The sequence below is a fragment of the Streptomyces sp. SID12488 genome (genome assembly GCF_010548275.1).
Lineage (GTDB): Bacteria > Actinomycetota > Actinomycetes > Streptomycetales > Streptomycetaceae > Streptomyces.
In genome coordinates this window covers 54,893-104,065 of the sequence record NZ_JAAGLT010000034.1, presented here as the reverse complement: position 1 = coordinate 104,065, position 49,173 = coordinate 54,893, and the positions used below count along the sequence as shown (strand labels likewise).

The following is a 49,173-nucleotide window of genomic DNA, read 5'->3' as shown; positions in this document are numbered from 1 at the left end:
CGTGGCCGCCGAACTCAACAGCCGCCCACGCAAAACGCTCGACTGGGAAACCCCAGCCGAGCGCCTCGCTAAGCTACTGGACCTAGCCAGCTGACCAGCAGTGTTGCAACGACCCCTGGAATTCGCCAGGAGCCGGGGGGCCTCACTCATGAACGCGTCGGTGTACCTCAGACGGTGGTGACGACGTCGTCGTACGCCAGACGCGGGGAGCGCGGGTACCAGGCGTCGGCGCCCGGGTTGCCGATGTTGACGACGGCCAGCGGGGTGTGGTCGTCGTCCAGGAACTCCTTCTGGATGCCCGCGAAGTCGGCACCGGTCATCGGGCCGGCGGCGAGGCCGGCGGCGCGCACGCCGATGATGAAGTACGCGGCCTGCAGAGCGGCGTTCAGTCCGGCGGCACCCTCACGGGCGGAACGCTCGCTGAAGAAGAGGTCCTTGGCCTGGGGGAAGGCCGGGAACAGGGTCGGCAGCTCCTCGTGGAACTCGTTGTCCGCGGAGAGGATCGCGACCAGCGGCGCCGTGGAGGTCTTGGCCTGGTTGCCCTCGGCCATGTGCTGCACGAGGCGCTCGCGGGCCTCGGCGGAGCGGACCAGGGTGATGCGCAGCGGGCTCTGGTTGAAGGCGGTGGGGCCGAACTTGACCAGGTCGTAGATCGCCTGGATCTGCTCGTCCGACACCGGCTCGTCGGTGAAGGTGTTCGCGGTACGGGCCTCGCGGAACAGCAGGTCCTGGGCGGCGGGGTCAAGAACGAGGGACATGGGCAAACCTTCTGTAGACGTGCGTCGGATCCGGCGGGATCGGCTGACGACATCGACAGTACAAAGTGAAAGTTCAAAGTTCAACAAAGGGCGGCGGATGGTGATCCGCTTCACAGGGAGCGAAGCGCACCGAACCGCGGGCAGGTCACTCGGCGCCGCCCTCGTCGCTCCCCGCCGCGGACGGTTCCTCGGGCCGTTCCTTGGTCAGGGCCGCGTCGAGCCGCTTGCGCGCCCCCTCCAGCCACTGCCGGCACACCTTGGCCAGCTCCTCGCCGCGTTCCCAGAGAGCGAGGGACTCCTCCAGCGTCGTACCGCCCACCTCCAGTCGCCGTACGACGTCGATCAGCTCGTCCCGCGCCTGCTCATAGCCGAGCGACTCGCTCGCGTTGCTGCTGGTCATGCGCCCACCCTAAACATCGACAACATCGACTCGGACAGTGAACTCACCCTCGGCGACCCGCGCCCGCAACGTCTCGTCGGCCGCCACCTCACCCGGATCCCGGACCACGTGCCCGTCGGCCCGCTGCAGCACCGCGTACCCGCGCCGCAGGGTCGCGGCGGGGGAGAGGCCCACCACGCGCGCGTGGGTGTGGGACAGCTCGGAGTCGGCACGGTCGAGGAGATGGCCGAGGGTGCGTCGGGCCCGTTCGACAAGGGCGACGACCTGGTCGGCCCGTTCGTCGATCATCCGGTGCGGATCCTCCATGGCGGGCCGGGCGAGGGCGTGCGCGAGCCCGCGCTCCTCCCGCTCGACGAAGGCGTGGACGGACCGCCTGGCCCGGTCGAGCAGCAACCGCACCCGCTCGTACTCCTCGCCCACGTCCGGTACAACCTTCTTGGCGGCGTCGGTGGGAGTGGAGGCCCGCAGATCCGCCACGTAGTCGAGCAGCGGATGGTCGGGCTCGTGCCCGATGGCGGAGACGACCGGCGTACGACAGGCGGCGACCGCCCGGACGAGCTGCTCGTCGGAGAAGGGCAGCAGATCCTCCACGCTCCCGCCGCCCCGGGCCACGACGATCACATCGACCCCGTCGAGGTCGTCCAGCTCCTTCACCGCCTGGACGACCTGCGGTACCGCGTGCACGCCCTGTACGGCGACGTTGCGCACCTCGAAGCGGACGGCCGGCCAGCGCCGGCGGGCGTTCTCCAGGACGTCCCGCTCGGCGGCGGATGCCCGCCCGCAGACGAGCCCGACGAGGTGTGGCAGAAAGGGCAGCGCCTTCTTCCGCTCGGCGGCGAACAGCCCCTCGTTGCCCAAGGCCTTCTTCAACTGCTCCAGCCGGGCGAGCAGTTCCCCGACCCCCACGGGCCGTATCTCGGTGGCCCGCAGCGACAACTGCCCCCGGGGCGCGTACCACTCGGGCTTGGCGAGTACGACGACCCGGGCGCCCTCGCTCACCACGTCGGCGACGGTGTCGAACACCTGGCGATAGCAGGTGACGGCGACCGAGATGTCGTGCGAGGGATCACGCAACGTCAGAAACACCACGCCGGCACCGGGCCGCCGAGACAACTGGGTGATCTGCCCCTCGACCCAGATGGCGCCGAGCCGGTCGATCCACCCCCCGATGAGCCGCGACACCTCACCGACGGGCAGCGGAGCGTCAGCGGACGTGTTGAGACCCATACGCCGAGACTATCGGCGACCACTGACATCGCCGGGCATCTTGCAGCCCGTCCGGCGATTGAGGACGAGCGCGTCCAGCGCGAAAGGGGGTCTGGGGGCGCAGCTCCCAGGTACACGATCGTTGCTGCGCGGAGCGCGGCCTTACGATGGTTCCCATGACCGCTTCGCCTGGCCGCCGTGTCCTGCTCGCCGCCCCTCGGGGCTACTGCGCGGGCGTGGACCGCGCCGTGATCGCCGTCGAGAAGGCCCTCGAACAGTACGGGGCCCCCATCTACGTCCGGCACGAGATCGTGCACAACAAATACGTCGTACGGACCCTCGAGAAGAAGGGCGCGATCTTCGTCGAGCGCACCGCGGAGGTCCCCGAGGGGTCCATCGTCATGTTCTCCGCGCACGGCGTCGCCCCGGTCGTGCACGACGAGGCCGCCGCGGGCAAGCTCGCGACCATCGACGCGACCTGCCCCCTCGTCACCAAGGTGCATAAGGAGGCCGTCCGCTTCGCGAGCGAGGACTACGACATCCTCCTGATCGGTCACGAGGGCCACGAGGAGGTCATCGGCACCTCCGGCGAGGCCCCGGACCACATCACGCTGGTCGACGGCCCGAAGGACGTCACCAAGGTCGAGGTCCGCGATCCGTCGAGGGTCGTGTGGCTGTCCCAGACCACCCTCTCCGTGGACGAGACGATGGAGACCGTCGACGCCCTCAAGGAGAAGTTCCCGCTGCTGATCTCGCCGCCCAGCGACGACATCTGCTACGCCACCCAGAACCGCCAGCTCGCGGTGAAGCAGATGGGCGAGGAGGCGGAGCTGGTGATCGTCGTCGGCTCCAAGAACTCCTCGAACTCGGTCCGCCTGGTCGAGGTCGCGAAACTTGCCGGCTCCCGCGAGGCGTACCTCGTCGACTTCGCCGACGAGATCGACGAGGCCTGGCTCGACGGCGTGTCGACGGTCGGCGTCACCTCGGGCGCGTCGGTCCCCGAGATCCTGGTCGAGCAGGTCCTGGAGTGGCTGTCGCAGCGAGGCTTCGAGGACGTGGAGCTCGTCAAGGCGGCCGAGGAGTCCATCACGTTCTCGCTGCCGAAGGAACTGCGCCGTGACCTGCGCGCGGAGGCGGCGGAGCTGGTGGCCCAGCGCACGGGTGCCACCGCCCCCGAGGCCGCTACGACCCCCTCGGGCGAGTGACTGTCAGTCCTACGCCGTAACGTAGAGCCATGCACATCTTCGGCGTGGACATCGGCGGGTCAGGGATCAAGGGCGCCCCTGTGGACCTGGACAGGGGCGACCTCGCGGAGGAGCGCTTCAAGGTGCTGACCCCGCAACCGGCCACACCCGACGCGGTGGCGGACGGCGTGAAGGAGGTCGTCGACCACTTCGGCTGGACGGGCCCGGTCGGCATCACCTTCCCGGGCGTGGTCACCGGCGGCTCGACGATCCGTACGGCGGCGAACGTCGACAAGAACTGGATCGACACGGACGCGCGCGCGTTGCTGAGCGACCGGCTGGGCGGCCTCCCGGTGACGGTGCTGAACGACGCGGACGCGGCGGGCGTCGCCGAGATGCAGTTCGGCGCCGGCCGCGACCGCAGAGGCACGGTCGCCCTCCTCACCTTCGGCACGGGCATCGGCAGCGCCCTCTTCGTCGAGGGCGTCCTGGTCCCGAACACGGAACTGGGCCACCTGGAACTGCACGGCCACGACGCGGAGACCCGGGCGTCCACCAAGGCCAAGGACGACAACGAGCTGACGTGGGAGCACTGGGCCCACCGCGTCCAGAAGTACCTCGCCCATGTGGAGATGTTGTTCTCCCCGGAGCTGTTCATCATCGGCGGCGGTGTCAGCCGCAAGTCCCAGAAGTTCCTGCCGCTGATCGAGGGCATCAAGGCGGAGATCGTCCCGGCGGAACTGCAGAACAACGCGGGGATCGTGGGCGCGGCGATGCGGGCGTCCAAGGAGGCGTGACCGGGCGGGGAGACGCGGGACGGGGCGGCCCCACGGGAGCAGGTGGGGCGACCGGCGAACCCGGCGCCTCACACGGGCATACGGGCCCGTCCCGGCCGTCGGTTCATCAGGCGGACCTTCCGCACGGTCGCGATGACGCCCGCGACGAGCGTCCCCCCGTACAGCCACCCGGCCTCGGTGGCGAGCGCGGTGACGATGCCCATCAGGCGGGAGAAGATCCCGCCGTCACCGTCGGCCACGGGCAGCAGGCCCACGGTGAAGGCGATGGGTACGACGACGGGCGCGATCACCAGGTCCGCGCCCCGCACCCAGGCGGCGGTCAGCACACACACGGGCAGGAACAGCACCCCGTACGCCGTCAGGGACGCCCCGAACAGCAACTGGTCGAGACAGCCGAGCGCGAACATCACCGCGGCGCAGAACAGCCCGCCGCCGAGACCGGTGAGCCGGGGGTCGGGCATCCGCCGCAGAGCCTGCACGAACGGTGGGGCGGACCGCCGGGCGGTGGCCGGGGGACGCCGGGATCCGGCCGCTGCCTGCCCTGTGACACGGCCGCCGCGCGGGTCCGGCGAGGCGCCGCGGCCGGGCTGGGCGGGGCCGGAGTGCGGGGGACGGTGTCGGATCCTGTGTTGCTCCACTGGACCAACCTAGGTGGGCCTGTACACGGAACAGCCCCTCAGACACGCCGAACGGACACCGAACCCACGCCCGACAAACGACCGTGACACGCCGACGGTCCCCCCTTGGCCAGGCGTTCGATACGCCGCCGGTCCGGGGTTACGGCAGCCCTTAGACTGAGGGATCGTCTCCACCCTCCTCACCCTCCTCTCGTACGGGAAGTCGCAACGTGTCGCTCACGATCGGAATCGTCGGTCTGCCGAATGTCGGCAAGTCGACCATGTTCAACGCCCTGACCAAGAACGACGTGCTGGCGGCCAACTACCCGTTCGCCACGATCGAGCCGAACGTCGGCGTGGTCGGCGTCCCGGACGCGCGCCTCGCGAAACTGGCCGAGATCTTCTCCTCCCAGAAGATCCTTCCGGCGACCGTCGACTTCGTCGACATCGCGGGCATCGTGAAGGGCGCCTCGGAGGGCGAGGGCCTGGGCAACAAGTTCCTCGCGAACATCCGTGAGTCCGACGCGATCTGCCAGGTCATCCGCGCCTTCCAGGACGAGAACGTCGTGCACGTCGACGGCAAGGTCTCGCCGAAGGACGACATCGAGACGATCAACACCGAGCTGATCCTCGCGGACCTCCAGACGATCGAGAAGGTCCTGCCGCGCCTCCAGCGCGAGTCGCGCATCAAGAAGGACGTCGGGCCGAAGGTCGCCGCGATCGAGGCGGCGAAGGAGATCCTGGACAAGGGCGACACCCTGTTCTCCGCGGGCATCGTCCAGGGCTCCGGCAACGAGGAACTCCTCCACGACCTGCACCTCCTCACCACCAAGCCGTTCATCTACGTCTTCAACGTCGACGAGGACGAACTGGTCGACGAGGACTTCAAGGCCGAGCAGCGTGCCCTGGTCGCCCCCGCCGAGGCGATCTTCCTCAACGCCAAGCTGGAGGCGGACCTCGCCGAGCTCGACGACGAGGAGGCGATGGAGCTCCTGGAGTCGGTGGGCGTCGAGGAGCCCGGCATGGCGACCCTGGCCCGAGTCGGCTTCGACACCCTGGGCCTGCAGACCTATCTGACGGCCGGCCCCAAGGAATCCCGCGCCTGGACCATCAAGAAGGGCGCCACCGCCCCCGAGGCCGCCGGAGTCATCCACACCGACTTCCAGAAGGGCTTCATCAAGGCGGAGGTCATCTCCTTCGAGGACCTGGTCGAAATGGGCTCGGTGGCCGAGGCCCGCGCCAAGGGCAAGGCCCGTATGGAGGGCAAGGAGTATGTGATGCAGGACGGGGACGTGGTGGAGTTCCGGTTCAACGTCTGACCACGTCCGGCGATTCATCAAGAACCGTGCCCGATCCGCTAGTTGGCGGGTCGGGCACAGGTCTGCGGGGCCGCACAGGAATGTCAGGTCCTCGGGGTCGGAAGCGGGGACCGTGACCGGCCGGGGCGACTTGCGGGCGAGGGCGGCAGAGGGGCGGGACGCGTGGGGCGGGGCGAGCGGGAGACGGTTGCGAGGGGAGCGCGGCTGTACGAGGCGGCGCAGGGTGTGATCGGTGACCACAGGCAGGCGGTGGAGGCGGCCCGGGCGGCGCTGAAGCCGATCCACGACGCGGCGGTCAAGCGGGAGCTCGACGCCATCCCTGTCGTCCGGCTGCAGGACGTCACCGAAGGGCGGCTGCGGCTGGGGAGCGTCGAGAAGAGCGGACTGCGCACACTGGGCAGTGTTCTCGAAGCGGGACCGTACCGGTTGCGGCAGATTCCCGGGGTCGGGCAGCGCACCGTCGACCAGATGCTCGCCGCCGCCCGCCGGCTCTCCGAGGCCGTGCACCAGACCGTTGCCGTCCATATCGACGTGGACCGGCCGGAACCGAGCACCACCGCGCTCGTCATGGCCCTGCACGTACTGGTGGAGGCCGGCCCGGACGCTCGCCGTGCGGTCGACAGGGCCGCCGTCCTGTCCGAACGGCTCGGTCCGTTGCTTGCCGACGCCAGGCCCGCCACCGGACGGATCCGGATGTTGCTGGCGGGCCAGGAGAAGAAGGCTCGCGCGTCGGCGGCGGTCACCGGGATCCGGTCACTGGCGGACGAGGCGGAGCGGGCGGGCCTGCCCGCACTGCTCGCCCAGGCATCGGTGGACCTGCTCCGGGGGCCTTCGTCCGACATCGCGGCCTGGGTGGACTTCGAACTCCGCTCGGCCGAGTACTACAGCCTGCTCGCCGAGATCTCCGGGCGGCAGCCGGACACGGGCGCCGCCGAGGGCTTCCTGCCGGACGAGATCGCCGAGCGGGTACGGACCCAACACCTCGACGACACCCACCGGCGGGTCTCCCTGCGCGGTTACCAGGCGTTCGGCGCGCGGTTCGCGCTCGCGCAACGCAAGGTGATCCTCGGCGACGAGATGGGCCTCGGGAAGACCATCCAGGCGATCGCCGTGCTGGCGCACCTGGCCGCCGAGGGACAGACCCACTTCATGGTCGTCTGCCCGGCGAGCGTCCTGGTCAACTGGACACGGGAGGTCGAGGCCCGCAGCGCCCTGCGGGTCATGGTGCTCCACGGCCCCGATCGGCACTACGCGTTCGCCGACTGGAAGGGGCGGGGCGGGGTCGCGGTGACCACGTTCGACGCGCTGCGCGGGTTTCCCGTACCGGGCGGCGGTGAGGTCGGACTGCTCGTCGTCGACGAAGCGCACTTCGTGAAGAACCCGAAGGCCAAGCGGTCCCAGGTGGTCGCCTCGTGGACGGAGCGTTGCGGGCGCGCCCTGTTCATGACCGGAACCCCGATGGAGAACCGGGTCGTGGAGTTCCGCGACCTGGTCCGGATGCTCGACACCGACGTCGCGGAATCCCTGGGCGAACGGGACGCGTTGGCCGGATCGGTCGCCTTCCGCAAGGCCGTGGCCCCGGTGTACCTGCGGCGCAACCAGGAGGACGTACTCACGGAACTCCCGAGTCTGCAGCAGACCGACGAGTGGGAGGAGCTGAGCGCGTCGGACGAGGAGGCCTATCGCGATGCCGTGCGCGCCGGCAACTTCATGGCGATGCGCCGGGCCGCCTACCTGCGCCCCGAGAAGTCGGCGAAGCTGGAGCGGCTCCGGGAGATCGTTCAGGAGGCCGGCGAGAACGGGCAGAAGACGGTGGTCTTCTCCTATTTCAAGGACGTACTGGGAGTGGTGGAGGAGGCACTCGCGGCCGGAATCGCCGACGGCACTCCGGTGTTCGGTCCGCTCACCGGAAGCGTTGCGGCCGGGCGTCGGCAGCAGATCGTCGACGACTTCGCCGGCGTCCCGGGCCCCGCGGTGCTCCTGGCGCAGATCCAGGCGGCGGGCATCGGCCTCAACATGCAGGCCGCCTCCGTGGTCGTCATCTGCGAACCCCAGATCAAGCCGACCATCGAACACCAGGCGGTGGCCCGGGCCCATCGGATGGGGCAGGTCAGGCCGGTCCGTGTGCACCGTCTCCTCGCCACCGGGGGCGTGGACGAACGCATGGTGAAGATGCTGGAGGCCAAGACGCGTCTGTTCGACGCGTACGCCCGTCGCAGCGCCGTCGCCGAGGCCACCCCGGACGCGATCGACGTGTCGGACTCCGAGCTGGCACGCCGGATCGTCGAGGAGGAACAGGAGCGTCTGGGCGTGACCGCGTGAGGCCCGGCCCTTCGGCCTCGCCGGGGTCGGCGTCGGCGTACGCGAGGCGATTCCGGGCCTCTCGGGCGAGTTCGGCACCAACTCGCCCGCTCGCACCAGCAGAGTTGTGCATTATCTTGACGGCCGCAAGAAATGAGCCCTACATTCCTCCACGTCTTCGTTCAGTGCACTGCACTGAACACCTGTCAGGTCCCGCTCCGTAAGCCGCCCCCCACGCAAGGAGCCGTTCCATGCCCGCAGGCACCCGCACCCGCCCCCGCACTCGCCGCACCGGTTCGCGCATCGCCCTGGCCGTGCTGGCCACGCTGACCTCGGTGGCGCTCACCACCCTCCCCTCCTCGGCCGCCCAGCCGGACACGGCCGTCGCCGGCCACCTCACCGGCACCCTCGCCGACGGCGCCACCTGGATCGCCGACGTCCCCGACGACTGGAACGGCACCCTGGTGGTGTTCAGCCACGGCTTCGGCCCCACCATCGCCAGGAACGCCCCCACCGAGGCCGTACGCGTCGAGCTGCTCGCCCAGGGCTATGCGCTCGCCGGGTCGTCGTACGACCCGAACGGCTCGATGTGGGCCCTGAACAGCGCCGAACGGGACCAGTTCGCCACCATCGACGCCGTCGCCGCGAAGATCGGCGAGCCGTCGCGCACGCTGGCCATCGGCAGTTCGATGGGCGGGCTCGTCAACGCCCAACTCGCCCGGGACGGCGGCGGGATCATCGACGGCGCGCTCGGCCAGTGCGGCCTGGTCGCGGGCGCCACCGACCTGGAGAACTACCAGCTGGACGCCGAGTACACCATCGCGCGCCTGCTGCTGCCCGCACAGGACGTGAAACTCGTACGGTTCGGCACCAACGCCGAGGCCGCCGCCACCGCCGACCTGCTCACCAAGGCGGTCACCGCCGCCCAGGCCACCCCCCAGGGCCGCGCCCGGATCGCGCTGGCCGCCGCCTTCCTCAACCTGCCCGCCTGGGCGCCCGGGAAGGACCGGCCCGCCGCGACCGACTGGGCGGGCCAGCAGGAGCAGCAGTACGCGTGGTTCGCGCAGGGCATCCTGTCGTTCGTCGAGGGCGGCCGGTACGCCATCGAGCAGTCCGTCGGCGGCAACAACTCCTGGAACCGGGGCGTCGACTACGGCCGTCTGCTCGCCGGTTCCGTACACACCACCCAGGTCCGCGCCCTCTACCGGGCGGCCGGCCTCGACCTGCGCGCCGACCTGCGCACGCTGACCGAGGGCGCCACGATCACCGCCGATCCGGCCGCCGTACGCACCGCGCAACGAACGTCCTCCGCCGGTCAGGGACTTGAGGTGCCCCTGCTCGACATCCACACCACCGCCGACAACCTCGTTCCGGTGGAGCAGGAGACCCGCTTCGCCGCCCGGGTGCGCGCCTCGGGCGACGGCGCGCTGCTGCGGCAGGCCTACGTCGAGCGGCAGGGCCACTGCGCGTTCACCACCGCCGAGACCGTGGCGGCCCTGCACGCCCTCGAACACCGCGTCGACACCGGCCGCTGGGACGACGTCGCCACCCCGGCCGCGCTCCAGCGCTCCGCCACCGCGCTCGGTCTGGACGGGGCGGCGTACGTCCCGTACCGCCCGGCACCCCTGACGGTCGGCCGCGACGGGGCGGCGCACGCGGCTCAGCGCTGACGGGTCGGCACTGACCGGCGAGGGCCGGGGCGCCGATCGCTCAGGAGCTCGACCCCTGGGCCGCTGTCAGCGCCTCGGCCCGGGGCTGGAAGGTCTCGTCGACCTGGCGCAGGCGCAGCTGTTCCAGGGTGTCCAGTTGCCGGTCGGCACGGCCGAGAAGCCCGTCGAGGCGCACCGGGTCGAGGCGCTCGTCGGTGTCGGCCAGGCGGCGCAGCGTCCGCCAGACGGCGGCCTTCGCCTCCACGCCCAGCCGCAGCATCTCCAGCTCCACCATGGAGGTGAGCGGAGAACGGCGGACGATCCGGCCGTTGCCCTTGAGCCGACCCGCCCGCTCGGCCAGCCGGCCCGCGACGATCTTGTAGCGGCGTACGGGGACGTCGAGCGACCGCATGATCCGCACCAGGTCGGCACGGTCCTCGGCGATCTCGACGGAGATCGGCCCCACGGCGTCGGCGAGCGCCGGGTCCCGCTCGGCCTCGGACTCGGCCAGCGACCGGGACCGGTCCGTGCCGACGGTGGCTCCGGCGAGATGGTCGTTGAGGTAGATGCCGAGCAGATCCGTGTCCGTTCGGTTCGGGCGGTCATACATGGGACCACTTCCCTTGGGATCGAAAGCACGCCGACGTGACGTGCGACGCCCGCCGGGTACCCCGGGACGTGCGGTCACACTGACCGGAACCGGCTCGCCGCCACCGTCCCGACCCGGAGGTCAACCGGCTGCCGCCCGGCCTGGCCCGGCTGGGCGGCGGGCCGTCTCCCGGCCCGTCGGGAGGAGCGGTGCCAGGTCGTCCAGGAGGCGTTGGGTGTCCGCGGTCAGTCCGCCCAGTTCGGGAGTGGTCTCGGAGCGGCCGTCGGCCAGTACGTGGGTCAGCCGGCGGAGAGCTTCCGCCGCCGTCGACGCCGCCTCGGCACGGCGGCGACCGTCGGTGCCGTCGCTCTGCTGGAGGTCGAGCACGTCACCGGCGGCCCGCAGCAGCGTCGCGAGGATGCCGGGCACGCCGTCCGGCAGCACGGTGGCCTCGGTCAGCGTGCGCATGGTCGCCCTGATGTCCTCGGCGATCCGGTCCCAGGTGAGGTCCCAGCCGGCCCGCGGCGGCTCGGACACGGATCGCCGCATCCGGTGCCCGGGATTGAGCCGGTGACCCTCCTCCGACCAGCGCCGCGCGGCCCGCAGATCCGTCACCACGTCGGTGATTTGCACCGCCCGGTCGTACCAGCCCCGGGCCTGCTCGAGGTCGTACGGTCCGTCGAGGCCGTCCGCGGCGGTGTGCAGCAGGTCGGCGCACTCCTCGGGCAGCCGTCCCCGCAGCCGGCGGACGTCGCGGGAGTGGACCGGCGGCAGGACGAAGGCGTTCACGCAGATGCCGATGACCGCGCCCAGCAGGGTCTCCAGGAGCCGGTGCAGGATGTCGAAGCCCGTGTACGAGCCGTAGCCGAGGACGAAGAGGGCGGCCGTGGGCGCGTACAGACCCTCCGCACCGAAGCGCGCGTAGTTGCCGAGCAGCACGGTGAGCGGCAGCGCCAACGCCATCGCCGCCATGGTGTCGTGGGTCAGCACGCCCGCCCCGGCGGCGATGAGTGTGCCCGCCACGACCACGGCGAACTGCTGCAGCCCCGACACCAACGACCGGTAGACGGTGCGCTGGACCAGGAACAGAGCAGTCCAGGGCGCCAGCAGGGCCATCGGCGCGTTCCACCACCAGCCCGCCACCGCCCAGGCCAGCAGCGCGGCACCCGCCGCCTTGAGGGACTGCACCGCGGTGTCGCGCTCCGGCCCGGCCTCGGTGACGCCCCTGCGGGCCGAGCGCCACACGGCGTCGACTTCACGGGTGATCGAGCCGGTGATCGACCGCCAGGCGAAGTGACCCGCCTTCCCCAACTCCCTCCCCTTCCCTTCCACCTTCCACCACTTGCCGCTCACCTTGTCGCTCACGGGAGAGGGAGGCCGCCTGTGGCGCCGGACCCGGCGGTGTCCGGGCGCGTCGCCGCGATCAACGGAGCCCGGACCGGGTACGAGTCCTCGCCGTGGTCGGGAGACGGGTCCATCGGGCCGGTCCGGCCGGGGTGCCGCCGGTCCTGCTGCGGGAAGTCGGGGCGGGGGTGCTTGCCGACGGGGTTCTCAGGCACGGGAGTTGCTCCTCGGTCGTGGATTCGGCGGGTCGCGGTGCGGTCGGCCCGCTTGCGGCGGGGCATGTCGGGCCACTCCTCGGAGTGCCCCCGCTGGAGTGATCCACACGGACGGGCCCGGCCGCCCGAGCGGGACACGGCGAGGTGCGTGGTGACAGCACCTGGTCTGGCGGGGGCCTGTTTGAGCAGTGAGACCTGGGGCACCTGGTTCGCAGGTGCTTGGGATCACAGGTGCACCGCGGGAGCGGCCGCCGAGCGGCTGACCTGGGGTGCGCGCCACCGGGAGTCATCCCGCAGCACCCCCGCCCCGTCACTCGTCAAGGGAGAGCTCTCATGCTGATGGCCCACCCCACCGTCCTCGCCGACCTGCTCGAGCAGTACGAAACCCTTCGTGCCCAGCACGACCAGCAGGAGGACGACACGCAGCTGCTCCACCGGCTGAACGACGTCTCCTACACCCTGTGCGTCGCCACCGGTACCCGCGACATCGCCGCCGCCCTGACAGTCGCACGCCACCAGCTCCAGGGCGCCCGAGCGGAGAGCCGAGCGGTCGGAGCCGGCATGTGATGCGGGGCGCGGTGGGCATGTTTCCCACGGCCCGGGACGGGGACCCGGAGACACAACCGGGCGAACCGGAGTCAGAAGATCGACGTGGACCCCCAACGGGCCGGACGCAGAAGGAAGATGAAGCACCGTGAGTGCCGAAGCCAGGAAGACGAGGACCACCGTCCGCAGGGCCGAGACCGGCTGGGCGAGGGCCCGCCGACTGCGCGGACACGGCGTACGCACCTGCGTGCGGGCGACGTTCGACGGCGATGCCGGGGAGACCTCGCGAGGGGCCGAGGGGAACGTCGTCAGGGGCGAGGACTGAAGCCGGACGGGTCGCGTTTCGGCCCTGTGGAGGCGTGCGCCCTCGGGGGCAGGCACTGTCCGTCTAGGCTGCTGACGGAGCATCTGAGCGGGTTGGCGCAGTAGGCGGACAGTGGTTTAGGGGAGGGGGCTGACCTCATGAGCAGGGTCTGGTTCATCACCGGTGCGAGCAGTGGCTTCGGGCGGGCCGTCGCCGAGGCGGCGGTTGCCGCGGGCGACGTGGTCGTCGGGGCCGCACGACGGACGGGCGCGCTGGACGGCTTTGTGGCCGCCCACCCCAAACAGGTCCAGGCGCTGCGCCTGGACGTCACCGACCAGGCGGCGATCAAGACCGCCGTGGACGATGTCGTCGCGTGGCACGGGCGGATCGACGTGCTCGTCAACAACGCGGGGCGTACGCACGTCGGTGCCGTCGAGGAGACCACCGACGCCGAACTGCGCAGCCTGTTCGACCTGCACGTGTTCGGGCCTGCCGCGCTGGTACGGGCCGTGCTGCCGCACATGCGGCAGCGGGGCTCGGGCGCGATCGTGCAGATGAGCAGTGTGGGCGGGCAGCTCTCCGCACCGGGCTTCGGGGCGTACAGCGCGACGAAGTTCGCGCTGGAGGGCATGTCCGAGGCGCTCGCGGCGGAGGTCCGGCAGTACGGGATCAAGGTGCTGATCGTCGAACCGGGGGCCTTCAGGACCGACTTGTTCGACAGCGGCCGTGCGAGCGTCAGCCGGGATCTCGGCGTCTATGTCCGCACGGTCGGCGCGACCCGCCGGATGGTCGCCGAGGGCGACGGTGCCCAGCCCGGCGACCCGTCGAAGGCGGCGGCCCTGATCCTCGCCGCCCTCGACGCCCAGGACACACCGCTGCGGCTGCCCCTGGGCGACGACGCGGTCACCGGCGTACTCGGCCATCTCGAACAGGTACGGGGTGATGTGGCCGGCTGGGAGAAGCGGGCGCGGGCGACGGGGTTCGACGTCGGCTGAGTCGGTCGAGCGGGATCTCGGGACGGCGCCGGACCGACGTCAGACCGGCGGCGCCAGGCCTGTCTTGAGTCCCGCCCCGCACAACGGCACCACCGCTGTCCGCGTCCCGAGTACCTCCTCCCGTACGGCCGCCCAGCAGGCCACTGCGGTCGACTCCACGTACAGCCCCCGGGACGCCAAGTCCCTTTGCGCGTGCCGGATCTGATCCTCCGTCACCGTCAGGAACGTGCCGCCCGAGTCGCGTACCGCGCGCAGGATCTGGCGGGCCCGGGGCGGGTTGGGGATCGCGATGCCCTCCGCGAGGGTGGGTGACATCGGGGGCGGGGCGATGCCGGTGAGGTCGGGGGCGCCCTCCGTCCAGGCGTGCGCCAGCGGGGCGACCGCCGCGGCCTGTACGGCGTACAGCGCGGGGCGTCGGTCGATGAGGCCCGCCGAGTGCAGTTCGGCGACGGCCAGAGCCGCGCCCAGCAGCAGGGTGCCGTTGCCGACCGGCACGACGATGACGTCGGGAAGGCGGCCTCCCATGTCCTCCCACAGCTCGTGGACGTACGTCTTCGTGCCGTGCAGGAAGTACGGGTTGTAGACGTGGGAGGCGTAGAACGTGCCCGGGGCGTCCGCCGCCTCGCGGGCCGCCGCCGCCGCGGCATCCCGGTCCCCGTCGATCACCCGCACCCTCGCCCCGTGCGCCTCGATCTGCTCCAGCTTCTTCGCGGAGGTGCCCTCGGGGACGTACACCGTGCAGGGCAGCCGGGCGCGGGCACAGTACGCGGCGATCGCCGTACCCGCGTTGCCACTGCTGTCGGCGATGACCTGAGCCGGGTTCAGACGCAGGGCGAGTTCGGCCAGGAGCACCGCGCCCCGGTCCTTGAAGGAGAGCGTCGGCATCAGGAAGTCGAGCTTGGCCGAGACGCCGTCGCGCAGTTCCACAAGGGGGGTGCGGCCCTCGCCGAGGCTCGTGGTCGGGGTGGGGAGAGGGAGCGTCTCCGCGTAGCGCCAGAGGGAGTTGACCCGGCCCGTGAGGGACTTGAGGGGCGCCGGGGTGGGCGCGAAGTCGAGGTCGAGGGGGCCTCGGCAGAGGGGACAGCACCAGGTGAGGGTGCCTCCGGGGACACGGGTGCCGTCCGCGGGGCAGTAGCAGTCCGGCAGTGGGCTCATATACGCAGAGTAGTTGCGTACGGGGTTCAGCACAGGCCGGGCACCCACAGCCCGTCCGGCGACTGAGGACAAGGCCCGTTCAGGGCCGTGAGCGGGGGTCCGGGGCGGCAGCCCCTCAGGACGGGAATGGGTAGGGGCGGCGGGGGCGAAACTCCCTTACCATGCGCGAAGTCGCACGCCAGTTCACATCACCCGACGAGGAGCCCGGCACTCGTGTCCATACCCCCGCCCCCCGGACCCGACCAGCCACCGTCGCCGTACCCCTCGTATCCGGGCCAACCCCACCAATACCCCCAGGGCCCCTACGCCTCCTGGCCCCAGGGCTACTCCCCGTACAACCGCCCGACCCCCGTCAACGGCCTCGCCATCGCCTCCCTCGTCCTCGGCATCCTCTGCTTCCTGCCCGCCCTCGGCCTCGTTCTCGGGATCGTCGCGCTCGTGCAGATCCGGAAAAAGGGCGAGCGCGGCAAGGGCATGGCGATCGCCGGATCCGTGCTGTCGACCGTCGGTCTCGCCCTGTGGGCGCTGCTGCTCGGCACCGGTGGCCTGTCCGAGGCCTGGGACGGCTTCAAGGACGCCGCCAAGGAGAACAACAGCAGCTTCTCCCTCGTCAAGGGTGACTGCTTCGACTCGCCGGACGGTTCCCTGGAGGGCTTCACCTACGACGTCGACAAGGTCCCCTGCGCCGGCACGCACGACGGCGAGGTGTTCGCCGCCTTCAAGCTGCCGGCCGGCGCCTACCCGGGCGACGACCGCGTCACCGAGGTCGCCGACGACAAGTGCTACGCCCTTGAGGACCAGTACGCGATGGACGCCTGGGCCCTGCCCGACGAAGCCGACGTCTACTACCTCACCCCGACCAGTCAGAGCTGGCGCCTCGGCGACCGCGAGGTCACCTGCGTCTTCGGCAGCGTCGACCCGAACGGCACCCTCACCGGCTCGCTGCGCAAGGACGGGACGACGCTCGACGCCGACCAGCTCGCGTACCTGAAGGCGGCCCACGTCCTCAACGCGGCCATGGACACGGCGCCCGACGAGGAGTACGTCGACGACGACCTGCCGGGGCACAAGGCGTGGGCGCGGCGGGTGACGGACGCCCTCGACGAGCAGACGCGCCTGCTCACCGAACACCGGTTCGCCCCTGCCGCCTCGCCCAGCGTCGCCGCCCTGGTGAAGGACCTGCGCAGCGCGCGCGGGGAGTGGGCGAAGGCGGCCGAGGCCACCGACGTCGACACCTTCTACGACCACTACGACGCCGGCAGCGAGCTGCTCGACGTCGACCGTACGGTCACCCCGCGCAAGGCTCTCGGGCTCGCGACGACCCCGCCCTCGTACGACCCGGAGGGCGGCAGCGGCGGAGACGGTGGGGACACGGGGGGTACCGGGGACACCGGGGGAGGGGACACCCGCATCGAGGCGTGAGCGAGGGTGTGACGGCTGGCGGAACGGGGAGAACCTGTCTGCGTCGCACTTGCGCCCAGGCCTGCTGTCCTTCCCGCGCAATGCCCTCCGCCGGCGCATGTCATCACATCGAGTGATTCTCTGGCCTTTGCTTGCATGTCACAACCCATGGTTGCCAGGCTGTCGCTGTCTGTACAACCTGATGGGAGCGGCCCGTGACATTCGGTGAACAGCCGGCCTACCTGCGTGTCGCGGGTGATCTGCGGAACAAGATCGTCGACGGTTCACTGCCACCGCACACCCGCCTCCCCTCCCAGGCCAGGATCAGGGAGGAGTACGGCGTCTCGGACACGGTCGCGCTGGAGGCCCGCAAGGTGCTCATGGCCGAGGGTCTGGTCGAGGGCCGCTCCGGGTCGGGCACGTATGTGCGCGAGCGGCCCGTGCCGCGCCGGATCGCCCGCTCCGGCTTCCGTCCGGAGGGCGGTGCGACCCCGTTCCGCCAGGAACAGTCCGACGCGGAGGCGCGCGGCACCTGGGAGTCCAGCAGCGCGCAGACCGTGGCGAGCGGCGCGGTCGCCGAGCGGCTCTCGCTCCTGCCCGGCGACCGTGTGATGCGCACGAAGTACGTCTTCCGGGACGCCGGCGAGGTGATGATGCTGTCCACCTCCTGGGAGCCCCTCGCCGTCACCGGCCGTACGCCGGTGATGCTGCCCGAGGAGGGTCCGCTCGGCGGGATGGGTGTCGTCGAGCGCATGGCGGCCATCGACGTGATCGTGGACAACGTCATGGAGGAGGTCGGCGCCCGCCCCGGCCTCGCCGAGGAACTGCAGGCCCTCGGCGGTGTCCCCGGGCATGTGGTGATCGTCGTGCAGCGCACGTACTACGCCTCTGGGCGCCCGGTCGAGACGGCCGACGTCGTGATCCCCGCAGACCGCTACCAGGTGGCGTACCACCTGCCGGTGAAGTAGCCCCGCCGCCCCTGGATCCAGTGAAGTAGCCCACATCCGGGGGCGGTTGACCTTGCGAACGCTCCCCCCTTCACCGCTGTCCCGCCAACCGCCGCCGCCCGCCGGGCCGTTGGATTCTGGCCGTTTTCGCAGGTCGCCCTGAGGGGCGCGCTGGGCCACTGACCGGACACACCATGCTCTTTCGACGGCGCGTTCGATGTCGTGCGCCCCTCGGTGCTGGCCGGTTGGCGTACCTCTTTGTAAAAAGCCGTGTTCGCTGCGTGAAGGTAAGGCGTAGGGTCGGGCATATGCGGATTGCGGTTTCCTTAGCGGGCGGGGCGCGGCGCAAGCCGGGGGCGGGAAGTGGAGGGGCTCCATGAGCGACGGGACGATCACTCTTCCCTGGCTCGTCATACGGCAGGACGACAACGGCAATCGCTACCGCGTGGGCCGGTACGCGACCCGCGCGGAGGCCCAGAAGATGGCCGACAGCCTCGACGACCGCGGCCACAAGCAGCTCTACTGGGTCGAACGGGTCGGCCAGACCGGACAGAGCGGCCAGAACGGGCAGAGCGGCCAGAACGGAACCCGGTGATCCGGCTCCCGTAGGCTCCGGCCCATGACGGAACGGACGGAACGGACCGCCCCGGCGGCGGGTTCGGAGCATGCGGCCGAGGGGCGCGTCGTGGTCGTGGGCGCCGCCCTGCTGCGCGAAGGACGTCTCCTCGCCGCCCGCCGCAGCGCACCCCCCGAGCTGGCAGGCCGCTGGGAGTTGCCCGGTGGCAAGGTCGAACCGGGTGAGGCGCCGGAGGAGGCCCTTGTGCGCGAGCTGCGCGAGGAGCTGGGCGTCGAGGCGGAACCCGTGGAGCGCATCCCGGGGGAGTGGCCCCTGCGGGCGCCGTACGTCCTGCGGGTCTGGACCGCGCGGCTCCCGGCCGGCTCGGCCGAGCCGAAGCCCCTCCAGGACCACGACGAACTGCGCTGGCTGACACCGGCCGAGATCTGGGACGTGGACTGGCTGGATCAGGACGTGCCGGCGGTACGGGAAGCGGTCGCCCGGCTGGGGTGACGCTCACGGGGTCGGAGGGCGGCTCGTGGGACCTGTGGGGCGCCCGGTGCGCGCGCCCTGTACGCCGTTCGTGCCACAGTGCGCCCTTGGAGGCGGTAATCGGCGTCGAATACCGGGTATGTGCCCATTAACCCCACGAAACCGGACATGGGTGGGTCGCTTGCCTGGGAAGTGATCGGCGTGATCGACACCGAAGGCGACTGTGCCGAGTGGAGCTTTCCCGCGGAGCCCGGAGCCGTCCGCGGAGCCCGCACGGTCGTGCGTGGCCAACTGCGCGGCTGGGGGCTCGACGCCCTCGGTGACATCGCCGCGCTGCTGGTCAGCGAGCTGGTGACCAACTCCCTGAGGCATGCCACGGGGCCCATCGGTGTACGGCTGGTGCGGCCCGCCGGGAGCGTGGCCACACTCCTGGTCGAGGTCTCCGACCCGCTGCCCGACCCGCCCCGCGAGCGCGCCGCCGGCCCCGAGGAGGAGGGTGGCCGGGGGCTCCAGCTCGTCGCCCACTCGTCCAGCCGCTGGGGCACCCGCCCCGCCGACGCGGGCAAGACGGTGTGGTTCGAACTGCCGGTGCCGGGATGAGACCCGGCCGGACGGGGAACCCGGCGTCCTGACCACCACGAACCGCGCGCCGGGGTGAACTGCGGCTGTTCGCCCGCCCCCGCACCGTCGACCATGTGGTTCAGGCCACTGGCAGTTGTCGCCAATAGGGGTTCGACCGGTGGTCCCCTGGTTAGAAGACTGGGAGTGTTGTCGCGGGCCGGTCCGAAAAGCATCGGGATTGTCCTGTGATCGTGAACACCGTGTTGTGGGGCGCCGTAGTGCTGGATACTGCGGGCAGCCGCCCCCGGTGACCGGTGCCGGACGCGGTGAGCTGGAGGGGACGGTTCGCGTGAGCGAGATACCAGCGAAGGCCACGGAGTCCAAGGACCCGTCGGGCGGCGCGAGTGCGGCGGGTGCGGGTGATGCCGCGGCCGGTGCGTCGCGCCGTGCGTCGGGCGCCGGGGGCCCCGTCGGCGGTGACGCGATACGCGATGCGACACGTGAAACCACGCGTGACACCATGGGCGATCCGGTGCGCGACACGACACGTGACACCGCGCTGGACCACGCGCGTGATGTGACAGGTGACCCCATGTGGCAGAGCAGCCCTCCCGGCTCGATCTACGACTACATCAAGGTGGCGTCCTTCTCCATCGGTCCCGACGGACTCGTCGACCAGTGGAGCCTGCGCGCCGAGAAGATCTTCGGCATCCCCGCCGCGCGGGCCGTGGGCATGGACCCCATCGAGGCCTTCATCGACCCCGATCTGCGCGAGCGCGGCCAGCGGAAGATGGCGGAGATCCTCGACGGCCGGGAGTGGACCGGCGTGGTCCCGTTCCGCGTCCGCGATCCCGAACTGGGTGAGGAGGGCCGCCGGGAGGGGCTCGCCGAGGTCTATGTGATGCCGACGCGGACGGAGGAGGGCGAGAGGGCCGCCGTGTGCATCGTCGTCGATGTGCGGACGCTGAGGCAGATCGAGACCGACCTCGCCGCCTCGCAGGCGATTTTCGGACAATCTCCGTTCGGCTTCCTGCTGATCGACACCGACCTCCGGGTCCGGCGCGCCAACCAGCGCTTCGCCTCGATCTACGGAGGCGACGTCGACGACCACCGCGGTCGCGGTGTGTACGACTACCTGCACTCTCCCGAGGCCGAGCGGGTGTCGGCGACACTCCGCCGGGTCCTGGAGACCGGTGACTCGATAACGGACATGCACATCACCGGCCTCGTGCCCGGCTCCGACGAGCGTCGGCACTGGTCGATCAACCTGTACCGCGTGCACAGCGGCACCGGCCGCCCCATCGGTGTCGCCTGGCTCGGCACCGACATCACCGCCCGCCGCGCCGCCGCCCGCGAGGCCGCCGCCGCACGGCGCAATCTCGCCCTTCTGAACGAGGCCGGCTCCCGCATCGGGAACTCCCTGGACCTTGAGACGACGGCGCGCGAACTCCTCGATGTCGTCGTCCCCGGCTTCTGCGACCTCGCGACAGTCGACCTCTACCAGGGGCTGCTGGCGGGGGACGAGACCCCGCCGGGGCTCGCCGACGGCAGCGCCGAACTCCGCCGCGTCGCCTTCGCCAGCGCCGTCTCCGACGCGCCCTTCGCCGGCGGCCAGGAACCCGTGAGCGTCGGCGCCGTGCACCACTTCCCGTTCAACTCACCCTGCGCGGACGCCCTGCGCACCGCCCGGCCGCAGTTCGTCCCCGCCGAGGACAACGGCGCCATCCAGTCCACGCTGGCCGTCCCGATGGTCGCCCACGACACCGTCGTCGGCCTCGCACAGTTCTCCCGTACGAAGGGCAGCGAGCCGTTCGGGGAGCGGGACCGCGCGCTGGCCTGGGAGTTGGCCGCGCGGGCCGCCGTCTGTATCGACAACGCCCGGCTGTACCGGCGTGAGCACGAGCGGGCGCTGATCCTCCAGCGCTCCCTGCTGCCCCCCGGCGACCCGGAGGCCTCCGGCCTCGACATCGCCTGTCGCTACCTGCCCGGCAACGCGGCCACCGAGGTCGGCGGTGACTGGTTCGACGTCATCGAACTTCCCGGCAACCGCACCGCGTTGGTCGTCGGCGACGTGATGGGACGGGGGCTGCGCGCCGCCGTCGCCATGGGTGAACTCCGTACGGCCGTCCGCACCCTGGCGCTTCTCGACCTCGAACCGGCGGAGGTCCTCTCGGCGTTGGACGAGATCGCGCGCGGCCTCGGCACCCCCGGCGGCGTCCAGCAGGCCACCCGCGCCGCCCGCCAGTCCAAGGACGCCGACCTCGCCGAGGTGTACCTCGCGACGTGTATCTACGCGGTCTACGACTCGGTGACCCGCAGGTGCACCTTCGCCAACGCCGGCCATCTGCCGCCCGTGCTCGTCGAACCGGGCGAGGACGCGCTGATGCTCGACGTGCCGCCGGGCATGCCGCTCGGCGTCGGCGGCGAGCCGTTCGAGGAGGTCGAGGTCGAACTGGCCGAAGGTTCGCTGTTGGCGCTCTACACGGATGGACTGGTCGAATCGCGCGACCATCCCCTCGACGAGGGCCTGCAGGCGTTCGTCGGCGCCCTGAGTGACCCCTCCCAGCCGCTGGAGGACGTCTGTGACCACGTCCTCAGCACGCTCGACACCCACCACGGCGAGGACGACATCGCCCTGCTGATGGCACGCGTTCAGGGGCTGCCCGCCGATTCCGTCGGCGACTGGACCCTGCCGCGCGAGCCACGCAGCGTGGGCCGTGCCCGTGAGCTGACCCGCACCCAGCTCACCGCCTGGGGTCTCGAAGCCCTCATCGACACCACTGAGCTGCTGGTCAGTGAGCTGGTCACCAACGCCCTGCGCTACGGCGAGGGCGAGATCCGGCTCCGCCTCCTCCTCGACCGCATGCTGGTGTGCGAGGTGTGGGACGCCGGTCTCGTCCAGCCGCGCCGCCGCCGCGCCCGCGACACCGACGAGGGCGGACGCGGACTCCAGCTGGTCGGCCTGCTCAGCGCGGCCTGGGGCTCCCGCCGCACCCCGCGCGGTAAGACGGTGTGGTTCGAACTCCCCCTGCCGGACGCGGGAACGGTCCTCGCTGACCCGGCGGAGGCGCTCCTCAGCCTGTTCTGATCAGCCCGTTCCGGCGGAGACGAAGCCCTCTTACGGAATTCCCGGCGAATTCTTACGAGGCGAGGCGAGGCCCCGCCGGGCACGCGTGGCGGGGCCGCCGAACGAACCCGGCGCGCCGCCGGTGAGCGCCTCGGCCGCCGCGTCCGGCAGATCGCCGAGCAGGATCCCGCCGAGGACCGCCCCGGCGACCCCGTTCGTGTGCTCGGGCCTCCCGCCGTACGGATTCCCGTGCGCGCGCACGTCCCGCTCGGCCAGTTCGCGGGCCCGCAGCGCGAAGACGTCGGCCTCCGCCGGGTCCCGGTCGAGCTGTCGGCGCGCCTCGGCCAGCCGGGTCCTGGCCTCGGCGCCCACTGCGCCCCGGTGCGTGCCCACGAAGCCGTCGGCGGCGTCGGTGGCCAGGCGCGCGACGGCCCGCACGGCAGCGGGCACCGTCCCGAGTGGCGCGGCCACCACCACGACCCGGCGCAGGGCGTCCAGAGGGTCGTAGGGCCCGGCGGCGGCCTCTTCCCGTACGGCGGCCAGCGCGGCCCGGGCGCGACGGGCATGCCCCTCCAACGCACTGTCGGGCACTCCCGCCCGCTTCCCCTCGGCCACCTGCTCCCGGGCCTCCACAACCACCGCCTCCACCTCGTCCAGCGCGTCCGGAACCGCCTGGGCGGCGGCGGCCAGTGCGGACGCGAGGCGGTCGACGCCGTCCACGAACACCTCGGCCTGGGCGATCGCGCCCTCGGCGGCGCGCAGATGCAGCACCGCCCTGTCCGGTTCACCCAGGTCGGCGGACTGGCGCGCCCGGTTGAGCCCGGTCGTGGCGAACACCAGCCGGTCCTTCGCCTGTTCGACCTGGCCGGCGACGGAGGAACAGGCGGCGGGCGTGTACCGCTCGCCGAGGTCGGCGAGAGTGGCCTCGGCGGCCCCCGTACGGCCGGTCAGTTCCCGGAAGCGCACCTCGGCGTGTCTGAGCGCGCCGGTCAGATTCTGTTCGAGGGCGCGCAGCCGGTCGAAGCCGGCGGCCTCCGCGTCCAGTCGCCGCCCCGCGTCCACACACCGGGCGACGATCTCGTCGAGGGCGCTCGGGGAGGCGTCCGCCGGGTTGTCGTCGTAGGCCTGGCGCAGCTGGAAGGCGGCCGACAGTTCGGCCTCGGCATAACGCACGGCCTCCGTGAACGGCGCGACCGTCTCGGCCCCGAGCAGCCCCTCCACGAAGCCGAGTTCCTCGCGGCTGGTGCGTACACAGTCGTCGGCCGCGACCAGCGACTTGCGGGCCTGCCGGTCGAGTTCGGGGGTCGTGGGCCGTGCGACGGGAGGCAGGGCGGCGGGAGTCGTACGGGTCCTGGTACGGCGTCTGCGGCGGCCGTAGCCGTACGCGGCCACCGCGACCGCCGCGCCCGCCACCACGAGGGGCAACACCAGATCGCCGGTGGAGGACTCCTCCTCCGGGGCCGCGACATCCGAGGCTTCGGAGCCGTCGGACACGACCGGTGCGCTGCCGACCGCCGACACGGGCACCTCGTACCCCTCGAACCTCTCGTGGTCCGCCGTCACCCCGGGCAGCACCAGCCACATCACTCCGATCACCCCGCCGAGCGCGGTGTGCGCCACGCGCACGGGTATGTGGGAGGCGGCTCGCCGCGGCCGGCCCCGAGTAAGAGAGGGCGTCACATTTGTGAGCGTATGGGGGTGATCGCGGGCGCGCGACCGGGGCGGGGCAGGGGTGGTGGGAGAGGCGGAATGGGTAAGGTCCCCGCAGACTTGTTCGAAGGGGGCGGGGGATGCACAGGTTCCTGTTGGGGACGGCCGCGTTGTTGCTGGGCAGCCAGGCCGTGAGCGGTGCGGTGGCGGCCGGAACCGGCTGGCTGCTGCCGTGGCTGCGGAAGCGGACCCTGCGACCCGCGCTGTGGGGCTATGGGACGATGCTTTTCAGCCTGGGCCTGCTGCTGATGATGTCGTGCGGGGCGACGGACGTGTTCGACGGATACTCGGCCCTCGTCGATGTCGCCGCGATCATCAGCGCGCTGATGATCGCGGCGGGCGGTTACCTCCAGGTGCTTTCCACGCGGGAGCGTGTCGACGGGTGACCGGCACGCCCCGCAAGGAACTCACCGCCGCCGACCTCGCGCCCCTCGCCCGTGCCGCCCTCGGCCGGAACCGTTCGCTGACCGGTGTCACCCGGGTGCGCGGCGGCAGCAAGAAGGGTGTCTACCGGCTCGCCCTCGACGACGGCACGACGGCGATCGCGTACGTCTGGTCGCCGGACGAGGACCTCTGGGACGCCGGCCCCATCGACCACCGCGACCCCCTCGCCCACGCCACCGGCCTCGACCTGTTCACGGCGTCCCACGACCGCCTTGCCGCCGTCGGCGTCCGCACCCCGAGTCTCCTGTACGCCGACCCGGCGCACACCCACCTCCCGGCGGACGCGGCGGTCGTCGAGGACGTACGGGGACACCCGGGCGGCGGCGACCTGGAGGTGCTGCTCGAACGCGACCCGGAGACCGGGGCAGAGGTTCTGGACCGGCTCGGGGACCTGCTCGGCGTGCTGCACAGCACCACCGGACCCCGCCTCGGAAAGGTCGGCCTCGTCGACAAGGGCGGGGTGTCCCAGGGGAGTTCGTGCGAGCGGATCATCACGGACCGCGCGCTGCGCGACCTCGACGACCTCGTCGTACGACAGCCGCGAGCCGCCGCCCTGCACAGCGAACTGGCGGCACTGGTAAGGCACTTGGCGGCCGAGGTGCGCCCCCGGACCGGCCCCCTGTCCCTCATCCACGGCGAACTCGGCCCGGACCACGTCCTGGTGACCCCGGACGGCGAACCTGCGCTCATCGACATCGAGGGTCTGCTGTACTTCGACGCCGAGTGGGAGCACGTGTTCCTGAGGCAGCGGTTCGGGACGCTGTACGACAGGTTGTACGAGAACCTGGCCGCCCCGGACCTCGACCCGAACCGCCTGCGCCTCTACCGGGTCGCCATGCACCTCTCCCTGGCCACCGGCCCACTGCGCCTGCTGGACGTCGGCGCGTTCCCGGACCCCGCCTTCATGCGCGGGATCGCCGAACACAGCCTCGAACAGGTCATCGGCCTCGTCATGAACTCTCCGAGCGCCTCCTGATCTTCGAGCCCAGCCATACCAGCGGGTCGTACTTGCGGTCGACCGCCCGTTCCTTCAAGGGGATCAGCGCGTTGTCCGTGATGTGGATGCCCTCCGGGCACACCTCGCTGCAGCACTTGGTGATGTTGCAGTAGCCCAGGCCGTGTTCGTCCTGGGCGGTGCGCTTGCGGTCCAGGCCGGACTCCGCCGCCGCGTCCAGCGGGTGCATGTCGAGTTCCGCGACGCGCATCAGGAAGCGGGGGCCGGCGAACGCCGGCTTGTTCTCCTCGTGGTCGCGGACCACATGGCAGGTGTCCTGGCACAGGAAGCACTCGATGCACTTGCGGAACTCCTGTGACCGGTCCACGTCCTCCTGCATCATCCGGTACTCACCGGGGCCCACTCCGTCCGGCGGCACGAAGGACGGCACCTCGCGGGCCTTGTCGTAGTTGAACCCGACGTCGGTGACGAGGTCGCGGACAACGGGGAAGGCCCGCAGGGGAGTCACCGTGATCGTCTCCTCGCGGGTGAACACCGACATCCGGGTCATGCACAGCAGCCGGGGACGCCCGTTGATCTCCGCCGAACACGAACCGCACTTGCCCGCCTTGCAGTTCCAGCGGACGGCGAGGTCGGGGGCCTGGGTCGCCTGAAGCCGGTGGATGATGTCGAGGACGACCTCACCCTCGTTCACCTCGACCGCGAAGTCCTTGAGCCCGCCGCCCTTCACATCGCCGCGCCACACCTTGAAGCGGGCCTCGTAGCTGCTGCTCACGCTGGTGCTCACTCGTACAGCTCCTCGTCGGTGAGGTACTTGACCAGCTCCTCTTTCTCGAAGAGGGCGAGCAGGTCGGGGCGGACGGGTTCGGTGGTCTCGCGGGTGAGGTCGATCAGGCCGTTCACCTGGTCCGTAGCCGCCAACCCACTGGCGGGATCGGAGAGTTGGCACAGCAGGTTCACGTTGCGCCACCCACGGTCCATCACCGGATGGTCCTCACGGGTGTGGCCGCCGCGCGACTCGGTGCGCTCCAGCGCCGCCAGGGCCACACATTCACTGACCAGCAGCATGTTCCGCAGGTCGAGGGCGAGATGCCAGCCCGGATTGAACTGGCGGTGCCCCTCGACACCGGCGCGATGGGCCCGTACCCGCAGCTCGGCCAGTTTCTCCAGCGCCTGCTCCATCTCGGCCTCGCGGCGGATGATGCCGACCAGGTCGTTCATGGTCTGCTGGAGCTCCTGGTGGAGCGTGTACGGGTTCTCCGCCGGGCGGCTGCTCTCCCCGCCCGGGGTCGGTTCCTCCGCCGAGAAGGGGCGCAGGGCCTCCGCCGCCGCCGTGTCGATCTGGTCCTCGTCCACGGGCGGGCGATCTGCGGCCGAGGCCGCGTACTCGGCCGCGTGCAGGCCCGCGCGGCGGCCGAACACCAGCAGGTCGGAGAGGGAGTTGCCGCCCAGCCGGTTGGAGCCGTGCATCCCGCCCGCTACCTCGCCGGCCGCGAACAGTCCGGGCACCCCGCGTGCGGCGGCGGTTTCGGACTCGACCGCGATACCGCCCATCACGTAGTGGCAGGTGGGCCCGACCTCCATCGCCTCGGCGGTGATGTCGACATCCGCCAGCTCCTTGAACTGGTGGTACATGGAGGGCAGTCGACGCCGGATCACCTCCGCCGGCATCCGCGTCGAGACGTCCAGGAAGACACCGCCGTGCGGGGAACCGCGACCTGCCTTGACCTCGGAGTTGATGGCGCGGGCCACCTCGTCCCGGGGGAGCAGTTCGGGGGGCCTGAGGTTGTTGTCGGGGTCGTCGTACCAGCGGTCGCCCTCGGCCTCCGACTGGGCGTACTTCTCCTTGAAGACGTCCGGGATGTAGTCGAACATGAACCGCTTGCCCTCGGAGTTGCGCAGGACCCCGCCATCACCACGGACGGATTCCGTGACGAGGATGCCCTTGACCGACGGCGGCCAGACCATGCCCGTCGGATGGAACTGCACGAACTCCATGTTGAGCAGCGGCGCCCCGGCGAGCAGCGCCAGCGCGTGGCCGTCGCCGGTGTACTCCCACGAGTTCGACGTCACCTTGAAGGACTTGCCGATCCCACCGGTCGCGATGACGACGGAAGGGGCCTCAAGGACGAAGAAACGGCCCGTCTCACGCTCGTAGGCGAAGACACCGGAGACCCGGTCCCCGTTCTTGAGGACGCGGGTGACCGTGCACTCCTGGAAGACCTTCAGCCGGGACTCGTAGTCGCCGGTCTCCTTCTTGTCCTGCTGCTGGAGGGAGACGATCTTCTGCTGCAGGGTGCGGATGAGTTCGAGTCCGGTGCGGTCGCCGACGTGGGCGAGGCGTGGGTACTCGTGGCCGCCGAAGTTGCGCTGGGAGATCCGGCCGTCCTTCGTACGGTCGAAGAGGGCGCCCCAGGTCTCCAACTCCCAGACCCGGTCCGGGGCTTCCTGGGCGTGCAACTCCGCCATCCGCCACTGGTTGAGGAACTTGCCGCCGCGCATGGTGTCGCGGAAGTGGACCTGCCAGTTGTCGTGGCTGTTGACGTTCCCCATTGCGGCGGCGATCCCGCCCTCGGCCATCACGGTGTGCGCCTTGCCGAACAGGGACTTGCAGATCACCGCCGTACGGGCGCCACGCTCGCGTGCCTCGATGGCGGCGCGCAGTCCGGCGCCTCCGGCGCCCACCACTACGACGTCCCATTCCTGTCGATCGACCACGGACATCAGAACAACCTCGGATCATCGAAAGCGCCGGAGGCGACCAGGTACACGTAGAAGTCGGCGAGCCCCACGCTCACCAACGACGCCCAGGCGAGCAGCATGTGACGGGCATTCAGTTTCCCGACCCACTGCCAGGCGCGGTACCGCACGGGGTGCTTGGAGAAGTGCTTGAGCTTGCCGCCGACGATGTGCCGGCAGGAGTGGCAGGAGAGCGTGTACGCCCAGATCAGCGTGATGTTGAGCAGGAAGACGAGAGTGCCGAGGCCCATGTGGCCCCAGTTGTAGTGCTCGTCGCGGAAGGAGAGCACCGTGTCGTAGGTGAGGATGCAGGCGACCAGCAGAGCCGCGTAGAAGAAGTAGCGGTGGATGTTCTGCAGGACGAGCGGGAAGCGCGTCTCACCCGTGTACTTCTTGTGCGGCTCGGCCACCGCGCAGGCGGGCGGGGACGCCCAGAAGCCGCGGTAGTAGGCCTTGCGGTAGTAGTAGCAGGTCAGACGGAAGCCCAGTGGGAAGATCAGGATGATGATCGCGGGGGAGATGCCCCACCAGCCGCCGAACAGATCGGCGTTGGGGCCGTGCCGCATGGGGGCGCAGTTGTCCGCCAGACAGGGCGAGTAGAACGGTGAGACGTACGGGGCCGCGTAGTAGTCGGCGTTCGCGAACGCCCGCCAGGTCGAGTACACGATGAACGCCAGCAGACCGGCGGCTGTGGCGGCGGGCGCCAGCCACCAGCGGTCGGTCCGCAGATGCGGGGCGTCGATGGCGGCGCGTGTACGGGTCCGTACGCCGCCGCGTCGCGGATGGGGGTCCGTATCGGTATGGGGATCGGGGTCGGAGTCGGGATCGGTACCGCTGTCGGTACCGGTTTCAGTGGCCAAAGGAGAACTCCGGTCGGATTCTCAGGGGGCGTGACGGTCGTGGGCGCCGAGTCCTTCGTCGTCCGAGTCCGTCCACAGGCTGTTGTCGTACGGGGTGTCGGGGATCGTCACGAGGTCGGGGCGCCGGGGCTGGGCGAGCGCGGGGGCGGCCTCGCGGAGCAGCGCGAGGCTTTCGCGCAGGTGGTTGGCGTCGCTGCGGAGGCGGCGCATTTCCAGGCCGCCCTTGCCGATCTGCTGTTCCAGGCGGCCCATCGAACGCAACAGGTCGTCCAGGCAGCGCTGTACTGACGTCAGCTCGTCGTGCACGGACATGACGTGACCTCACTTCCGCCGGGCGGGTGTGCCCTTGGTGGAGACGTTCATGCGCCTGAGAGTGTTGCGCGTCACACCTGCCGGTGGGAAGCGGTGTGCATGGATTGGCTGAGGGAAGGGGGGCACGGGGAGTGCGTCGGGGTGCGCGTCCCTGGGGGCTCCGCCCCCAAACCCCCGGCCGCGCTGAAGGCGCTTGTCCTCAATCGCCGGACGGGCTGGAAATGCGGGCCGGCGCCAGAGCCTCCAGGTTGTTGCGCCAAACGGTTGGGCTTCGGGTGCCCCGCCGCCGTGTCGACCCCCGCCGCCGGACCCCTTCCTCTTCAGTGGCCGTACATCTGATCAGCCAATTAACGCGCCACCGGAGGTAGACCTGATGTCCCACCACGGCGTAGGACTGCGCGCGGTAACGCGCTCGGTCGCCTTCCTCACCGCTGGCGTGCTCGCTGTGCCCCTGGTCACCGCGTGCGGCGGTGACCAGGACGAACAGAGCAAGCCGCTCGCCGGGCAGGACATCGCGCCCGCCGCCCGCGACCGGCTCGCGGACGGCGGCACCCTGCGCTGGGCCGTGGACTCCGTTCCGGAGACGCTCAACACCTTCCAGGCGGACGCCGACGCGACGACCACCCGTGTCGCGCAGGCCGTGCTGCCGTCGATGTACCGGCTCGACGTGAACGGGCGGCCCCAGCGCAACTCCGACTTCCTGGAGTCCGCCAAGGTCGTCGAGACCGAGCCCAAGCAGGTCGTCCTCTACAAGCTGCACCAGCAGGCCGTCTGGAGCGACGGCCGGGAGATCGGCGCCGCCGACTTCGCCGCTCAGTGGCGTGCCCTGTCAGGCAAGGACTCCGCGTACTGGACCGCCCGCAACGCCGGGTACGACCGCATCGAGAAGGTGCAGCGCGGCGCGAACGACCTCGAGGTCAAGGTCACCTTCAGTCGGCCCTACGCCGACTGGAAGTCACTGTTCTCGCCCCTGTACCCCAAGGCCGTCATGGGCACCCCGGACTCCTTCAACGACGGGGCACGGCGCAAGCTCAAGGTCACCGCCGGGCCCTTCGGCCTCAAGAAGGTCGCCAAGGCGGAGGGCGACGTCGTCCTCGTCCGCAATCCGCGCTGGTGGGGGCGTACCCCCCTGCTCGACGGGATCGTGCTGCACGCCGTACCGCGCGACAAGCGTGCCGAGGCGCTCGCCGCCGGCAAGGTGGACGTGGCCGAGATCGACCCCGCCGAGGCCGAGCGCATCGTTCTCGCGGCGCGCGGCAAGTCCACCCCCCTCCAGGGCCCCGGCGCCGCGCTCACCCCGGCCCGCGCCCTGCGTTCCTGGGCCCTCGCGCACGGTTCCGACGACGAGGCCGCCGAGAAGGCGGTCGGCGCCCGGCGCAAGCAGCGTGAAGCGGCCACCAAGTACGCCGGGCAGCAGCAGTCGCTCAGCGCGTTCGAGGTGCGCAGATCCCTCGAACCGGCGTACACCCAGCTCGCCCTCAACGGCGCCGACGGGCCCCTCGCCGACGAGCGTGTCCGCCGCGCGGTCGCCCGTGCGCTGGACCGCGAGGAGATCGCCGGCCTCGTTCTCAAGCCGCTGGGGCTGCCCGCCGTACCCGTCGGCAGTCACCTCGCGCTCTCCGGGCAGGCCGCCTACGCCGACAGCAGCGACGCGCTCGGCGGCCAGGACACCGACGAGGCCGAGGAACTCCTCGCCGACGCCGGATGGGTGCCCGGCGGCCCGCTCGGGAAGCCGAAGAAGAAGGACGGCGACGCGGAGAAGGTCGCCGGGGGCGAGGGCAAGAAGGCCGGCGGCAAGTCCGCCGCGCCGAAAACCTCCCCGAAAACCTCCCCGAAAGCGTCCCCGAAAGCGTCCGCCAAGGCCGGTAAGGCGCGTAAGGGCAGTGGCGACGACGACGGGACCTATGTCGTCGGGGACGACGACAAGCCGTACGGCGAGCCCGTCCGCGAGGACCACCAGAACCCCCGCGATCACCGGGGCGGTTCCGGGAAGAAGAATCTCGCTCAGGACGGCAAGCAGTCCCTGCACAAGCACCCGGAGCGGGGCGGAGCGCCCGGTGCCTACGCGCCCAAGGGGACCCCTGCTCCCGCCGGGGCCGCCGCCGGAGCGCTCGCCAAGGACGGCAAGCCGCTGACCTTGAGGTTCGTGCTTCCCTCGGGGCCGGGCTCGGCCACGCTGCGGGCCGTGGGCGAGCGGATCGCGCGGATGCTGGACCGGGTCGGTATCCGTACCGCGATCACCAAGGTGTCCGACGACAGCTACTTCAAGGACCACATCGCCAGCGGGCAGTACGACCTGGCGCTGTACTCGTGGCCCGCGTCCGCCTTCCCCGCCACCGACGCGCGGCCCATCTACGCCAAGCCGGTGCCCGCCGCCGACGGGTCGCTGAACGTCGAGCAGAACTACACCCGCGTCGGCACCGACCAGGTGGACCAGCTTTTCGACCAGGCCATCGCCACCCTGGACGAGAGCAGGTCGGCCTCCCTGGTCCGGAAGGCCGACGCCCGGATCTGGGCGGCCGGCGGGTCCATCCCGCTCTTCCAGCGGCCCCAGCTCACGGCAGTGAAGAAGACCGTCGCCAACCTGGGCGCCTTCGGTTTCCAGACCCCCCTCTACGAGGACATGGGCTTCCTGAAGAAGAGCGCCACGCCGGGCAGCAAGGCGTCGTCCCGACCGTGACGGTCGCCTCATCGGTACGGCCCGGCGAGCCCCTACCGCGCCGGGCCCGTACCATGGGGTAAGGCCGTGGCATGTTCAGCCCGGCAGGGCCCGCGTGACGCAGTCGTACGCGCAGGCCGTCCTCAACTCCGGGAGTACGCCGCACTATGGCCACGCGCCACGACATCCGCAACGTCGCCATCGTCGCCCACGTCGACCACGGGAAGACGACACTGGTCGACGCCATGCTGAAGCAGGCCGGTGCCTTCGCCGCGCACGCCGCCGAGTCGCTCGACGACCGCATGATGGACTCGAACGACCTGGAACGTGAGAAGGGCATCACGATCCTCGCCAAGAACACGGCGGTGAAGTACCACCCGAAGGACGGGGGGGACGTCATCACCATCAACATCATCGACACCCCGGGCCACGCCGACTTCGGTGGTGAGGTCGAGCGCGGTCTGTCGATGGTGGACGCCGTGGTGCTGCTCGTCGACGCCTCCGAGGGGCCGTTGCCGCAGACCCGCTTCGTGCTGCGCAAGGCGCTCCAGCAGCGCCTGCCGGTCATCCTCTGCATCAACAAGACTGACCGCCCGGACTCCCGGATCGACGAGGTCGTCAACGAGACGTACGACCTCTTCCTGGACCTGGACGCCGACGAGGAGCAGATCGAGTTCCCCATCGTCTACGCGTGTGCGCGTGACGGTGTCGCCTCGCTGACCAAGCCGGAGAACGGCACGGTCCCGGCCGACAGTGACAGCCTGGAGCCGTTCTTCTCCACGATCCTGTCCCACGTCCCGGCCCCGGAGTTCGACGTGGAGGCGCCGCTCCAGGCGCACGTCACCAACCTGGACGCCGACAACTTCCTCGGCCGTATCGCGCTGCTCCGTGTCGAGCAGGGCGAGCTGCGCAAGGGCCAGACCGTCACGTGGATCAAGCGTGACGGCACGATGTCCAACGTCCGCATCACCGAGCTGATGATGACCGAGGCGCTCACCCGCAGGCCTGCCGAGATGGCCGGCCCGGGTGACATCTGTGCCGTCGCCGGTATCCCGGACATCATGATCGGCGAGACCCTCGCCGACCCCGAGAACCCGATCGCGCTGCCGCTCATCACGGTCGACGAGCCGGCGATCTCCATGACCATCGGTACGAACACCTCGCCGATGGTCGGCCGCGGCGGCACCGGCAAGGGTGCCGAGAACAAGGCCGTGGTCAAGGACCGCAAGGTCACCGCCCGCCAGGTCAAGGACCGTCTCGACCGCGAGCTGATCGGTAACGTCTCGCTGCGTGTCCTCGAGACCGAGCGTCCCGACGCCTGGGAGGTCCAGGGCCGTGGTGAGCTGGCGCTGGCCATCCTGGTCGAGCAGATGCGCCGCGAGGGCTTCGAGCTGACCATCGGCAAGCCGCAGGTGGTCACCCAGGAGATCGACGGCAAGGTCCACGAGCCCGTCGAGCGCATGACGATCGACGTGCCCGAGGAGCACATGGGCGCGGTCACGCAGCTCATGGGCGTCCGCAAGGGCCGGATGGACAACATGTCCAACCACGGCTCGGGATGGGTGCGGCTGGAGTTCGTCGTGCCTTCGCGCGGGCTCATCGGCTTCCGGACCGAGTTCCTGACCGGTACCCGTGGCACGGGCATCGCGCACTCCATCCACGAGGGCCACGAGCCCTGGTTCGGTGTGCTCACGACCCGTAACAACGGCTCGCTGGTCGCCGACCGCGCCGGTGCCGTCACCGCCTTCGCGATGACGAACCTCCAGGAGCGCGGTGTGCTGTTCACCGACCCCGGCACCGAGGTGTACGAGGGCATGATCGTCGGCGAGAACTCGCGCTCCGACGACATGGACGTGAACATCACCAAGGAGAAGAAGCTCACGAACATGCGGTCGGCCGCGGCCGACTCGTTCGAGGCGATCGTCCCGCCGCGCAAGCTCTCCCTGGAGCAGTCCCTGGAGTTCTGCCGCGACGACGAGTGTGTCGAGGTCACCCCGGAGGCGGTTCGCATCCGCAAGGTGAGGCTGGACGCCCGCGAGCGCGCCCGTTCCGCCAGCCGCGCCAAGCACGGCTGATCAGGCTCTGATCCGGCTGTGGTCAGGCTCTGATACGGCTGTGATCCAGGTCTGATCCGACGTCACGAGGACCCGGTTCCCCACCGGAGGGGACCGGGCCTTCGGCATGTCCGCGATACCTCGCCGGAAATGGGTTCACTCCCCTGGGCGTACCTCTGCCCGCATCTCTGTCCGCGCGCTGTGCGACGCTGTTCGGATACCGGTGAACCAACGATCAAGTTTCGGACATGTAAACAGAAAACCATCCCTTTATGTCCGTTTGGTGTATTTCCTGTTTGGCGTGTCAAGCGCGACCAGGTGTCAATCTTTGCAATTTTTGCTCAAAATTTCGACAGTAGGGAGATCCCTATGCCTTCCGGCCTTGACGCGCGTTGACTTACTTGGCGAAAGTTCCCCCAAACCACAGAACCCGCCGGTATCTGTGCTGCGCACAACTCTCCAACCCCCCGGGGGAAGAACACACATGACCAGTCCAGCCAAGGCCGAAGGCGCCGGGCCCTCGATCGCCTTGGACCCCGAGCTCGATACGAACCCTGAGCCGGCCAAGGGCCCGAAGACGCTCGAGGGCCGTTCTCCCGGGCAGTTGATGTGGCAGCGCTTCAAGCGTGACCGTACCGGTGTCATCTGCGCCGTGGTAGTGATTTTGTACTTCGTCGTCTCCCTCGCGGCACCCCTGCTCGTCAAGCTGAGCGGGACGAACCCCTACACGCTGTACGGCCAGGACCCCACGTATGCCGACAGCCCCGTCCTCGACGACTTCGGGCTGCCGCTCGGCTACTTCGGCGGCGTGTCGGGAACCCACTGGTTCGGTGTGGAGCCGCAGTACGGCCGCGACCTGTTCGCCATGCTGATGTACGGCATGCGCACCTCGCTGTTCATGGCGGTGGCCGTGACTGTGCTGGTGATGATCACCGGTGTTCTCATCGGCCTGATCGGTGGCTACTTCGGCGGGCGTGTCGACTACTGGGTCGGCCGGGTCACGGACTTCTTCCTCTCCTTCCCGTCGCAGCTGTTCTTCATCGCGTTCATGCCGGTGGTCACCGCGTTCTTCGTCGACCCACGGGAAGAAACCCCCACATATTTCCGTGCGCTGGCGATGCTGATCGTGCTCTGGGTGCTGGGCTGGATGGGCATGGCCCGACTGGTCCGTTCGACCGTGCTGTCGCTGCGTGAGCGCGAGTTCGTCGAGGCCGCGAAGGTCTCGGGCGCCTCGCCGTGGCGGATCGTCCGCAAGGAGATCCTGCCGAACGTGGTCTCGCCGATCCTGGTGCAGTTCACGTACCAGCTGCCCAGCACCATTCTCACCATCGCGTTCCTTTCCTTCGCCGGCGTCGGGTTCGTCGAACCGACTCCGGACTGGGGGCGGCTGTTCGCCGCCGCCTCCGACTACGCCAAGCAGGATCCGGCGTTCATGTTCTTCCCGGGCACGGCACTGGTGATCTTCGTCCTGTGCTTCAACCTTCTCGGGGACTCTGTTCGGGACGCGTTCGACCCCAAGTCCGGGCGCTGATCGTCCATTGGTGGGGGGTGACTGCCGCCCCCGCGTCGGCCTACCAGCCGGGCGTCAGGCAGTACTCATGGATAACAAACCGACAGGTAGGTGCTTCAGCCTCATGAAGTCGTTCAACTCGCGCAGAACTCGGGCCATCGTGGTCGCCATCGCGGCCGGCTCCCTCGCGCTCACCGGCTGCTCCGAGAACAAGGGCGGCGGCTCCGGCAGCAAGGGCTCCAAGGAGGACCAGGCGGAGGCCTCCAAGCAGTCGAAGGCGGTCGTCTACGCCGACGCCGCCGCGTCGACCGGTCCTGCGGAGGAGGTTGCCGGCGCCAAGAGCGGCGGCACCGTCGACGTCTACCAGGAGTCGGGGCTCACGCACCTGGACCCGGGTCAGATCTACGTCTCGGACGCCGGCCAGCTCGCCAACCTGCTCTTCCGCGGGCTGACCAACTTCGAGGAGGACGGCAAGGGCGGCACCTCGGTCGTCGGTGACCTCGCGACCGACTCGGGCAAGTCCTCGGACGGCGGCAAGACCTGGACCTACACGCTGAAGGACGGCGTGAAGGACCAGAACGGCAACGTGATCACGTCCGCCGACATCCGTCACACGATCGAGCGCCAGTACGCGCCGTTCATCTTCGACGGCCCGAGCTACCTGCAGACCTGGCTGAGCGGCCCGAAGTACCGCGACGCGCTGAAGGACGGCGGCTTCGGTTCCAAGCACCTGCCGGCCACCGTCCTGGACACCCCGGACGCCAAGACCGTCATCTTCCACTTCGACACCCCGCGTCCGGACCTTCCGCAGACGCTGGCCATGCCGGGCTACTCGGTCGTCCCCGAGAAGACCGACACGAAGGCGAAGTACGACACGGCGCCTGTCTCGACCGGCCCCTACAAGATCGCCTCGTACAAGGCTGGCAAGTCCCTGAAGCTTGTCAAGAACGAGAACTGGGACGCCAAGACCGACTCGGTGCGCCACCAGTACCTGGACGGCTGGAACTTCGACTTCGGTGTCACCGAGGCGACCCAGACGAGCCGTCTGATCGCCGACCAGGGCAGCTCGAAGAACGCGATCCAGTTCACCGGATCCGTCGACGCCACCCAGATCGAAGACGTCATCAGCAACCCCGCGGTCAACAAGCGCACGATCAAGGGCTACCAGCCCTACGTCATGACGCTGACGTTCAACCTGGACCGGGTGAAGAACAAGAAGGTCCGCGACGCGATCACCTACGGTGTGAACTCCAAGTCGCTCATCGCCGGTGAGGGTGGCGCCTACGGTGGTGACCCGGCCGCGAACCTGTTCGCCCCGACCCTGCCGGGCTACGAGGCCACGTACGACCCCTACGGCCGTCTGAAGACGCCGGCGGGCAACATCGCGAAGGCCAAGGAGCTCCTCAAGGACGTTCCGGCCGCCGAGAAGAAGCTCGTCTTCGCCTACTCGAACAGCTCGGCCGGCCAGAAGCGCAAGGTCGCCATCGAGGACGCGCTGACCAAGATCGGCATCGACGTGGTGGCCAAGGAGGTCGACTCCGCGAGCTACTACGAGCAGATCGGCAAGGTCAAGAACCCGTACGACATGTACATCTCCGGCTGGGGCCAGGACTGGCCGTCGCCGGGCACGGTCGTCACCCCGGTCTACGACGGTGACCAGGTCGCCGACGGTTCGCCGAACTACTCGCACATCAACGACCCGAAGGTCCAGGAGCTCATCAAGAAGGCTCTGACCCAGGAGCCGACCGAGGCCGCCAAGACCTGGACGGAAGCGCACCACTACATCCTGCAGAACGTGAACCCGGCGGCTCCGCTCTGGTACACCAAGCAGTTCCAGCTCTACGGTTCGAACATCGGCGGTGCCCGCTACAGCACCGAGTCGAGCTACATCGACGTCACCCGACTGTTCCTGAAGTCGTAACTCTGTACGGCTGATCGCGGGGGTGCGCACCAGGCGGAGCGCACCCCCGCGGTTCCGTGAACCTTGCCCCACACCGTCTCCGCAGAGAGCAGCCCTCCCGCCATGTTTCAGTTCATTCTCCGGCGCACGGTCGGTGCCGTCGTCACCCTGTTCCTGATCGGTGCGGCCACCTTCTTCCTGTTCGTCGCCGCGCCCTCCGACTACGCCTCACTGGCCTGTGGCAAGGACTGCTCGCCCGCGAGACTCGAGGACATCCGCACCGCTCTTGGGCTCAACCTGCCCATCGCGCAGCAGTTCTGGGATTTCATGTCCGGCATCCTGATGGGCCGCGACTTCCCCGAGGGTCACTGCAGCGCCCCCTGTCTCGGACAGTCGTTCTACTACAACGACATGGTCTGGAACCTCATCAAGGACCGCTTCCCGACGACCCTGTCGCTGACGCTCGGCGCGTTGGTCGTCTTCCTGGTCGTGGGTCTCGGCGCCGGCATGCTCGCCGCCTACAAGCGAGGCTCCCTGGTGGACAAGGTCGCCACCGGTTCGTCCATGGTGCTCAGCTCGTTCCAGATCTACTTCCTCGGCCCGATCGCGCTGACGGTCCTCGTCTACAGCACCGGCTGGATGGAGAACCCGCAGTACGTGCCGTTCACCGAGGACCCGGTCGGCTGGCTCGTCGGACTGTCCATCCCGATGGTCGTCATGGCAACCATCTTCACCGCGCAGTACACGCGTATGGCGCGCGCCTCGATGATCGAGCAGCTCGCCGAGGAACACGTCCGCACCGCGCGGGCCAAGGGCATGTCACAGAGGTACGTCTTCTTCCGCTACGCCTGGCGCGGGTCGCTCATCCCGATCGTCACTGTGCTCGGCATCGACATCAGCGCCCTGCTCGGCGGCGGTGTCGTCACCGAACTGACCTTCTCCCTTCAGGGGATCGGCCGCCTGGCCGTGGACGGCGCGGTCCAAAAGGACCTCCCGCTGACGATGGGCATCATGCTGTTCGGGGCCTTCTTCATCCTGATCCTGAACATCCTTACCGACATCGTGTACGCCTATATCGACCCGCGCGTCCGGCTCTCCTAGGAAGAAACGAACCACCGTGACCACACTGACCAAGCCCGAGGGCGCACCGGCCCCGACCGGTCCGGACAGCTTCCTCTCGGTCCGCGATCTCAAGGTGCAGTTCTCCACCGAGGACGGCATCGTCAAGGCGGTCGACGGACTCTCCTTCGACGTCGAGCGCGGCAAGACCCTGGGCATCGTGGGCGAGTCCGGATCTGGCAAGTCCGTCACGAACCTGACGATCCTCGGTCTGCACAACCCGATGAGCACGACCGTCGACGGCGAGATCGTCCTCGACGGCAAGGAACTCGTCACCGCCACGGAGAAGGAGCTCGAACAGCTCCGCGGCAACAAGATGGCGATGATCTTCCAGGACCCGCTGACCGCGCTCTCCCCGTACTACACGGTGGGCCGCCAGCTGTCCGAGCCGTACATGAAGCACCGGGGCGCCTCCAAGAAGGAGGCGAAGGACCGGGCCGTGCAGATGCTGGAGAAGGTCGGCATCCCGCAGCCCAAGACGCGCTTCGACGACTATCCGCACCAGTTCTCCGGCGGTATGCGCCAGCGCGCCATGATCGCCATGTCGCTGATGTGCGACCCCGACCTGCTGATCGCCGACGAGCCCACCACCGCGCTGGATGTGACGGTGCAGGCCCAGATCCTGGACCTGCTCAAGGACCTCCAGCAGGAGTTCGGCTCCGCGATCATCTTCATCACGCACGACCTCGGTGTCATCTCGAACATGGCCGACGACCTGCTGGTGATGTACGCGGGCCGGGCCGTGGAACGCGGCAGCGTCAAGGAAGTGCTCCGCACGCCGAAGCACCCGTACACCTGGGGCCTGCTCACCTCCATGCCGCGCCTGGACGGCGACATCAACGAGGCGCTGACGCCGATCCCCGGCTCGCCGCCCTCGCTGCTCAACCCGCCCTCGGGCTGTGCCTTCCACCCGCGCTGCGCCTTCACCGGCGAGGTGTCGGGCAGCCGCTGCACCGACGTACGGCCGTCGCTGCCGGACGGGCGCGCCTCCGCGTGCCATCTGTCGGCGGAGCAGAAGCAGACCATCTTCATCGACAAGATCCAGCCCCGGCTGCGCTAGGGAGCACCGAGACATGAGTGACAACCTCACCCTCCCCACACAGCAGGGTTCCACCGGTACGTCGACCGAGGAACTGCTCAAGGTCGAGGGCCTTACGAAGCACTTCCCGATCTACGGCGGCTTCCCGATCAAACGGAAGGTCGGCGCCGTACAGGCGGTCGACGGCATCGATCTGACCATCGGTGTCGCCGAGAGCGTCGGCATGGTGGGCGAGTCCGGCTGCGGCAAGTCGACCGCGGGCCGGCTCCTCACCCGTCTCCTGGAGCCGACCAGCGGCAAGATCACGTACTCCGGCCAGGACATCACGCACGCCTCGCGCAGGCAGCTGGCGCCGGTCCGCTCCGAGATCCAGATGATCTTCCAGGACCCGTACAGCTCCCTGAACCCGCGGCAGACCGTCGGTACGATCATCAAGTCGCCGATGGAGGTCAACGGGATCTCGCCCGCGGGCGGCCGGGAGAACCGGGTCCGGGAGCTGCTGGAGCTGGTCGGGCTCAACCCCGAGCACTACAACCGCTTCCCGCACGAGTTCTCCGGCGGTCAGCGTCAGCGCATCGGGGTGGCTCGCGCGCTCGCCCTGAAGCCGAAGCTGATCGTGGCGGACGAGCCAGTCTCCGCGCTGGACGTCTCCATCCAGGCCCAGGTGGTGAACCTCCTCAAGAAGGTCCAGGAGGAGATGGGCATCGCGTTCCTGTTCATCGCCCACGACCTGGCCATCGTGCGGCACTTCTCGCAGCGGGTCGCGGTGATGTACCTCGGCAAGATCGTCGAGGTCGGCGACCGGGACTCGATCTACAACCGCCCGCGTCACCCGTACACGCACGCTCTCCTGTCGGCCGTCCCCGAGGTGGCCATGGACGACGAGTCGGAGGGACGCGAGCGCATCCGCCTCGCCGGTGACGTCCCCTCGCCGATCCACCCGCCGTCCGGCTGCCGTTTCCGTACGCGCTGCTGGAAGGCCCAGGACAAGTGCGCGAGCGAGGAGCCCCCGCTGGTCCAGATCTCCGGCAACCGTGAGAACCACCTGACGGCCTGCCACTTCCCGGAGGACCCGACGACGGAGGCCCGCGACGAGGACGTCGTCCTGGACCCGGCGCTGAAGGCGCTGGAGGCGGACGCCACGCAGGACTGAGGCTCCCAGACGTGGAGTCGGCCGGGGGTGAGGAGCAGCAGCTCCTCACCCCCGGTTTTTATTCGTTCGACACGCGGGCGCAGGGTCGGGGACGCTGCGAGGCGGTATCCCTCACATGGCCTGGAGGCCTCGTTGTCTTTCCCGACGATCCACAACATCACCTTCGACACCACCGGTGACCCCTACGATCTCGGCCTGTTCTGGAGCGCGGTGTTCGGCCGCCCGCTCGCCGACGACGACAAGCCCGGCGACCCGGAGGCGGTGCTCCAGGACCCGGACGGTGGCCCCACGCTGCTGTTCATCCAGGTGCCGGAGGGCAAGGCGGTGAAGAACCGCCTGCATCTCGACCTGCGACCGCACGGGCGCACCCGGGACGAGGAGGTCGAGCGGGTGGTCTCCCTCGGGGCCCGGGTCGTCGCTGACCACCGCAGGCCCGACGGCGGCGGATGGGTGCTCATGGCCGACCCGGAGGGCAACGAGTTCTGCGTGGAGCGCGGGGAACTGGGCTGACCGTCGGTGGCGTTCAGCTCGGGTCGTTCCCGGCCTTCCCGTAGCGGCGGAACGCGTGGGTCTGCACGGTCCAGGGGCCGACCGGCACCGGGTCGCCGAAGATGTAGGGGTCCTTGCGCTCGTAGCGGCCCTTGCACGGGTCGGAGTGCACCTCGATGGTGCCCGTGCGGGGATCGACGATCATGTAGTGGGCGATGCCCATCGCGGGGTACTCGGTCAGCTTCTCGCCGTAGTCGTTGTTCGGGTTGGACGGCGAGACGATTTCGATGACCGCAAGCACCTGGGTCGCGTCGACGGCGAGTCCCTCCTCGTCGAGGACGTCCTCGGGGATGACGACGGCATCCGGGCGGCGCATACGGCTTATGGCCGGGTGCTCGATCTCGGGGCCGGTCGCGCAGATGTAACCGGGGTGCGTGGTGAGGAGCTGCTCGTCCAGCTGCTTGCAGATACGGCGGATCGTGCCCTCGTGACGCTTCGACGGGCTCATCATGGCCAGGAAGGGGCCCGAAGGGCCGATCTCGACGTTCCAGGTCCCTTCGAGCTCTTCGGCGTAGGCCGTCAGCTCCTCGGCGATCGCGCGCATCTTCGCGTAGTCCATACCCAAAGAGTAGCGATCAGGTCCTTCGTGTCATCTTGTGTCCGCACCCACGTAGTCCAGGTAGTACTCCCCACGCTGGACCGGCGTCAGATGGCAGGCCGCGCCGTGGGCTGCCGTACGGGGCAGGAGGGGGCGTCGGCTCGCGCAGTGGCCCTCCGGGACCTGCTCCGTGAACGCGCAGCGCGGCTCGAAGCGGCAGCCCGGGAGCGGGTCGAGGAGTGACGGGGGAGTGCCCGGGATCGGGGACAGCGGCACGTCCACCGGGGCGCGCAGCGTCGGCATCGAGCCCAACAGGCCCCAGGTGTAAGGGTGTTCAGGCGTCCTCAGTACCTCGGCCCGGGTGCCTCGCTCCACCGCCCGGCCCGCGTACATCACCAGGATGTCGTCAGCCATACGGGAGATGACCCCGAGGTCGTGCGTGATGAAGACGATCGACGTGCCGAACTCCTGCTGGAGGTCCCCCAGCAGGTCCATGATCTGGGCCTGGACCGTGACGTCCAGGGATGTCGTCGGCTCGTCGGCGATCAGGAGTTCGGGGTCGCACACCAACGCCATGGCGATCATCGCCCGTTGGCGCATACCGCCGGAGAACTGGTGGGGGTAGTCGTCGGCGCGGAGTGCCGGTTGCGGGATGCCGACGCGCCTCAGCATCTCCACTGCACGGGCCCTTGATTCCCGTCGGGACGCGCCCGTGTGCTTGGTGTATGTCTCCGCGATCTGGCGGCCCACCGTGTGGAACGGCGACAGGGACGTCAGCGCGTCCTGGAAGATCATCGCCATCCTGCTGCCTCGCAGCTTCTCCAGTTCCCGCTCCCGCGCCGTCAGCAACTCCTTGCCGTCCAGCAGGATCTCGCCGGACAGTGTCGTGCGCGTACGGTCGTGCAGGCCCAGGATCGCCAGGTTCGTCACCGACTTGCCCGAGCCGGACTCGCCGACGATGCCCAGGGTCCTGCCCCGTTCGACGTCGAAGGACAGCCCGTCCACCGCCCGCACCACACCGTCGTCGGTGGTGAAGTGCACCTTCAGGTCCCGCACGGAGAGGAAGGGCTCGGCCGGCGGCGGGGCGTGCGGTGAGGTCATCGAGTCCCCCTACGCCAGCCTGATCCGCGGGTCGATCAGCGCGTACACCGCGTCCACCACGATGTTCGCCACGACGATCGCCGCCGCGGCCACCAGGACGACCCCCAGCAGCAGCGGCAGGTCGTTGTCCCGTACCGCCTTGATGGACAGGGCGCCGATGCCGTGCAGGCCGAAGGTCTCCTCGGTGATGATCGCGCCGCCGAGCAGATAGCCGATGTCGAGGCCCAGGATCGTGACGATCGGGCCCATCGCGCCCCGCCAGGCGAACCGGAAGAACACCGTGCGGCGGGACAGGCCCTTCGCGCGGGCCGTACGGACGTAGTCCTCGGCGAGGGTCTCCACGAGCTGGGAGCGGGTCATCCGGGTGTAGTTGGCGGTGAAGATGATCGCGAGGACGAACCAGGGCAGCAGCAGGCCCTTGAACCAGGCGACCGGGTCCTGGGAGAAGCCGACGCTGTCCTGGGGGCGGGGGAGGATGCCCCACTGGTCGGAGAGGTAGTACATGGCCACCACGCCGACGATGTAGATCTGCAGGGACGAGCCGATCAGCGAGAGCGACGACGCGATCTTGTCCAGGGCCCGGCCCTGCTTCACCGCCGCGAGCATGCCCGTACCGACACCGAGGACCACGAAGACCACCGTGCTGCCCAGGGTGAGGGAGAGCGTGGTGGGGAAGCGGTTGGTGATCAGGCCGAGGACCGGCTCGTGGTTGGTGAAGGAGTAGCCGAGGCAGGGCGCCGCGCAGTGGCCGAGGCCGGTGTAGTCGCGGCCCACGAACACGCCTGCCAGCCAGTGCCAGTACTGCACCGGCAGCGGGTCGTCGATGCCCAGGTTGCGCCGGACGAGCGCGAGCGTCTCCGGGGTGCAGAGCTTGCCGCAGGCGCTGCGGGCCGGGTCGCGCGGGGCGACGTAGAAGAGGACGAAGGTGATCGCGCTGATGACGAGGAGGATCATCAGCGCGCTGAGTGTCCGGCGGAGGATGAAGCGGAACATGGCGATCGGATTCCCTGGCGGAACCCCCGGCACCGGTCCCTGGTGGGCGGGACCGGTGCCGGGGTGGTCGGGTTGTGCGGGGCGGGGGCGCCCCGTCAAGGGGCGCGGGGAACTGCGCGACCAGCCCCCACCGGCCCGCAGTAAATGAACCGGCCTATGCCTTGGCGTACAGCTTGTAGAGGACGAACGACGAGTTCAGGGGGTCGTACTCCGTGCCACCCACCTTGCTGCCGTACAGGTAGAAGCGGCGCTGGTACGTCTCGGGGATGATCGGCGCCTCCTTCTCCATGAGCTCCTTGTCCAGTGCCGCCCACGCCGCGTCGGCCTTCGTCGGGTCGGTGATGGCCGCGGCCTTGTCGATCGCCGCGTCGACCCAGTTCACCTTCAGCTGCGAGACGTTGTTCGCGCCGTTGGCGATGACCCGGCCGTCGAAGAGGGGCTGGAGCATCGTGTAGCCGGTCGGCCAGTCGGGGGACCAGCCGAACCACATCACGTCGAAGGAGTTGTCGACCTGCTGGATCTGGTCGTAGTAGCTGGTCGACTCCACCGGCTTGATCACCGGGTCGAAGCCCGCCTCCTTCAGGGCGTTGGCGATGACGACCTTGGTCTTCTCGTAGGCGTCGTTGCCGCCCTGCGGGTAGGTGTAGACGATCTTCTGGCCGAGCTTGCCGGCCTCCTTCAGCAGCGCCTTCGCCTTCGCGGTGTCGCCCTGCGGCTTCGTCAGCTTGCCGTAGACGTCGAACTTCACCCGGCCCGCCATGTCCGGGCCGAGGATCGTGGTGGCGTAGTCGCCGGCTGACGGGCCGCCGTAGATGGTCCGGATCTGCTGCAACGGCCAGGCGTAGTTGAGCGCCTGACGGACCTTCAGGTCGGTGATCCGCTTGCAGTTGATGGCGTAGTAGTACAGGCCCGTCAGCAGTCCGTCGACGGTACGGCTCTTCAGCGCGGGCGTCGTCAGCACCTTCTGGATGCGCTCGGCGGGCACTCCGCTGTACGCCATCACCGCGTACTGGTCGGTCCCGGAGTCCGCGATCAGCCGGTCGGTGCTCTGGAGCGCCTCGGGGCCGAACTCGAAGGCGAACGAGTCCGGGTAGGCGTTGCGGATCGGGTCGGTCGCCGGGTCCCAGTGGGTGTTGCGGACCATCGTCAGCGACTTGTCGACGGAGTGCTGGGAGAGCCGGTAGGGCCCGCAGGAGAAGGGGTCTTTGTCGTACTTCTCCTTGGTGTCGTGCTTGGCGGGCACCGCTCCGTACGACTGCATGGCCAGCGTCCAGTTGAGGTCCGGGCGGGCCGTCTTGAGGTGGAAGGTGATCGTCTTCTTCGCGGTGTCCGTGACGACCGAGTCGAGGTGCTTGCCGCTGTACGGGCCCTTGTAGACCGAGCGGAAGTCGTTGGTGCCGGTCAGCGCGGCCTGGAGGTAGGTGGCGCCCTCGGTGGTGAAGGTGGCGAAGCCGCGCTCGATGCCGTGCCGGACGTCCTCGACGGTCAGTTCGCTGCCGTCCTCCCACTTCAGCCCGTCCTTCAGGGTGAAGGTCCAGGTCTTGCCGCCGTCCGCCATGGTGCCGGTGTCGGTGGCGAGGTCGCCGACGAGCTTCATCGCGCCGCCGTCGACGCGGTAGCCGGTCAGACAGCGGATGTAGAGGTTGCCGACCTCGGAGTTCCACGAGTAGTAGATGCGCTGCGGGTCGAGGTGCGAGAAGTCCTGCGGGCCGATCGGCCGGATCGTGCCGCCCTTCTTCGCCCCCGGGATCTCCGGGGCGGGCCCGGTGGAGTCCGTCTTGGTGCCGATGCTGACCGTCGCGAACTTGCTCGTCCCGGCCGCGCCGCCCCCGGACGTACCGCCACCGCCTCCCCCACCGCTGCTGCACGCGGACAGGGCCATGGAGCCGCCGGCGGCTACCGAGGTGGCGATGACGAAGTTTCTGCGGGAGAGAGACATGGGGTGTCCTGCCTGAATCAGGGAGAAGGGGTGGTTCCCGTGCGGGGGAGGAGGCCGGCGCCGTTGTTCAGCGCCTGGTCTTCGGGTCCAGTGCGTCGCGTACGGAGTCGCCGAGAAGGTTGAAGGCGATCACGAAGATCACCATCGACAGGCCGGGGAAGAGCATGTAGGTGATGTCGTTCTGGTAGACCTGCGCCCCGCGCTGGATCATCACGCCCCAGTCGGGTGTGGGGTCGCTGAGCCCGACCCCGAGGAAGGCGAGCGCCGCCTCGGTGGTGACGTACATGGGCAGCGCGAGGGTGGCCTGGATGAGGATCGGGGTCCACAGGTTGGGCAGCAGTTCCCGGAACACGATCCGGGCCGGTGAGGCGCCGGTGACCTTGGCGGACTCGACGAACTCCCGTTCGCGCAGGGCGAGTACCTCACCGCGCAGCAGCCGGGCCAGGGGCGCCCAGCCGAACGCGGTCATCACGGAGATGAGGCTGACGACGGTCAGCCAGGTCGGGGTGTTCTCCTCCGGCGACACGAGGATCGAGATCATCACCGGCCAGAAGGCGATGAAGAACAGGGTGGAGGGGAACGCCAGCAGGATGTCGATGACCCGGCCGACGAAGCTGTCGATCCGCCCGCCCAGATAGCCGGCGGTGAGACCGACGGCGATGCCGAACAGGGTGACCAGCGCTGTCGTCACCGTGGCGATGAGCAGCGAGTTGCGGATGCCGTAGATCAGCAGGGTGAAGACGTCCCGGCCGAGCTGCGGCTCGACCCCGAACCAGAAGCCGCCGCTGATGCCGCCGTTGGGCCGGATCGGGAACCCGAACTCGTTGAGCAGACCGGTGCCGTTCTGGCCGTACGTCGTGTACGGGTCCTTGCCGTAGAGCTTGGAGATCAGCGGGGCGCCGATACCCGCCGCGAAGAACAGCACGACCACGACGGCCGAGACGACCCCGGTGCGGTCGCGCCGGAAGCGCAGCCAGGCGATCCGCCCCGGCGAGCGGCCGGTGCCGCCGCGGGCAGGCGCGGATGGCGTCGGCCCTGCGGCACCGGAATCGGCCGTCACCTGGGGTGCGGTGGCGGAAGGCATAGGCGAGGTCATGGTGCTCCAGGCCCGGAGTGGTGAGGGATCCCGCGTACAGCAGAACAGCGGGCTGAATGCGACTTTTCAGCGCCGGTTCAGTCGGCGTCAATGCTTCGTTGACGCCTTTGATCTGGACTTTTGTCCTTTGACCCGAGGGTGGTGCGTCACTTGGGTCGGCTTTGGACGGCCATGACCAAAGCGGGAGGGAAACCCGGACGGGCCGAGTAGACGTGCGGTATGGGTGCTGTGCACCGATATTTGCCGGTAACGGTACGGCGCACTGAACTGGAGGCACTCCATGCGTGGAGCCACGCACGCCCGATGGGCCGCATGCGCGGTGGCGGTAGCCCTCACGGCGACCGCCTGCGGGGGCGGTGACGACGACAGCGGCGGCGGCAGCGGCAGCGGTGACGGCTCCGGCATCCTCAGCTCGTCCTGGGGCGACCCGCAGAACCCGCTGGAGCCGGCCAACACGAACGAGGTGCAGGGCGGCAAGGTGCTCGACATGATCTTCCGCGGTCTGAAGCGGTACGACGCCAAGACCGGCAAGGCCGACAACATGATGGCCGAGAAGATCGAGACGACCGACTCGCAGAACTTCACCGTCACCATCAAGAGCGGCTGGAAGTTCAGCAACGGCGAGACCGTCACCGCCAAGTCGTTCGTCGACGCCTGGAACTACGGCGCGAGCCTGAAGAACAACCAGAAGAACGCGTACTTCTTCGGCTACATCGACGGCTACGACAAGGCGCACCCCGAGGACGGCAGCAAGCAGACCGCCGACACCCTCTCCGGGCTCAAGGTGACCGGCACCGACACCTTCACCGTCAAGCTCAACCAGAAATTCTCGACCTTCCCCGACACCCTCGGCTACGCGGCCTACTCGCCGCTGCCCCAGGCCTTCTTCAAGGACCACGCGGCCTGGGTGAGCAAGCCCGTCGGCAACGGCCCGTACTCGATCGACTCGTACACCAAGGGCTCCCAGATGTCCCTGCGCAAATGGGACGCCTACTCCGGCACGGACAAGGCCCAGAACGGCGGCGTCGACCTCAAGGTCTACACCGACAACAACACCGCCTACACCGACCTGATGGCCGGCAACCTCGACCTCGTCGACGACGTGCCCGCCGCCCAGCTGGCGAACGCCAAGAGCGACCTCGGCGACCGGTACATCAACACCCCCGCCGGCATCATCCAGACCCTCGCCTTCCCGTTCTACGACAAGGACTGGGACAAGGCCGGCATGGAGAAGGTCCGCACCGGGCTCTCCCGCGCGATCAACCGCGAGCAGATCACCGACACGATCTTCCAGAAGACCCGCACCCCCGCCTCCGACTGGACCTCACCCGTCCTCGGCGTGGCGGGCGGCTTCAAGGAAGGTCTGTGCGGCGACGCCTGCGAATACGACCCCAAGGCGGCCAAGAAGCTCATCGAGGAGGGCGGCGGCCTGCCCGGCGGCCAGGTCAAGATCTCGTACAACGCGGACACCGGCTCGCACAAGCAGTGGGTCGACGCGGTCTGCAACAGCGTCAACAACGCGCTCGGCAACGACAAGGCCTGCGTCGGCAACCCCGTCGGCACCTTCGCCGACTACCGCAACCAGATCACCCAGTCGAAGATGTCGGGTCCCTTCCGGGCAGGCTGGCAGATGGACTACCCGCTCATCCAGAACTTCCTCCAGCCGCTCTACTACACCAACGCCTCCTCCAACGACGGCAAGTGGACCAGCAAGGAGTTCGACAAGCTCGTCGACCAGGCCAACGCGGAGACCGACCGGGCCAAGGCCGTCGGCCTGTTCCAGCAGGCCGAGGAGGTCCTGCGGGACGACATGGGCGCCATCCCGCTCTGGTACCAGAACGGCAGCGCCGGCTACTCGGAGCGCCTCTCCAACGTGGCCCTGAGCCCGTTCAGCCTGCCCGTGTACAGCGAGATCAAGGTCAGCTGACCGGCTGAGCCGCCGGGGGCGGGCCCACGCAAGCGCCCGCCCCCACTACCTCCGGAGCCCTCATGGGACGGTACGTAATCCGGCGTCTGCTGCAGATGATCCCGGTCTTCATCGGCGCCACACTGTTGATCTTCCTGATGGTGAACGTGATGGGCGACCCCGTCGCGGGCCTC

General features: G+C 69.6%; 43 protein-coding genes and 1 pseudogene (1 of these 44 running past the window's edge). 26 read left to right on the top strand and 18 right to left on the bottom strand.

The features are described 5' to 3' along the window. Positions 1-167: 167 nt before the first annotated feature. The 3 genes from G3I56_RS36140 to xseA all read right to left on the bottom strand — a co-directional run bounded on the left by G3I56_RS36140 (position 168) and on the right by xseA (position 2,385). Positions 168-758 (bottom strand): malonic semialdehyde reductase, encoded by a 591-nt coding sequence (locus G3I56_RS36140; protein ID WP_164416594.1) that lies wholly within the window; start codon positions 756-758, stop codon positions 168-170. A 145-nt stretch (positions 759-903) separates the two neighbouring features. Continuing rightward, positions 904-1,158 carry an exodeoxyribonuclease VII small subunit gene (locus G3I56_RS36135; RefSeq protein ID WP_164416593.1) on the bottom strand — a complete coding sequence of 85 codons (255 nt, stop codon included), beginning with the start codon at positions 1,156-1,158 and terminating at the stop codon, positions 904-906. A gap of 9 nt (positions 1,159-1,167) precedes the next feature. Next, entirely contained in the window at positions 1,168-2,385 is a 1,218-nt protein-coding gene (xseA, locus tag G3I56_RS36130) for an exodeoxyribonuclease VII large subunit (protein ID WP_164416592.1), read from the bottom strand. 146 nt (positions 2,386-2,531) lie between these two features. Here xseA and G3I56_RS36125 point away from each other — a divergent pair, with 146 nt between their 5' ends. Continuing rightward, positions 2,532-3,569 carry a 4-hydroxy-3-methylbut-2-enyl diphosphate reductase gene (locus tag G3I56_RS36125; protein WP_164416590.1) on the top strand — a complete coding sequence of 346 codons (1,038 nt, stop codon included), beginning with the start codon at positions 2,532-2,534 and terminating at the stop codon, positions 3,567-3,569. 29 nt (positions 3,570-3,598) lie between these two features. Continuing rightward, positions 3,599-4,345, top strand: a complete 747-nt coding sequence (locus tag G3I56_RS36120) for an ROK family protein (protein ID WP_164416589.1) — start codon at positions 3,599-3,601, stop codon at positions 4,343-4,345. 68 nt (positions 4,346-4,413) lie between these two features. Here the strand turns inward: G3I56_RS36120 and G3I56_RS36115 are convergent, their stop codons facing one another. Then, positions 4,414-4,983: a DUF6542 domain-containing protein gene (locus G3I56_RS36115; protein WP_343240156.1), complete on the bottom strand. Its 570-nt coding sequence runs from the start codon at positions 4,981-4,983 to the stop codon at positions 4,414-4,416. Positions 4,984-5,192: 209 nt separating this feature from the next. On the opposite strand from G3I56_RS36115, the gene ychF reads away from it, so the two are divergent. From ychF to G3I56_RS36100, 3 genes are all read left to right on the top strand, one after another. Next, positions 5,193-6,281 carry a redox-regulated ATPase YchF gene (gene ychF, locus G3I56_RS36110; RefSeq protein ID WP_164416588.1) on the top strand — a complete coding sequence of 363 codons (1,089 nt, stop codon included), beginning with the start codon at positions 5,193-5,195 and terminating at the stop codon, positions 6,279-6,281. 162 nt (positions 6,282-6,443) lie between these two features. Continuing rightward, positions 6,444-8,603 (top strand): DEAD/DEAH box helicase, encoded by a 2,160-nt coding sequence (locus tag G3I56_RS36105; RefSeq protein WP_343240155.1) that lies wholly within the window; start codon positions 6,444-6,446, stop codon positions 8,601-8,603. Between the two features lie 230 nt (positions 8,604-8,833). Then, positions 8,834-10,252 carry a DUF6351 family protein gene (locus tag G3I56_RS36100; protein WP_164416587.1) on the top strand — a complete coding sequence of 473 codons (1,419 nt, stop codon included), beginning with the start codon at positions 8,834-8,836 and terminating at the stop codon, positions 10,250-10,252. Between the two features lie 40 nt (positions 10,253-10,292). On the opposite strand, the gene G3I56_RS36095 is transcribed toward G3I56_RS36100, so the two are convergent. From G3I56_RS36095 to G3I56_RS36085, 3 genes and pseudogenes are all read right to left on the bottom strand, one after another. Next, on the bottom strand, positions 10,293-10,841 hold the full coding sequence (locus tag G3I56_RS36095) for a hypothetical protein (protein ID WP_164416585.1): 549 nt from the start codon (positions 10,839-10,841) through the stop codon (positions 10,293-10,295). A gap of 120 nt (positions 10,842-10,961) precedes the next feature. After that, on the bottom strand, positions 10,962-12,185 hold the full coding sequence (locus G3I56_RS36090) for an aromatic acid exporter family protein (protein WP_343240154.1): 1,224 nt from the start codon (positions 12,183-12,185) through the stop codon (positions 10,962-10,964). 77 nt (positions 12,186-12,262) lie between these two features. Then, positions 12,263-12,379: pseudogene (locus tag G3I56_RS36085) on the bottom strand (NAD(P)-dependent dehydrogenase); the annotation flags it as partial. Positions 12,380-12,712: 333 nt separating this feature from the next. Between G3I56_RS36085 and G3I56_RS36080 the strand changes: the two are divergent. The 3 genes from G3I56_RS36080 to G3I56_RS36075 all read left to right on the top strand — a co-directional run bounded on the left by G3I56_RS36080 (position 12,713) and on the right by G3I56_RS36075 (position 14,224). Continuing rightward, the gene (locus G3I56_RS36080; protein ID WP_164416583.1) at positions 12,713-12,946 is read left to right on the top strand and encodes a DUF5133 domain-containing protein; all 234 of its coding nucleotides are present in this window, start codon (positions 12,713-12,715) and stop codon (positions 12,944-12,946) included. A 127-nt stretch (positions 12,947-13,073) separates the two neighbouring features. Next, positions 13,074-13,250 (top strand): hypothetical protein, encoded by a 177-nt coding sequence (locus G3I56_RS43420; protein ID WP_203691508.1) that lies wholly within the window; start codon positions 13,074-13,076, stop codon positions 13,248-13,250. Positions 13,251-13,387: 137 nt separating this feature from the next. After that, positions 13,388-14,224: an oxidoreductase gene (locus G3I56_RS36075; protein ID WP_164416581.1), complete on the top strand. Its 837-nt coding sequence runs from the start codon at positions 13,388-13,390 to the stop codon at positions 14,222-14,224. A 39-nt stretch (positions 14,225-14,263) separates the two neighbouring features. Here the strand turns inward: G3I56_RS36075 and G3I56_RS36070 are convergent, their stop codons facing one another. Further along, positions 14,264-15,379, bottom strand: a complete 1,116-nt coding sequence (locus tag G3I56_RS36070) for a threonine synthase (RefSeq protein WP_164416579.1) — start codon at positions 15,377-15,379, stop codon at positions 14,264-14,266. A gap of 213 nt (positions 15,380-15,592) precedes the next feature. Here G3I56_RS36070 and G3I56_RS36065 point away from each other — a divergent pair, with 213 nt between their 5' ends. The 6 genes from G3I56_RS36065 (at position 15,593) to G3I56_RS36040 (ending at position 22,424) form a co-directional block, all read left to right on the top strand. Then, positions 15,593-16,801 carry a DUF4190 domain-containing protein gene (locus G3I56_RS36065; protein WP_164416577.1) on the top strand — a complete coding sequence of 403 codons (1,209 nt, stop codon included), beginning with the start codon at positions 15,593-15,595 and terminating at the stop codon, positions 16,799-16,801. Between the two features lie 194 nt (positions 16,802-16,995). Beyond that, the gene (locus tag G3I56_RS36060) at positions 16,996-17,748 is read left to right on the top strand and encodes a GntR family transcriptional regulator (protein WP_164416575.1); all 753 of its coding nucleotides are present in this window, start codon (positions 16,996-16,998) and stop codon (positions 17,746-17,748) included. Between the two features lie 355 nt (positions 17,749-18,103). Beyond that, on the top strand, positions 18,104-18,322 hold the full coding sequence (locus G3I56_RS36055) for an SPOR domain-containing protein (RefSeq protein WP_164416573.1): 219 nt from the start codon (positions 18,104-18,106) through the stop codon (positions 18,320-18,322). 24 nt (positions 18,323-18,346) lie between these two features. Continuing rightward, positions 18,347-18,796, top strand: coding sequence for a (deoxy)nucleoside triphosphate pyrophosphohydrolase (locus G3I56_RS36050; protein ID WP_164416571.1), 450 nt, complete (start codon positions 18,347-18,349; stop codon positions 18,794-18,796). 147 nt (positions 18,797-18,943) lie between these two features. Continuing rightward, positions 18,944-19,375 (top strand): ATP-binding protein, encoded by a 432-nt coding sequence (locus tag G3I56_RS36045; protein ID WP_164416569.1) that lies wholly within the window; start codon positions 18,944-18,946, stop codon positions 19,373-19,375. A gap of 310 nt (positions 19,376-19,685) precedes the next feature. Beyond that, positions 19,686-22,424, top strand: a complete 2,739-nt coding sequence (locus tag G3I56_RS36040) for a SpoIIE family protein phosphatase (RefSeq protein WP_164416567.1) — start codon at positions 19,686-19,688, stop codon at positions 22,422-22,424. Positions 22,425-22,454: 30 nt separating this feature from the next. Here G3I56_RS36040 and G3I56_RS36035 read toward each other — a convergent pair whose 3' ends face one another. Continuing rightward, positions 22,455-24,023, bottom strand: coding sequence for a hypothetical protein (locus tag G3I56_RS36035; RefSeq protein WP_343240153.1), 1,569 nt, complete (start codon positions 24,021-24,023; stop codon positions 22,455-22,457). Between the two features lie 170 nt (positions 24,024-24,193). On the opposite strand from G3I56_RS36035, the gene G3I56_RS36030 reads away from it, so the two are divergent. Continuing rightward, on the top strand, positions 24,194-24,499 hold the full coding sequence (locus G3I56_RS36030; protein ID WP_164416564.1) for a hypothetical protein: 306 nt from the start codon (positions 24,194-24,196) through the stop codon (positions 24,497-24,499). Further along, positions 24,496-25,533 (top strand): phosphotransferase, encoded by a 1,038-nt coding sequence (locus G3I56_RS36025; RefSeq protein ID WP_164416562.1) that lies wholly within the window; start codon positions 24,496-24,498, stop codon positions 25,531-25,533. Before G3I56_RS36030 ends, G3I56_RS36025 begins: the two co-directional genes overlap by 4 nt. Here the strand turns inward: G3I56_RS36025 and G3I56_RS36020 are convergent. The 4 genes from G3I56_RS36020 to G3I56_RS36005 all read right to left on the bottom strand — a co-directional run bounded on the left by G3I56_RS36020 (position 25,508) and on the right by G3I56_RS36005 (position 29,423). Then, complete coding sequence (locus tag G3I56_RS36020; RefSeq protein ID WP_343240152.1) at positions 25,508-26,299, bottom strand: succinate dehydrogenase/fumarate reductase iron-sulfur subunit; 792 nt, start codon at positions 26,297-26,299, stop codon at positions 25,508-25,510. The genes G3I56_RS36025 and G3I56_RS36020 overlap by 26 nt on opposite strands. Beyond that, entirely contained in the window at positions 26,296-28,236 is a 1,941-nt protein-coding gene (locus G3I56_RS36015; RefSeq protein ID WP_164416560.1) for a fumarate reductase/succinate dehydrogenase flavoprotein subunit, read from the bottom strand. The genes G3I56_RS36020 and G3I56_RS36015 overlap by 4 nt, the downstream gene beginning before the upstream one ends. Beyond that, positions 28,236-28,994, bottom strand: a complete 759-nt coding sequence (locus tag G3I56_RS36010; RefSeq protein WP_164416603.1) for a hypothetical protein — start codon at positions 28,992-28,994, stop codon at positions 28,236-28,238. The genes G3I56_RS36015 and G3I56_RS36010 overlap by 1 nt, the downstream gene beginning before the upstream one ends. A 138-nt stretch (positions 28,995-29,132) precedes the next feature. Continuing rightward, entirely contained in the window at positions 29,133-29,423 is a 291-nt protein-coding gene (locus G3I56_RS36005; RefSeq protein WP_164315677.1) for a hypothetical protein, read from the bottom strand. A 373-nt stretch (positions 29,424-29,796) separates the two neighbouring features. Between G3I56_RS36005 and G3I56_RS36000 the strand changes: the two genes are divergently transcribed. The 8 genes from G3I56_RS36000 (at position 29,797) to G3I56_RS35965 (ending at position 41,367) form a co-directional block, all read left to right on the top strand. Next, complete coding sequence (locus G3I56_RS36000) at positions 29,797-32,103, top strand: ABC transporter family substrate-binding protein (RefSeq protein ID WP_164416558.1); 2,307 nt, start codon at positions 29,797-29,799, stop codon at positions 32,101-32,103. A gap of 146 nt (positions 32,104-32,249) precedes the next feature. Further along, the gene (typA, locus tag G3I56_RS35995) at positions 32,250-34,157 is read left to right on the top strand and encodes a translational GTPase TypA (RefSeq protein WP_164416556.1); all 1,908 of its coding nucleotides are present in this window, start codon (positions 32,250-32,252) and stop codon (positions 34,155-34,157) included. Between the two features lie 463 nt (positions 34,158-34,620). Next, on the top strand, positions 34,621-35,667 hold the full coding sequence (locus G3I56_RS35990) for an ABC transporter permease (RefSeq protein WP_164416555.1): 1,047 nt from the start codon (positions 34,621-34,623) through the stop codon (positions 35,665-35,667). Positions 35,668-35,770: 103 nt separating this feature from the next. Continuing rightward, on the top strand, positions 35,771-37,567 hold the full coding sequence (locus tag G3I56_RS35985; protein ID WP_203691475.1) for an ABC transporter substrate-binding protein: 1,797 nt from the start codon (positions 35,771-35,773) through the stop codon (positions 37,565-37,567). A gap of 102 nt (positions 37,568-37,669) precedes the next feature. Continuing rightward, on the top strand, positions 37,670-38,647 hold the full coding sequence (locus G3I56_RS35980) for an ABC transporter permease (RefSeq protein WP_164416553.1): 978 nt from the start codon (positions 37,670-37,672) through the stop codon (positions 38,645-38,647). A 16-nt stretch (positions 38,648-38,663) separates the two neighbouring features. Next, on the top strand, positions 38,664-39,725 hold the full coding sequence (locus G3I56_RS35975) for an ABC transporter ATP-binding protein (protein WP_164416551.1): 1,062 nt from the start codon (positions 38,664-38,666) through the stop codon (positions 39,723-39,725). A gap of 13 nt (positions 39,726-39,738) precedes the next feature. Continuing rightward, entirely contained in the window at positions 39,739-40,857 is a 1,119-nt protein-coding gene (locus tag G3I56_RS35970; RefSeq protein WP_164416549.1) for a dipeptide ABC transporter ATP-binding protein, read from the top strand. A 132-nt stretch (positions 40,858-40,989) separates the two neighbouring features. After that, positions 40,990-41,367, top strand: a complete 378-nt coding sequence (locus tag G3I56_RS35965; protein WP_164416547.1) for a VOC family protein — start codon at positions 40,990-40,992, stop codon at positions 41,365-41,367. A gap of 13 nt (positions 41,368-41,380) precedes the next feature. Here the strand turns inward: G3I56_RS35965 and G3I56_RS35960 are convergent, their stop codons facing one another. The 5 genes from G3I56_RS35960 to G3I56_RS35940 form a co-directional block, all read right to left on the bottom strand. Then, complete coding sequence (locus tag G3I56_RS35960; RefSeq protein WP_164416545.1) at positions 41,381-41,965, bottom strand: Uma2 family endonuclease; 585 nt, start codon at positions 41,963-41,965, stop codon at positions 41,381-41,383. Positions 41,966-41,995: 30 nt separating this feature from the next. Further along, a complete protein-coding gene (locus G3I56_RS35955) occupies positions 41,996-43,045 on the bottom strand; it encodes an ABC transporter ATP-binding protein (RefSeq protein WP_164416543.1) in 1,050 nt (349 codons plus the stop codon). Between the two features lie 9 nt (positions 43,046-43,054). After that, a complete protein-coding gene (locus tag G3I56_RS35950) occupies positions 43,055-44,038 on the bottom strand; it encodes an ABC transporter permease (protein ID WP_164416541.1) in 984 nt (327 codons plus the stop codon). 154 nt (positions 44,039-44,192) lie between these two features. Then, positions 44,193-45,977: an ABC transporter substrate-binding protein gene (locus G3I56_RS35945; RefSeq protein ID WP_164416539.1), complete on the bottom strand. Its 1,785-nt coding sequence runs from the start codon at positions 45,975-45,977 to the stop codon at positions 44,193-44,195. 67 nt (positions 45,978-46,044) lie between these two features. Beyond that, positions 46,045-47,061 (bottom strand): ABC transporter permease, encoded by a 1,017-nt coding sequence (locus tag G3I56_RS35940; RefSeq protein ID WP_239135306.1) that lies wholly within the window; start codon positions 47,059-47,061, stop codon positions 46,045-46,047. Between the two features lie 292 nt (positions 47,062-47,353). Between G3I56_RS35940 and G3I56_RS35935 the strand changes: the two genes are divergently transcribed. Further along, the gene (locus G3I56_RS35935; protein ID WP_164416534.1) at positions 47,354-49,000 is read left to right on the top strand and encodes an ABC transporter substrate-binding protein; all 1,647 of its coding nucleotides are present in this window, start codon (positions 47,354-47,356) and stop codon (positions 48,998-49,000) included. A gap of 62 nt (positions 49,001-49,062) precedes the next feature. Continuing rightward, positions 49,063-49,173, top strand: the 5' end (the start) of a protein-coding gene (locus G3I56_RS35930; RefSeq protein WP_164416532.1) for an ABC transporter permease. 813 nt of this gene lie beyond the right edge of the window; 111 of the gene's 924 nt are visible here — the first part of the coding sequence; the start codon lies at positions 49,063-49,065; its stop codon lies beyond the right edge, outside the window.

What these genes read in the sequence shown, in the direction of transcription:
- G3I56_RS36100 (WP_164416587.1), top strand. Translation starts at nt 8,834, where the DNA reads ATGCCCGCAGGCACCCGCACCCGCCCCCGCACTCGCCGCACCGGTTCG.
- xseA (WP_164416592.1), bottom strand. Translation starts at nt 2,385, where the DNA reads ATGGGTCTCAACACGTCCGCTGACGCTCCGCTGCCCGTCGGTGAGGTG.
- G3I56_RS36080 (WP_164416583.1), top strand. Translation starts at nt 12,713, where the DNA reads ATGCTGATGGCCCACCCCACCGTCCTCGCCGACCTGCTCGAGCAGTAC.
- G3I56_RS35970 (WP_164416549.1), top strand. Translation starts at nt 39,739, where the DNA reads ATGAGTGACAACCTCACCCTCCCCACACAGCAGGGTTCCACCGGTACG.
- G3I56_RS35945 (WP_164416539.1), bottom strand. Translation starts at nt 45,977, where the DNA reads ATGTCTCTCTCCCGCAGAAACTTCGTCATCGCCACCTCGGTAGCCGCC.
- G3I56_RS36125 (WP_164416590.1), top strand. Translation starts at nt 2,532, where the DNA reads ATGGTTCCCATGACCGCTTCGCCTGGCCGCCGTGTCCTGCTCGCCGCC.
- typA (WP_164416556.1), top strand. Translation starts at nt 32,250, where the DNA reads ATGGCCACGCGCCACGACATCCGCAACGTCGCCATCGTCGCCCACGTC.
- G3I56_RS35935 (WP_164416534.1), top strand. Translation starts at nt 47,354, where the DNA reads ATGCGTGGAGCCACGCACGCCCGATGGGCCGCATGCGCGGTGGCGGTA.
- G3I56_RS36055 (WP_164416573.1), top strand. Translation starts at nt 18,104, where the DNA reads ATGAGCGACGGGACGATCACTCTTCCCTGGCTCGTCATACGGCAGGAC.
- G3I56_RS35990 (WP_164416555.1), top strand. Translation starts at nt 34,621, where the DNA reads ATGACCAGTCCAGCCAAGGCCGAAGGCGCCGGGCCCTCGATCGCCTTG.
- G3I56_RS36050 (WP_164416571.1), top strand. Translation starts at nt 18,347, where the DNA reads ATGACGGAACGGACGGAACGGACCGCCCCGGCGGCGGGTTCGGAGCAT.
- G3I56_RS36070 (WP_164416579.1), bottom strand. Translation starts at nt 15,379, where the DNA reads ATGAGCCCACTGCCGGACTGCTACTGCCCCGCGGACGGCACCCGTGTC.
- G3I56_RS36030 (WP_164416564.1), top strand. Translation starts at nt 24,194, where the DNA reads ATGCACAGGTTCCTGTTGGGGACGGCCGCGTTGTTGCTGGGCAGCCAG.
- G3I56_RS35960 (WP_164416545.1), bottom strand. Translation starts at nt 41,965, where the DNA reads ATGGACTACGCGAAGATGCGCGCGATCGCCGAGGAGCTGACGGCCTAC.
- G3I56_RS36095 (WP_164416585.1), bottom strand. Translation starts at nt 10,841, where the DNA reads ATGTATGACCGCCCGAACCGAACGGACACGGATCTGCTCGGCATCTAC.
- G3I56_RS35940 (WP_239135306.1), bottom strand. Translation starts at nt 47,061, where the DNA reads ATGCCTTCCGCCACCGCACCCCAGGTGACGGCCGATTCCGGTGCCGCA.
- G3I56_RS36005 (WP_164315677.1), bottom strand. Translation starts at nt 29,423, where the DNA reads ATGTCCGTGCACGACGAGCTGACGTCAGTACAGCGCTGCCTGGACGAC.
- G3I56_RS36000 (WP_164416558.1), top strand. Translation starts at nt 29,797, where the DNA reads ATGTCCCACCACGGCGTAGGACTGCGCGCGGTAACGCGCTCGGTCGCC.
- G3I56_RS35955 (WP_164416543.1), bottom strand. Translation starts at nt 43,045, where the DNA reads ATGACCTCACCGCACGCCCCGCCGCCGGCCGAGCCCTTCCTCTCCGTG.
- G3I56_RS36135 (WP_164416593.1), bottom strand. Translation starts at nt 1,158, where the DNA reads ATGACCAGCAGCAACGCGAGCGAGTCGCTCGGCTATGAGCAGGCGCGG.
- G3I56_RS36015 (WP_164416560.1), bottom strand. Translation starts at nt 28,236, where the DNA reads ATGTCCGTGGTCGATCGACAGGAATGGGACGTCGTAGTGGTGGGCGCC.
- G3I56_RS36045 (WP_164416569.1), top strand. Translation starts at nt 18,944, where the DNA reads ATGGGTGGGTCGCTTGCCTGGGAAGTGATCGGCGTGATCGACACCGAA.
- G3I56_RS35950 (WP_164416541.1), bottom strand. Translation starts at nt 44,038, where the DNA reads ATGTTCCGCTTCATCCTCCGCCGGACACTCAGCGCGCTGATGATCCTC.
- G3I56_RS36140 (WP_164416594.1), bottom strand. Translation starts at nt 758, where the DNA reads ATGTCCCTCGTTCTTGACCCCGCCGCCCAGGACCTGCTGTTCCGCGAG.
- G3I56_RS35985 (WP_203691475.1), top strand. Translation starts at nt 35,771, where the DNA reads ATGAAGTCGTTCAACTCGCGCAGAACTCGGGCCATCGTGGTCGCCATC.
- G3I56_RS35980 (WP_164416553.1), top strand. Translation starts at nt 37,670, where the DNA reads ATGTTTCAGTTCATTCTCCGGCGCACGGTCGGTGCCGTCGTCACCCTG.
- G3I56_RS36120 (WP_164416589.1), top strand. Translation starts at nt 3,599, where the DNA reads ATGCACATCTTCGGCGTGGACATCGGCGGGTCAGGGATCAAGGGCGCC.
- G3I56_RS36075 (WP_164416581.1), top strand. Translation starts at nt 13,388, where the DNA reads ATGAGCAGGGTCTGGTTCATCACCGGTGCGAGCAGTGGCTTCGGGCGG.